General features: G+C 64.8%; 43 protein-coding genes and 1 pseudogene. 20 read left to right on the forward strand and 24 right to left on the reverse strand.

Features of this window, described 5'->3' with window-relative positions:
* Positions 1 to 336 (reverse strand): carbon starvation CstA family protein (locus NJF35_RS22195; protein ID WP_317235062.1); only part of this gene is annotated, 336 nt, incomplete at its 3' end.
* 167 nt (positions 337 to 503) lie between these two features.
* Here NJF35_RS22195 and NJF35_RS22200 point away from each other — a divergent pair.
* Together NJF35_RS22200 and NJF35_RS22205 are read left to right on the forward strand one after the other, a co-directional pair.
* Positions 504 to 869: a PilZ domain-containing protein gene (locus tag NJF35_RS22200; RefSeq protein WP_225790513.1), complete on the forward strand. Its 366-nt coding sequence runs from the start codon at positions 504 to 506 to the stop codon at positions 867 to 869.
* Positions 870 to 1,129: 260 nt separating this feature from the next.
* Positions 1,130 to 2,647, forward strand: coding sequence for a nucleobase:cation symporter-2 family protein (locus tag NJF35_RS22205; RefSeq protein ID WP_225790514.1), 1,518 nt, complete (start codon positions 1,130 to 1,132; stop codon positions 2,645 to 2,647).
* A 116-nt stretch (positions 2,648 to 2,763) separates the two neighbouring features.
* Here NJF35_RS22205 and radA read toward each other — a convergent pair whose 3' ends face one another.
* Positions 2,764 to 4,131 carry a DNA repair protein RadA gene (gene radA / locus NJF35_RS22210; protein WP_225790515.1) on the reverse strand — a complete coding sequence of 456 codons (1,368 nt, stop codon included), beginning with the start codon at positions 4,129 to 4,131 and terminating at the stop codon, positions 2,764 to 2,766.
* 176 nt (positions 4,132 to 4,307) lie between these two features.
* On the opposite strand from radA, the gene mscL reads away from it, so the two are divergent.
* A complete protein-coding gene (mscL, locus tag NJF35_RS22215) occupies positions 4,308 to 4,715 on the forward strand; it encodes a large-conductance mechanosensitive channel protein MscL (protein WP_225790516.1) in 408 nt (135 codons plus the stop codon).
* An 81-nt stretch (positions 4,716 to 4,796) separates the two neighbouring features.
* Here mscL and NJF35_RS22220 read toward each other — a convergent pair whose 3' ends face one another.
* Complete coding sequence (locus tag NJF35_RS22220) at positions 4,797 to 5,573, reverse strand: ferredoxin--NADP reductase (RefSeq protein WP_225790517.1); 777 nt, start codon at positions 5,571 to 5,573, stop codon at positions 4,797 to 4,799.
* 199 nt (positions 5,574 to 5,772) lie between these two features.
* Here NJF35_RS22220 and NJF35_RS22225 point away from each other — a divergent pair, with 199 nt between their 5' ends.
* Both NJF35_RS22225 and NJF35_RS22230 read left to right on the forward strand, forming a co-directional pair.
* Positions 5,773 to 6,477 carry an autoinducer binding domain-containing protein gene (locus NJF35_RS22225; RefSeq protein WP_225790518.1) on the forward strand — a complete coding sequence of 235 codons (705 nt, stop codon included), beginning with the start codon at positions 5,773 to 5,775 and terminating at the stop codon, positions 6,475 to 6,477.
* A gap of 83 nt (positions 6,478 to 6,560) precedes the next feature.
* Positions 6,561 to 7,688 carry a methyltransferase gene (locus tag NJF35_RS22230; RefSeq protein ID WP_253091489.1) on the forward strand — a complete coding sequence of 376 codons (1,128 nt, stop codon included), beginning with the start codon at positions 6,561 to 6,563 and terminating at the stop codon, positions 7,686 to 7,688.
* Between the two features lie 81 nt (positions 7,689 to 7,769).
* Here NJF35_RS22230 and NJF35_RS22235 read toward each other — a convergent pair whose 3' ends face one another.
* The 3 genes from NJF35_RS22235 to NJF35_RS22245 are packed head-to-tail and all read right to left on the reverse strand — an operon-like array spanning position 7,770 to position 10,373.
* Positions 7,770 to 7,910, reverse strand: a complete 141-nt coding sequence (locus NJF35_RS22235; RefSeq protein ID WP_225790520.1) for a DUF2474 domain-containing protein — start codon at positions 7,908 to 7,910, stop codon at positions 7,770 to 7,772.
* A gap of 12 nt (positions 7,911 to 7,922) precedes the next feature.
* Positions 7,923 to 8,930, reverse strand: coding sequence for a cytochrome d ubiquinol oxidase subunit II (gene cydB / locus NJF35_RS22240; RefSeq protein WP_225790521.1), 1,008 nt, complete (start codon positions 8,928 to 8,930; stop codon positions 7,923 to 7,925).
* Positions 8,931 to 8,933: 3 nt separating this feature from the next.
* Positions 8,934 to 10,373 (reverse strand): cytochrome ubiquinol oxidase subunit I, encoded by a 1,440-nt coding sequence (locus NJF35_RS22245; RefSeq protein ID WP_225790522.1) that lies wholly within the window; start codon positions 10,371 to 10,373, stop codon positions 8,934 to 8,936.
* Between the two features lie 366 nt (positions 10,374 to 10,739).
* On the opposite strand from NJF35_RS22245, the gene NJF35_RS22250 reads away from it, so the two are divergent.
* The 3 genes from NJF35_RS22250 (at position 10,740) to trmA (ending at position 14,530) form a co-directional block, all read left to right on the forward strand.
* Positions 10,740 to 11,960, forward strand: coding sequence for an MFS transporter (locus NJF35_RS22250; protein ID WP_253091490.1), 1,221 nt, complete (start codon positions 10,740 to 10,742; stop codon positions 11,958 to 11,960).
* 192 nt (positions 11,961 to 12,152) lie between these two features.
* On the forward strand, positions 12,153 to 13,448 hold the full coding sequence (locus NJF35_RS22255; protein ID WP_225790524.1) for an NCS2 family permease: 1,296 nt from the start codon (positions 12,153 to 12,155) through the stop codon (positions 13,446 to 13,448).
* Positions 13,445 to 14,530: a tRNA (uridine(54)-C5)-methyltransferase TrmA gene (gene trmA / locus NJF35_RS22260; protein ID WP_253091491.1), complete on the forward strand. Its 1,086-nt coding sequence runs from the start codon at positions 13,445 to 13,447 to the stop codon at positions 14,528 to 14,530. Before NJF35_RS22255 ends, trmA begins: the two co-directional genes overlap by 4 nt.
* A gap of 109 nt (positions 14,531 to 14,639) precedes the next feature.
* Here trmA and pcaG read toward each other — a convergent pair whose 3' ends face one another.
* Entirely contained in the window at positions 14,640 to 15,245 is a 606-nt protein-coding gene (pcaG, locus tag NJF35_RS22265; protein ID WP_225790526.1) for a protocatechuate 3,4-dioxygenase subunit alpha, read from the reverse strand.
* A gap of 10 nt (positions 15,246 to 15,255) precedes the next feature.
* On the reverse strand, positions 15,256 to 15,975 hold the full coding sequence (gene pcaH / locus NJF35_RS22270) for a protocatechuate 3,4-dioxygenase subunit beta (RefSeq protein WP_225790527.1): 720 nt from the start codon (positions 15,973 to 15,975) through the stop codon (positions 15,256 to 15,258).
* A gap of 200 nt (positions 15,976 to 16,175) precedes the next feature.
* On the opposite strand from pcaH, the gene NJF35_RS22275 reads away from it, so the two are divergent.
* The 3 genes and pseudogenes from NJF35_RS22275 (at position 16,176) to NJF35_RS24940 (ending at position 19,218) form a co-directional block, all read left to right on the forward strand.
* A complete protein-coding gene (locus NJF35_RS22275) occupies positions 16,176 to 17,063 on the forward strand; it encodes a neutral zinc metallopeptidase (protein ID WP_225790528.1) in 888 nt (295 codons plus the stop codon).
* A gap of 370 nt (positions 17,064 to 17,433) precedes the next feature.
* A pseudogene (locus NJF35_RS24935) lies at positions 17,434 to 18,312 on the forward strand (methyl-accepting chemotaxis protein); the annotation flags it as partial.
* A gap of 201 nt (positions 18,313 to 18,513) precedes the next feature.
* Positions 18,514 to 19,218 (forward strand): methyl-accepting chemotaxis protein, encoded by a 705-nt coding sequence (locus NJF35_RS24940; RefSeq protein WP_410046032.1) that lies wholly within the window; start codon positions 18,514 to 18,516, stop codon positions 19,216 to 19,218.
* Between the two features lie 276 nt (positions 19,219 to 19,494).
* Here NJF35_RS24940 and NJF35_RS22285 read toward each other — a convergent pair whose 3' ends face one another.
* The 4 genes from NJF35_RS22285 to NJF35_RS22300 all read right to left on the reverse strand — a co-directional run bounded on the left by NJF35_RS22285 (position 19,495) and on the right by NJF35_RS22300 (position 23,632).
* Positions 19,495 to 20,040, reverse strand: a complete 546-nt coding sequence (locus tag NJF35_RS22285) for a hypothetical protein (RefSeq protein WP_225790530.1) — start codon at positions 20,038 to 20,040, stop codon at positions 19,495 to 19,497.
* Positions 20,041 to 20,284: 244 nt separating this feature from the next.
* On the reverse strand, positions 20,285 to 21,952 hold the full coding sequence (gene ggt, locus NJF35_RS22290) for a gamma-glutamyltransferase (RefSeq protein WP_225790531.1): 1,668 nt from the start codon (positions 21,950 to 21,952) through the stop codon (positions 20,285 to 20,287).
* Positions 21,953 to 22,048: 96 nt separating this feature from the next.
* On the reverse strand, positions 22,049 to 22,954 hold the full coding sequence (locus tag NJF35_RS22295; protein WP_225790532.1) for a LysR family transcriptional regulator: 906 nt from the start codon (positions 22,952 to 22,954) through the stop codon (positions 22,049 to 22,051).
* Positions 22,955 to 23,041: 87 nt separating this feature from the next.
* On the reverse strand, positions 23,042 to 23,632 hold the full coding sequence (locus tag NJF35_RS22300; RefSeq protein ID WP_225790533.1) for an NAD(P)H-dependent oxidoreductase: 591 nt from the start codon (positions 23,630 to 23,632) through the stop codon (positions 23,042 to 23,044).
* A gap of 194 nt (positions 23,633 to 23,826) precedes the next feature.
* Here NJF35_RS22300 and NJF35_RS22305 point away from each other — a divergent pair, with 194 nt between their 5' ends.
* A complete protein-coding gene (locus tag NJF35_RS22305; RefSeq protein ID WP_253091493.1) occupies positions 23,827 to 24,141 on the forward strand; it encodes a putative quinol monooxygenase in 315 nt (104 codons plus the stop codon).
* On the opposite strand, the gene NJF35_RS22310 is transcribed toward NJF35_RS22305, so the two are convergent.
* Positions 24,131 to 24,895, reverse strand: coding sequence for a sulfite exporter TauE/SafE family protein (locus tag NJF35_RS22310; RefSeq protein ID WP_225790535.1), 765 nt, complete (start codon positions 24,893 to 24,895; stop codon positions 24,131 to 24,133). The two genes, NJF35_RS22305 and NJF35_RS22310, sit on opposite strands and share 11 nt — an antisense overlap.
* A gap of 77 nt (positions 24,896 to 24,972) precedes the next feature.
* On the opposite strand from NJF35_RS22310, the gene NJF35_RS22315 reads away from it, so the two are divergent.
* Entirely contained in the window at positions 24,973 to 25,857 is an 885-nt protein-coding gene (locus tag NJF35_RS22315; RefSeq protein ID WP_225790536.1) for a LysR family transcriptional regulator, read from the forward strand.
* A 50-nt stretch (positions 25,858 to 25,907) separates the two neighbouring features.
* Here NJF35_RS22315 and NJF35_RS22320 read toward each other — a convergent pair whose 3' ends face one another.
* Both NJF35_RS22320 and NJF35_RS22325 read right to left on the reverse strand, forming a co-directional pair.
* Positions 25,908 to 26,684: a hypothetical protein gene (locus tag NJF35_RS22320; RefSeq protein ID WP_225790537.1), complete on the reverse strand. Its 777-nt coding sequence runs from the start codon at positions 26,682 to 26,684 to the stop codon at positions 25,908 to 25,910.
* On the reverse strand, positions 26,666 to 27,682 hold the full coding sequence (locus NJF35_RS22325; protein WP_253091494.1) for a hypothetical protein: 1,017 nt from the start codon (positions 27,680 to 27,682) through the stop codon (positions 26,666 to 26,668). Before NJF35_RS22325 ends, NJF35_RS22320 begins: the two co-directional genes overlap by 19 nt.
* Before the next feature lie 195 nt (positions 27,683 to 27,877).
* Between NJF35_RS22325 and NJF35_RS22330 the strand changes: the two genes are divergently transcribed.
* The 4 genes from NJF35_RS22330 (at position 27,878) to NJF35_RS22345 (ending at position 31,896) form a co-directional block, all read left to right on the forward strand.
* Positions 27,878 to 28,483: a CDP-alcohol phosphatidyltransferase family protein gene (locus NJF35_RS22330; RefSeq protein ID WP_225790539.1), complete on the forward strand. Its 606-nt coding sequence runs from the start codon at positions 27,878 to 27,880 to the stop codon at positions 28,481 to 28,483.
* Positions 28,484 to 28,507: 24 nt separating this feature from the next.
* The gene (locus tag NJF35_RS22335; protein ID WP_225790540.1) at positions 28,508 to 30,262 is read left to right on the forward strand and encodes a bifunctional alpha/beta hydrolase/class I SAM-dependent methyltransferase; all 1,755 of its coding nucleotides are present in this window, start codon (positions 28,508 to 28,510) and stop codon (positions 30,260 to 30,262) included.
* 76 nt (positions 30,263 to 30,338) lie between these two features.
* Positions 30,339 to 30,962, forward strand: a complete 624-nt coding sequence (locus NJF35_RS22340; protein WP_225790541.1) for a lysophospholipid acyltransferase family protein — start codon at positions 30,339 to 30,341, stop codon at positions 30,960 to 30,962.
* Position 30,963: 1 nt separating this feature from the next.
* Positions 30,964 to 31,896: a phosphatidate cytidylyltransferase gene (locus NJF35_RS22345; RefSeq protein WP_225790542.1), complete on the forward strand. Its 933-nt coding sequence runs from the start codon at positions 30,964 to 30,966 to the stop codon at positions 31,894 to 31,896.
* Between the two features lie 94 nt (positions 31,897 to 31,990).
* Here the strand turns inward: NJF35_RS22345 and NJF35_RS22350 are convergent, their stop codons facing one another.
* The gene (locus tag NJF35_RS22350; protein ID WP_225790543.1) at positions 31,991 to 32,266 is read right to left on the reverse strand and encodes a metal/formaldehyde-sensitive transcriptional repressor; all 276 of its coding nucleotides are present in this window, start codon (positions 32,264 to 32,266) and stop codon (positions 31,991 to 31,993) included.
* 70 nt (positions 32,267 to 32,336) lie between these two features.
* Between NJF35_RS22350 and dmeF the strand changes: the two genes are divergently transcribed.
* Both dmeF and NJF35_RS22360 read left to right on the forward strand, forming a co-directional pair.
* Complete coding sequence (dmeF, locus tag NJF35_RS22355) at positions 32,337 to 33,275, forward strand: CDF family Co(II)/Ni(II) efflux transporter DmeF (protein ID WP_225790544.1); 939 nt, start codon at positions 32,337 to 32,339, stop codon at positions 33,273 to 33,275.
* A 96-nt stretch (positions 33,276 to 33,371) separates the two neighbouring features.
* Entirely contained in the window at positions 33,372 to 33,716 is a 345-nt protein-coding gene (locus NJF35_RS22360) for a cupin domain-containing protein (protein ID WP_023631693.1), read from the forward strand.
* 191 nt (positions 33,717 to 33,907) lie between these two features.
* On the opposite strand, the gene mmsB is transcribed toward NJF35_RS22360, so the two are convergent.
* Together mmsB and NJF35_RS22370 are read right to left on the reverse strand one after the other, a co-directional pair.
* Complete coding sequence (gene mmsB / locus NJF35_RS22365; protein WP_225790545.1) at positions 33,908 to 34,795, reverse strand: 3-hydroxyisobutyrate dehydrogenase; 888 nt, start codon at positions 34,793 to 34,795, stop codon at positions 33,908 to 33,910.
* Positions 34,796 to 34,805: 10 nt separating this feature from the next.
* Positions 34,806 to 36,332 carry a CoA-acylating methylmalonate-semialdehyde dehydrogenase gene (locus NJF35_RS22370; protein WP_225790546.1) on the reverse strand — a complete coding sequence of 509 codons (1,527 nt, stop codon included), beginning with the start codon at positions 36,330 to 36,332 and terminating at the stop codon, positions 34,806 to 34,808.
* A gap of 132 nt (positions 36,333 to 36,464) precedes the next feature.
* Between NJF35_RS22370 and NJF35_RS22375 the strand changes: the two genes are divergently transcribed.
* A complete protein-coding gene (locus tag NJF35_RS22375; protein WP_225790547.1) occupies positions 36,465 to 37,415 on the forward strand; it encodes a LysR family transcriptional regulator in 951 nt (316 codons plus the stop codon).
* Positions 37,416 to 37,476: 61 nt separating this feature from the next.
* Here the strand turns inward: NJF35_RS22375 and NJF35_RS22380 are convergent, their stop codons facing one another.
* The 6 genes from NJF35_RS22380 to recC all read right to left on the reverse strand — a co-directional run bounded on the left by NJF35_RS22380 (position 37,477) and on the right by recC (position 49,181).
* Positions 37,477 to 37,935, reverse strand: a complete 459-nt coding sequence (locus tag NJF35_RS22380; RefSeq protein ID WP_225790553.1) for an OmpA family protein — start codon at positions 37,933 to 37,935, stop codon at positions 37,477 to 37,479.
* 72 nt (positions 37,936 to 38,007) lie between these two features.
* Entirely contained in the window at positions 38,008 to 39,249 is a 1,242-nt protein-coding gene (locus NJF35_RS22385) for a diguanylate cyclase domain-containing protein (protein WP_225790548.1), read from the reverse strand.
* The gene (locus NJF35_RS22390) at positions 39,246 to 39,821 is read right to left on the reverse strand and encodes a YfiR family protein (RefSeq protein WP_225790549.1); all 576 of its coding nucleotides are present in this window, start codon (positions 39,819 to 39,821) and stop codon (positions 39,246 to 39,248) included. Before NJF35_RS22390 ends, NJF35_RS22385 begins: the two co-directional genes overlap by 4 nt.
* Positions 39,822 to 39,952: 131 nt before the next feature.
* Positions 39,953 to 42,028 carry an exodeoxyribonuclease V subunit alpha gene (recD, locus tag NJF35_RS22395; RefSeq protein ID WP_225790550.1) on the reverse strand — a complete coding sequence of 692 codons (2,076 nt, stop codon included), beginning with the start codon at positions 42,026 to 42,028 and terminating at the stop codon, positions 39,953 to 39,955.
* Positions 42,025 to 45,702 carry an exodeoxyribonuclease V subunit beta gene (gene recB / locus NJF35_RS22400; RefSeq protein ID WP_225790551.1) on the reverse strand — a complete coding sequence of 1,226 codons (3,678 nt, stop codon included), beginning with the start codon at positions 45,700 to 45,702 and terminating at the stop codon, positions 42,025 to 42,027. The genes recD and recB overlap by 4 nt, the downstream gene beginning before the upstream one ends.
* Positions 45,699 to 49,181, reverse strand: coding sequence for an exodeoxyribonuclease V subunit gamma (gene recC, locus NJF35_RS22405; protein ID WP_225790552.1), 3,483 nt, complete (start codon positions 49,179 to 49,181; stop codon positions 45,699 to 45,701). The genes recB and recC overlap by 4 nt, the downstream gene beginning before the upstream one ends.
* Positions 49,182 to 49,547 lie beyond the last annotated feature (366 nt).

The following is a 49,547-nucleotide window of genomic DNA, read 5'->3' on the forward strand; positions in this document are numbered from 1 at the left end:
CGCGGCGAGCACCGGACCGACCAGGGGGCCGGCGCCGGCGATGGCGGCGAAGTGGTGGCCGAAGAGGATGTGCTTGTTGGTCGGGACGTAGTCCAGGCCATCGTTGTTGAGGACCGCCGGGGTGGCCCGACGCGGGTCGAGCTGCATCACCTTGGTGGCGATGAACAGGCTGTAGTAGCGGTAGGCGACCAGGTAGATGGCCACGGCGGCGACTACGATCCACAAGGCATTGATCGCCTCGCCGCGACGCAGGGCGACCACACCCAGCGCGCAAGCGCCTATGACCGCCAGCGCCAACCACGGAATGTGGCGTAGCAGGCTATTATTGTTGTTCATGGTTCACTTCCAGCTGGTGGATTGGAAAAAGACCGCCCACCGAGTCTAGGGCGTGTCATCGCGCATTGCCATACTTGCTTTGATCTAGAGCCTCCGCGGCCCGTCAGCGGTACCTGATGCACAGACCAATCAACTATAGTCAGGAAGCACCCCCGGAGGGTCTAGCCATGAGCGAACACGACGAACGCCGCCGCTTCCAGCGCATCGACTTCGACGCCCCCACCGAGCTGCGCCAGGGCACACGGCGCTGGCCGGTGAAACTGCTCGACCTGTCGCTCAAGGGCCTGCTGATCGAGCGTCCCGAGCCGTGGGATGCCGACCTGACCCAGGATTTCGACGCCATCATCCATCTCGACCCGCAGACCCGTGTACAGATGCAGGTGGAATTGCGTCATGAAGAACCCACCCGGCTCGGCTTCATCTGCCTTTATATCGACATCGATTCGATGACCCATTTGCACCGTCTTGTGGAACTGAACGTCGCCGACAGCACCGAAATGATGCGCGAGCTGCGCGAACTCATCGAATATTGATATCTCTTAGCCAGCTAACATTCTTCCCGCCATGTGTTTCCTGTCTACCCAGACAGCTTTCTGTTGGGTAGCAGCTGTGTTGTACACACCCCTCTAGCATCGCCTCTGCCAGCTTGGAACGCATTCTGCATTCCATTTGCCCGCACCTTGCGAACGCCCTTGTCCGCGCTCCGATCAAAATCTTGTATACAATTCTTGTGGTATTTGTTTGCAGGAATTGTCTACAGTAGCGACACAACAATAAACAGAGAGCCTGCTCCATGACTACGTCCCCTAGCACGTCTCCCGCCAAGCGCCCCGAGGATGAATACCTCGGGCTTGGCGCCAACCTGGCCTATGGTCTGCAGCATGTGCTGACCATGTACGGGGGGATCGTGGCCGTGCCCCTGATCCTCGGCCAGGCCGCGGGTCTGGCGCCCGCGGAGATCGGCCTGCTGATCGCCGCCTCGCTGTTCGCCGGTGGCCTGGCCACGCTGTTGCAGACCCTTGGCCTGCCGTTCTTCGGCTGCCAGTTGCCATTGGTGCAAGGGGTGTCCTTCGCCGGTGTCGCCACCATGGGGGCGATCCTCAGCAGTGAAGGCGGCGGTGGCCTGCAGGGCGTGCTCGGCGCGGTCATGGCGGCCTCGCTGATCGGCTTCCTGATCACCCCGGTGTTCTCGCGCATCACCAAGTTCTTCCCGCCGCTGGTCACCGGTATCGTCATCACCACCATCGGCCTGACCCTGATGCCGGTCGCCGCGCGCTGGGTGATGGGCGGCAACAGCGCCTCGCCGGAGTTCGGTAGCATGGCCAACATCGGCCTGGCGGCACTGACCTTCGCCATCGTCCTGCTGCTGAGCAAGCTGGGCAACGCGACCATCTCGCGCCTGTCGATCCTCCTGGCCATGGTGGCAGGTACCCTGATCGCCTGGGCCCTGGGCATGACCGACTTCAGCAAGGTCAGCGAAGGCCCGATGTTCGCCTTCCCCAGCCCGTTCCACTTCGGCATGCCGACCTTCCACATCGCCGCGATCCTGTCGATGTGCATCGTGATCATGGTGACCCTGGTGGAGACCTCGGCCGACATCCTCGCCGTGGGCGAGATCATCGATACCAAGGTCGACTCCAAGCGCCTGGGCAACGGCCTGCGCGCCGACATGGCCTCGAGCATCCTGGCACCGATCTTCGGCTCCTTCACCCAGAGTGCGTTCGCCCAGAACGTCGGCCTGGTGGCGGTGACCGGGGTCAAGAGCCGCTACGTGGTGGCCACCGGCGGGGTGATCCTGGTGGTGCTCGGCCTGCTGCCGATCATGGGCCGGGTGATCGCCGCGGTACCGACGCCGGTACTGGGCGGTGCAGGCATCGTGTTGTTCGGCACCGTGGCCGCCAGCGGTATCCGCACCCTGTCGAAGGTCAACTACAAGAACAACGTCAACCTGATCATCGTCGCCGCCTCGCTGGGCTTCGGCATGATCCCGATTGCCGCGCCGAACTTCTACCACCACTTCCCGAACTGGTTCGAGACCATTTTCCACTCCGGCATCAGCTCGGCGGCGATCATGGCCATCCTGCTGAACCTGATCTTCAACCACTTCACCGTGGGCAACTCGGACCAGCAATCGGTGTTCGCCGCGGGCTACGAGCGAACCATCCAGTATTCCGACCTCTCGGCCCTGCGTGATGGCGACTACTTCAAGGACGGCAAACTGTTCGATGCCGACGGCAACGAGGTGCCGGTGCTCGAACCTGACGAACAGGGCGACGAGGCGCCCAGGCGCAAGGCGCTGGCAGAGCACTGATCGCCACCTGCGGCGGTCACGCAAGGGGAGCCGATGCGCATCGTCGGCTCCCCTTTTTTCATGTCGCGAAACTATCGGCCCCAATGCCACTTCACTGACCAGCCTTGGGGCTTGGATCACTCGAAGAGTGCATCCAAGGCCTGTTCCAGCCGGGTCACGGCAATCACTTGCAAACCGGCCGGGGCTTCCTTCGGCGCATTGCCCTTGGGCACGATGGCGCGCTTGAAACCGTGCTTGGCGGCCTCCTTGAGGCGCTCCTGGCCACTGGGCACCGGGCGTACCTCACCGGACAGGCCGATCTCGCCGAACACCAGCAGGCCATCGGCCAGCGGGCGGTTGCGCAGGCTGGACATGACTGCCGCCATCAATGCCAGGTCCGACGCCGTCTCCAGCACCTTGACGCCCCCCACCACATTGAGGAACACGTCCTGATCATGGGTGGGAATACCACCGTGCCGGTGCAACACCGCCAGCAGCATGGCCAGGCGGTTCTGGTCCAGGCCCAGGGTGACCCGGCGCGGGTTGGCCAGGTGGCTGTCGTCCACCAGCGCCTGGACCTCCACCAGCATCGGCCGGGTACCTTCCCAAGTCGCCATGACCACGCTGCCGGGCACTTCCTCCTGGGCGCGGTTGAGGAAGATCGCCGACGGGTTGGAAACCTCCTTGAGGCCCCGGTCGGTCATGCCGAACACGCCCAGCTCGTTGACCGCGCCGAAGCGATTCTTCACCGCCCGCAGCAGACGCAGTCGGCCATCGGACTCACCCTCGAAGTACAGCACGGTGTCGACCATGTGCTCCAGCACCCGTGGACCGGCCAGGGAGCCCTCCTTGGTCACGTGGCCGACCAGGAACACCGCCGTGCCGCTCTGCTTGGCATAGCGCACCAGCAATGCGGTGCTCTCGCGGACCTGGGCCACGCCGCCGGGCGCGGACTGCAGCTGTTCGGTGAAGATGGTCTGGATCGAGTCGATGACCATGACCCGGGGCTTTTCCTGGCGCGCCGTGGCGATGATCGCCTCGATGCAGGTCTCGGTCATCACCTTGAGCTGGTCCTGGGGCAGGCCCAGGCGCCGCGAGCGCATGGCCACCTGCTGCTGGGACTCCTCGCCGGTGACGTACAGCGCCGGCATGCGCGCGGCGACGTTGCACAGGGTCTGCAGCAGAATGGTCGACTTGCCGATCCCCGGGTCGCCGCCGATCAGCACCACCGAACCGTCGACCAGGCCACCACCGAGCACCCGGTCCAGCTCGGTACTGCCAGTGCCGAAACGTGGGATCTCCTCGACGCTGACCTCGGCCAGGGTCTTGATCTGTGCCTGTTGCCCGGCCCAGCCGGCACGCCCGCTGGGCGCCGCGGCACCGCCGCTCTCGATCAGGGTCTCGACCAGGGTGTTCCAGGCCCCGCATTCACCGCACTGGCCGGCCCATTTGGGGAAGGTCGCGCCACACTCGGTGCAGCCATACAAGCGCTTGGCCTTGGCCATGGGCTCAGTCTCCTGGAAAAAATCGCCATGATAGCCGAGCCGGACGTGCCTCGAACGTGCCGGGAAGCGACAAAACTATTCGATCTAACCGCAGTCTCTAGCATCGGCGTAACGCATGAAGCGCATAGCTGGCTTACACTGCGAATACCTTATCCATTTGTTACAAGGAATAAACCATGGGCATGCTCAGTGAATTCAAGGCCTTTGCGGTAAAGGGAAATGTCGTCGACATGGCCGTCGGTATCATTATCGGCGCGGCCTTCGGCAAGATCGTATCGTCCTTCGTGGGCGACGTGGTCATGCCGCCGCTGGGCCTGTTGATCGGTGGGGTGGACTTCAGTGACCTGGCCATCACCCTCAAGGCCGCCGAGGGCGACATCCCCGCGGTGGTGCTGGCTTATGGCAAGTTCATCCAGACGGTGATCGACTTCCTGATCATCGCCTTCGCGATCTTCATGGGCGTGAAGGTGATCAATCGCCTCAAGCGCGAAGAAGCCGAGGCCCCGAGCGCCCCGCCCGTGCCGACGCCCGAGGAGACCCTGCTGACCGAGATCCGCGACCTGCTCAAGAACCGTCAGCCCTGAGCGACTAGCCACGAGCTGCAAGCTGCAAGAAAAAGCCGATCGGTGTGATAGCTGCTTTTTCTTGCAGCTCGTGGCTTGCAGCTACCAGTAGTTCTCCACCGCCACCTGCCCCGGCCGCCGGCTCAGGCTCAACTGCAGGTCGCGCGCCTTCAGCACCTTGCGGGTGTCGTCGATCATGTCCGGGTTACCGCACAGCATGATCCGCGAATGCTCCGGTGACAGCTCCAGCCCCGCTGCCTTCTCCAGTTCGCCATGCTCGATCAGCGTGGTGATCCGCGCATTCAACGCCCCAGGGTACCGCTCGCGGGTGACCACCGGGATGAACTGCAGCTTGCCGGCGAACTCGGCCAGGTAGTCACGCTGCTCCAGGCCGGCGATCAGGTCCAGGTAGGCCAGTTCCTTGGCCTCGCGCACCGAATACACCAGCTTGATATTGTCGAATCGCTCCCAGGCTTCGAAGTCTTGCAGGATCGACATGAACGGCGCGATACCGGTGCCGGTGGCCAGCAACCACAGGTCACGGCCACCCACGAAACGGTCGAGGGTCAGGTAGCCGAAGGCCTGGCGATCGATGAGCAAGTGATCGCCCTCGCCCAGGCGGCTCAGCTCGCTGGTGAACTCGCCGCCCGGCACGACGATGGAGAAGAAGTCGAGGAACTCGTCATGGGGGGCGCTGACCATCGAGTAAGCCCGCCATACCACGCTGCCATCGGCCTTGGTCACGCCCAGACGGGCGAACTGCCCGGAACGGAAACGAAACCCAGGGTCGCGGGTGACCCGCAGGGTGAACAGATTGGGGGTCAACGGCTGGACGTCGAGCAGGGTCTGGCGGGTGAACTTGTCGGCGCTGGCAGTCATGACGGGCTCCATCGATCAGGAACGCCCAGTGTCGCCCAAAGCGCCGGGGATGAACACCGATGGTTTGTAGGGCCTCGTGCGGCGCTCGTCGGCGAGCACGGTCTATAACAAAATATTCCGAACAAATTGCTAGGTCTTTTCCTACAATCATCCGGTAGCGGAATTTTGGATCCATCTAGAGTCCAGAGGGAGCCGACTCATGCCACAGTGGAAAACCCAACAACTGCAATTGCTGCTCGAGGAGCGGGAGCCACAACGACTGTTCGATCGCGCCCTTGGCCTGGTCCAAGATCTGGACATGACCTACCTGGGCCTGGCGCTGTACCTGCCCATCGCCGCCCATCCTCCGCAGGTGGTGCGCTACAACAACTATCCAGGCGAATGGAACGCCCACTGCCAGGGCGGCGAAGCGCTGCGCGAAGACCCGGTCGTCAACAGATGCCATCGCACCACGATGCCCGTCCTCTGGCACGATGAGTTGTACCACGAGGTTCCCCACCTGCGCGAAACGGCCTGCAGCCATGGTTTGTGTCACGGCTGGACACAATCGGTGCACGACCTGCAGCACAACGAAACCCAACTGAGCGTGGCCAGGCCACAAGGAGCGATCGACACCGCCGAATTCTACGAGAAGGCCGCCCAGGTGCTCTGGCTGTGCAATAGCCTGCATGCCCTGCTCTGCGAGTATCACCTGGCGCGGCTCGCCCCCGAGCCCAGCCTGAGCGACCGGGAGCTGGAGGTCCTCAAGTGGTCCGCCGCCGGCAAGACCGCCTCGGACATCGCCTGCATCCTTTCGCTGTCGACCAGCACCGTGAACTTCCACATCCGCAGCGTGATCACCAAGACCAACGCCGCCAACAAGGCCGGGGCGATCGCCATCGCCGCCACCCGCGGCCTGCTCTGACGCCAGGCGCAAAGCCCTGTAGAATCGCGCACCTGAAGCTCGTCGTGGCCTGCGATGGGCAGTTTCGCACCCGAGCCAACGCCATGCCCCTGCTGACCAGCCCCTTCGCCGAACTCGACCTGATCCGCCAGCCGGAACAGGCCAACGATCCCCTGCAAGCCTTCGATGCCGCGGACCACTACCTGCTGGAGCACCTGGCCGGCCAGGCACCGGGGGCCGGTTGCCGGGTACTGGTGCTCAATGACAGCTTCGGGGCCCTGGCCGCCAGCCTGGCCGGGCACCTGGACGTGGTCAGCAGTGGCGATTCGCACCTGGCCCACCTGGCCCTGGAAAAGAACCTGGTGCGCAATGGCAAGCCCTACGACAGCGTGCCCTTCGTGCCCGCCAGCGAACGCTGGCAGGGCCCGTTCGATCGGGTACTGGTGCGTGTGCCCAAGGCCCTCGCCCTGCTCGAAGAGCAGTTGATCCGCCTGCAGGGCCACCTGGCGCCAGGCGCCCAGGTGATCGCCGGCGCCATGATCAAGCATCTGCCGCGTGCCGCAGGCGACCTGATGGAAAAGTACATCGGCCCGGTGCAGGCTTCGCTGGCCCAGAAAAAGGCACGCCTGCTCACGGCCAGCGTCGTCGACGAGCGTCCCGCCGCGCGTTCGCCCTACCCCACCCGCTACCGCCTGGAATCCCCCGCCCTGGAGCTGGTCAACCATGCCAATGTGTTCTGCCGCGAAGGGCTGGACATCGGTACCCGTGCCTTCCTGCCGCACCTGCCCCGCGACCTTGGCCAGGCCCGTGTCGCCGACCTGGGCTGCGGCAATGGCGTGCTGGCGATCGCCAGTGCCCTGGCCAACCCCGACGCGCACTACACGCTGGTGGATGAGTCGTACATGGCCGTGCAGTCGGCCCGGGAGAACTGGCTAGCGGCGCTGGGCGAACGCGAGGTAACGATCCGCCCCGCCGATGGCCTGGCCGGGCAGGACAAGCAGTCGCTGGACGTGGTGCTGTGCAACCCGCCGTTCCACCAGCAGCAGGTGGTCGGCGATTTCCTTGCCTGGCGCATGTTCCAGCAGGCCCGTGAAGCGCTGGTGATCGGGGGCGCGCTGTACATCGTCGGCAACCGCCATCTGGGTTATCACAGCAAACTGGCGCGGTTGTTCCGTGGGGTAGAGCAGGTGGCGGCGACGCCGAAGTTCGTGGTGCTCAAGGCGCGCAAGTAGGGCCTATCAATGCAGATCCGTTAGCGTTTCTGCTGCCATTTGGGGCTGCTTCGCAGCCCCTGTTCTGGCCCCCCGAGGGACTCAATGCGTACTGAGCCCCGCCGCACTCATGAACATCCTCATCAGCCAGGCCACCACCCCAAGGGCGGCGACGCTGGCCGCCCAGATCAGCACCAGCCAACCCAGGCGCTGCCACAGTGGCTTTTTCTCTCCAACGTTCATCGCCGCGCCCCCTCAGTGATAGCCCTGATCATGGGTCACCTTGCCACGGAACACGTAGTAGCTCCAGAAGGTGTACCCCAGGATGAACGGCAGGATGAACAACGTGCCCACCAGCATGAAGCCCTGGCTCTGCGGCGGAGCCGCGGCATCCCAGATGGAGATCGACGGCGGGATGATGTTCGGCCACAGGCTGATGCCCAGGCCGCTGTAGCCGAGGAAGATCAGCACCAGGGTCAGCACGAACGGGGTGTAGTGGGCATTGCGTGCCACCGCCCGCAGCAGCCCGTAGAAGGTCACCAGCACCAGGATCGGCACCGGCATGAACCAGATCAGGTTGGGCAGGCTGAACCAGCGCTCGGCGATCTGCGGATAGGCCAGCGGCGTCCACAGGCTGACGATACCGATCACCACCAGTAGCACCAGCGCCAGGGGCCGAGCCAGGTCATGCATCTGCTGCTGCAGCGGGCCTTCGGTCTTCATGATCAGCCAGGTGCAACCGAGCAAGGTGTAGGCGACGATCAGGCCGAGCCCGCTGAACAGGCTGAACGGGGTGAGCCAGTCCAGCGAACCACCGGCATAGTGGCGATCGACCACCTTGAAGCCTTCGATGAAAGCACCCAGGGCCACACCCTGGAAGAAGGTGGCGACCAGCGACCCCCAGATGAAGGCCTTGTCCCAGATATGGCGCTTGGCGGCCGTGGCCTTGAAGCGGAACTCGAACGCCACGCCGCGGAAGATCAGCCCCACCAGCATGAGGATCAGCGGCAGGTACAGCGCCTCCAACACCACCGAATAGGCCATGGGGAACGCACCGAACAGTCCCGCGCCGCCCAGCACCAGCCAGGTTTCGTTGCCGTCCCATACCGGGGCGACGGTGTTCATCATCACGTCACGGTCACGCTCGCCCTTGACGAAGGGGAAGAGCATGCCGATCCCTAAGTCGAAGCCGTCCATCACCACGTACATCATGACGCCGAAGATGATGATCACGGCCCAGATCAACGGAAGATCGATACCCATGGCTCAGTTCCCCTTGTTCAGGCTGGCGGCGTCGGCATCGATGCCGTCGTCATCGGCGGCGGACAACGGCCGTGCCGGCGTGCGTTTCTGCCCCGGTCCACCGGGTTTGTGCTCGTCGCCCTCGCCGGTCTGCGGCCCCTTGCGCACCAGGCGCATCATGTAGCCCAGGCCCGTGCCGAACAGGGCGAAGTAGACCACCACGAAAATCACCAGGGTCAGGCCGAGCTGGGTGTAGCTGTGGTTGGACACGCCATCGGCGGTCCGCATCAGGCCGTAGACCACCCAGGGCTGGCGGCCGACCTCGGTGGTGAACCAGCCGGCAAGGATGGCGATCAGGCCCGACGGCCCCATCCACAGGGTCAGGTAAAGGAACGGCCGCGAGCTGTACAGCGTGCCGCGCTTGCGCAGCCACAGGCTCCACAGGCCGACGAAGATCATCAGCAGGCCCAGGCCGACCATGATGCGGAACGACCAGAACACGATGGTCGAGTTGGGCCGGTCCTCGGGCGGGAACTCCTTCATCGCCGGGACCTGCTTGTCCAGGCTGTGGGTCAGGATCAGGCTGCCCAGGGCCGGGATCTCGATCTTGAAGCGGGTGGTCTCGGCCTGCATGTCGGGAATGCCGAACAGGATCAGCGGCGTCGGCTCACCGGGCACGTTCTCCCAATGGCCTTCGATGGCCGCGATCTTCACCGGCTGGTGCTTGAGCGTATTGAGGCCATGGAAGTCACCGATCACCGCCTGGATCGGGGCAACGATCAGGGCCATCCACATGGCCATCGAAAGCATCTTGCGCACGGCCGGGTTGTCACGCCCGCGCAGCAGGTGCCAGGCGGCCGAGGCGCCGACGAAGAAGGCCGTGGCGACGAACGCAGCGGTGGCCATGTGCATCAGGCGGAAGGGGAAGGACGGGTTGAAGATCACCGCCAGCCAGTCCACCGGCACCACCCGACCATCGATGATCTCGTGGCCCTGGGGGGTCTGCATCCAGCTGTTGGAGGCGAGGATCCAGAAGGTCGACACCAGGGTGCCGAGGGCGACCATCAGCGTGGAGAAGAAGTGCAATCCCCGGCCGACACGGTTCCAGCCGAACAGCATGACGCCGAGGAAGCCCGCCTCGAGGAAGAATGCGGTCAGCACCTCGTAGGTCAGCAAGGGGCCGGTGATGGCGCCGGCGAAATCGGAGAAACGGCTCCAGTTGGTGCCGAACTGGTAGGCCATGACCAGGCCGGAGACCACCCCCATGCCGAAGTTGACGGCGAAGATCTTCGACCAGAAGTGGTAGAGGTCACGGTAGACGTTGTTGCCGGTCTTCAGCCAGAGGCCTTCGAGAACCGCCAGGTAGCTCGCCAGGCCAATGGTGATGGCTGGGAACAGGATGTGGAAGGATACGGTAAACGCAAACTGGATTCGGGCGAGCTCCAAGGCCTCTAAACCGAACATAGTGCTTCCTCTTCAGGTAATCCGGCGTCCAGGCCGATGGCCTTCACGCCCACAGCCCCCACGGTTATCGAGTGCGGCGCGCTGGAATTGTTCTGTTCGATCGCAGGGAGTCCGGCCATCAGGCCGAATCGTTGCATCTGGAACTATTGACCCAGGTCAACGACTGCTGGAAAGCATAGACGCGAATGGCCGGATGGAGCGTGTGGTTGATTGCCGCGTGACCGGTTGCCTCACCCGCTTGCAAATGAGTGGCATGGGTGATCCCACAGGGTTCTTCGTCAGTCGCACGCCTTCTGAAAAAGTAACTATTTGTTACAGTCAGATGATACCCTGCATCCCCTCTACCACCGAGGTTGCAGATCTGCGATGCCCGACTCCGCCCCGCTGCTGTTGCGCCACCACCGCCCCTTCCTCGCCTTCTGGCTGGCCCGTGTGTTCACCGCCAGCGGCTTCCAGATGCTCACCGTGGCCATCGGTTGGCACCTCTACCAGTTGACCGGCAACGTCCTGGACCTGGGCTGGGTCGGCCTGGTGGAGTTCGCGCCGCGGGTGCTGTTCATGCTGCACACCGGCCACGTGGCCGATCGTTACGACCGCCGCCGTGTCGCCGCCCTGTGCCAGAGCCTGCAGGCCTCGATCGCACTGGCCCTGGCAGTGGGCAGCGCCACCGACAATGTCAGCCGCGAGCTGATCTTCATCCTCGCCTTCCTGCTCGGCGCCACTCGCTCCTTCGAAATGCCGGCGACCCAGGCCCTGCTGCCCAATGTCGTACCGCCAGGGCTGTTTCCGCGAGCCGTGGCAGCCTCGGCCTCGGCGACCCAGTCAGCGACCATCGTCGCCCCGGCCGTGGGTGGCTTCCTCTATGCCTTCGGCAGCCTCTGGGTGTATGCGCCGACGGTCGCCCTGTACGCCATCGCCTGCCTGCTGACCCTGAGCCTCGACGCTCGCCAGCAGCTCCCCCAGCGCGGTCGCGCCAACCTCGAATCGCTGCTGGCCGGCATCCGTTTCATCCGCAGCCGCCGGGACATCTTCGGGGCCATTTCCCTGGACCTGTTCGCCGTGCTGCTCGGTGGCGCCACGGCGCTGCTGCCGGTATTCGCCAAGGACATCCTGCTCACCGGCGCCTGGGGCCTGGGCCTGCTGCGCTCGGCGCCGGCGGTGGGGGCGCTGATGATGTCGCTGTGGCTGGCGCGCTTCCCGGTGGAGCGCAAGGTGGGCCTGATCATGTTCACCGCCGTCGGCGTGTTCGGCGTGGCGACCATCGCCTTCGGCCTGTCCACCTCGTTCTGGTTCTCCCTGGCCGTGCTGGTGGTGCTCGGTGCGGCCGACATGATCAGCATGGTCATCCGCGGTGCCTTCGTGCAGTTGGAGACGCCGGATGAGATGCGCGGGCGGGTCAGTGCGGTGAACGGCTTGTTCATCGGCGCCTCCAACCAACTCGGGGAGTTCGAGTCAGGGGTGACGGCGCACTGGTTCGGCACGGTGCCGGCGGTGGTGCTGGGCGGCGTGGGCACGCTGGTGGTGACCGGGATGTGGATGAAACTGTTCCCGACCCTGGCCAAGCGCGACCGGTTGCACGAAGGCTAGGCATGTGCCGAGCCTGTGCCGCGGTATGCCACCCACCCCGCCCGTCCCGGCGCCCATAGGCCCCCGCCATCCATGCTGGTATGATGCGCGGCTTTTTTCAGCCCCACGCAAATCCACGGCATCCGCTACGGTCTGTGCTTTGCTGATGGGGTCGATACATTCACGGCGCCGGGGGCGCCTTGGGGAGCGGGCATGCTGGAAAGGCTGTTTCAACTAAGAGCACACAACACCAACGTGCGCACCGAGATACTCGCGGGCGTCACCACCTTCCTGGCCATGGCCTACATCCTGTTCGTCAACCCGAGCATCCTCGGCGAGACCGGCATGGACAAGGGTGCGATCTTCGTCGCCACCTGCCTGGCCGCGGCCATCGGCTCAGCGACCATGGGCCTGATCGCCAACTACCCGATCGCCCTGGCGCCCGGCATGGGCCTGAACGCCTTCTTCACCTATACCGTGGTCCTGCACATGGGTCACACCTGGCAGGTCGCGCTGGGTGCGGTGTTCCTCTCGGCGGTGCTGTTCTTCCTGCTGTCGATCTTCCGTATCCGCGAGTGGATCGTGAACAGCATCCCGCTGCCGCTGCGCTCGGCCATCGCGGCGGGCATCGGCCTGTTCCTGGCGCTGATCGCCCTGCACAACGCCGGCATCGTGGTCGACAACCCGGCGACCCTGGTGGGCCTGGGTGACCTCAAGCAACCCGCGCCGATCCTGGCGACCCTTGGCTTCTTCCTGATCGTCGCGCTCGAATCGCTGAAGGTGCGCGGCGCGGTGCTGATCGGCATCCTCGCGATCACCCTGGCCTCGATCCTGCTGGGCGTGACGCCGTTCGGCGGCATCGTCTCCATGCCACCGTCGCTGGCGCCGACCTTCCTGCAGCTGGACATCGCCGGCGCCCTCGACGTGGGCCTGGTCAGCGTGATCTTCGCCTTCCTGTTCGTCGACCTGTTCGACAACTCCGGCACCCTGATCGGCGTGGCCAAGCGCGCGGGGCTGATGGGCAAGGACGGCTACATGCCGAAGATGGGCCGAGCCCTGATCGCCGACAGTACCGCAGCCATGGCCGGCTCCCTGCTGGGCACCTCGACCACCACCAGCTACATCGAATCCGCCGCGGGCGTGAGTGCGGGCGGGCGTACGGGCCTGACCGCCATCGTGGTCGCCATGCTGTTCCTCCTGGCGCTGTTCTTCGCCCCACTGGCCGGCAGCGTACCGGCCTTCGCCACCGCCCCGGCGCTGCTGTTCGTCGCGGTGCTGATGGCCTCGGGCCTGGCGGAAATAAACTGGGACGACGTCACCGAGGCCGCGCCCGTGGTGGTCACCGCCCTGGCCATGCCGCTGACCTACTCGATCGCCAACGGCATCGCCTTCGGTTTCATCGCCTGGACCGCCGTCAAGCTGATCTCCGGTCGCTACCGCGACCTGAACTCGGCCCTGGTGATCCTGTCCATCCTGTTCGTCATCAAGCTGGGCTGGCTCAACGCATGAGTGCTGTCTTCGATCCTTCCACCTATGCCACGCAACTGGACGCCAAGGTCACCCGCCTGCGCGAGCTGCTGGCACCGTTCGACGCGCCGGAACCGGCCGTGTTCGACTCGCCGCGCGAGCACTATCGCCTGCGCGCCGAATTCCGCCTGTGGCGCGAGGACGGCCAGCGCCACTACGCGATGTTCGCCCCGGGCGAGAAGCACACGCCGATCCTGATCGACGACTTCCCCATCGCCAGCCAGCGGATCACTGCCTTGATGCCGCGCCTGAAAGCCGCCTGGCAGGCCAGCGAGGCGCTGAGCAACCGGCTGTTCCAGGTGGAGTTCCTCACCACCCTGGCCGGCGATGCCATGGTCACCCTGTGCTACCACCGCCCGCTGGACGAAGCCTGGGAAATCGCCGCGCGACAGTTGGCCGACGAGCTGGGCGTCAGCATCATCGGCCGTTCCAAGGGCAAGCGCCTGGTCATCGGCCGCGACTATGCCGTGGAAAGACTCAAGGTGGCCGGCCGCGTGTTCAGCTACCGCCAGCCGGAAGGCGCCTTCACCCAGCCCAACGGCGCGGTGAACCAGAAGATGCTGGGCTGGGCCTTCGAGGCCATGGGCGAGCGTGATGACGACCTGCTGGAGCTGTACTGCGGCAACGGCAACTTCACCCTGCCGCTGGCCACCCGCGCGCGCCAGGTGCTGGCCACCGAGATCAGCAAGACCTCGGTCAATGCCGCGCTGAGCAACCTGGATGAGAACGGTGTGGATAACGTTCGGCTGGTGCGCCTGTCGGCCGAAGAGCTGACCCAGGCCCTGAACGAGGTTCGCCCGTTCCGCCGGCTCGAAGGCATCGACCTGAAGGGCTATGCGTTCGGCACGGTGTTCGTCGACCCGCCGCGTGCCGGCATGGACCCGGACACCTGCGAACTGGCCCGGCGCTTCGAGCGCATCCTGTACATCTCGTGCAACCCCGAGACCCTGGCGGCGAACATCGCCCAGTTGCACGACACCCACCGCATCGAGCGCTGCGCGCTGTTCGACCAGTTCCCGTATACCCACCACATGGAAAGCGGCGTGCTGCTGGTACGGCGCTGACCGCACGGGCGCTATCGCCGGCAAGCAGGCTTCCACAGGCAATGCGCTGAGCTTGAGGGCTACGCGGTGCCTGTGGAAACCAGCTTGCCGGCGATGCTTTTCCGGTGCATCAGAAGTCGAAGAACACCGTCTCTCCTTCTCCCTGAATGCGGATATCGAAGCGATACGCCGCCTGGCCTTCCACCTCGCAGCGCCTGGCGATCAGCGTCTCGCGCCGCTGCGGCTGCTCGATCAGGTTGAGCACCGGGCACGTGGCGTTGGCCTCGGCCTCATCGTCGAAATACAACCGCGTATGCAGGTGGATGTTGATGCCACGGGCGAACAGGCTGATGTTGATATGCGGCGCCATGGGTACGCCCGCGGCATTCTTCACCACCCCTGGCTTGACCGTGTGCAGGGCCCACTCGCCGGCGTCGAAGGTGGTGGCGGTGCGGCCGAAGCTGTTGAAGGCGTTTTCCAGGTTGTAGTGGTCCTGGTACTCGCCGCTGGCGTCGGCTTGCCAGAACTCCAGGAACGAATCGCGCACCAGGTGGCCGTTGCCGTCATACACGTGGCCGATCAACAGGATGTGCTCGCCCGGCGCGTGCGGCTTGGCCAGGCGGTTCCAGATCTCCTGGTCGCGGGTCGGGTTGCCGGCCGCCGCCAGGGCGAGGCCGATATGCACGTAGGGGCCGGCGGTCTGCGAAGGGGTTTCCGGCAGCAGTTCGATAGGCATGGCAGGCTCCTCAGCAGTTCTCGAAGTGGCTCTTGCGCTGGCCGCGCAGCACGATGTCGAAGCGATAGGCCAGGCAGTCCATGGGGTTGGCGTTGCTCATGTCGAGCTTGGCGATCAGCCGCTGTACCGCGTCGGGGTTGGCGATCGACTTGACGATCGGGCACAGCGGGATCAGCGGGTCACCTTCGAAATACAGCTGGGTGATCAGCCGGGTGGCGATCGACGGGCCGCTGATCGACACATGGATATGCGCCGGACGCCAATCGTTGGGGCCGTTGCGCCAGGGGTAGGGGCCAGGCTTGATGGTGCGGAAGCTGTAGTAGCCGTCGCGGTCGGTCAAGCAGCGGCCAACACCGCCGAAATTCGGGTCCAGCGGCGCCAGGTAGCGATCGTTCTTGTGCCGGTAGCGACCACCGGCGTTGGCCTGCCACATCTCCACCAGGGTGTTGGGCACCGGCGTGCCGTACTGGTCGAGCACACGCCCGGCCACGATGATGCGCTCGCCGATCGGCAGGCCGCCATGGTTGAAATTCAGCAGCAGATCGTTGTCGTGGGGGCCGAAACCGAGGTGGGAAAAGTCCGGGCCGGTGCTTTCGCTGATCGACTGCGGGATGCTCACCAAGGCTTGGCGCGGGGAGCGTGCCACGGACGTCTTGTAGTCGGGGGTGAAGGCCTTGGGGTGCCAGTTGCGATCACGGATCACGAAGCGGCGGGTGTCCTGGGCGGGCATGCCGTTTTCCTCTCTTGGAATTATGGAGTCGCCTGTGCGTGGCAGGCTGGCCTGCAGTTTCGAACAGGCCGGGCAGCGTGAATATTGAAAACATGCCGACCATCCATAACCTTTTGGTTATGGATGCACACGCCGGCTGACAGGCGCAGCGACACTGAACTAATCTTTGTCTTCATGTTTCACGCTCCGGAGAGCATTTCATGGAATGGCGAAAAGGCCGACGCAGCGACAACGTAGTCGATGCCCGCGGCGCAGGTGGTGGCGGCGGCATGCGTTTTGGCGGCGGCAAGGGGTTGGGGCTTGGCGCGATCCTGCTGATCGTGGGGATCGGCTGGATCACCGGGCAGGATCCGTTGCAGATCCTCGGCCAGATCGCCGGCCAGATGGAGCAGCAACAGCAGCAGGTCCCTGCCGGGGCGGGTGGCAAGGCACCGCCGGCCAACGACGAGCAGGCCGAGTTCGTCGCCTCGATCCTCGGCGACACCGAAGATACCTGGAAAGCCCTGTTCGCCCAGGCCGGCAAACAGTACCGCGACCCCAAGCTGGTGCTGTTCAGCGGCCAGGTCAGCTCGGCCTGCGGTTTCGCCTCCTCGGCGGTCGGACCGTTCTACTGCCCGGCCGACCAACGGGTGTACCTGGACATGACGTTCTTCCGCGAAATGGAAACCCGCTTCGCCGCCGCCGGCGACTTCGCCCAGGCCTATGTGATCGCCCATGAGATCGGCCACCATGTGCAGACCCTGCTGGGGGTCTCTGCCCAGGTCGACGCTGCCCGCCGCAGTGGCCAGCGCATGGAGGGCGACAACGGCCTGCTGGTGCGCCAGGAGCTGCAGGCCGACTGCCTGGCCGGGGTCTGGGCCTACCAGGCGCAGAAACGCCTGAACTGGCTGGAGCCGGGCGATGTCGAGGAAGCCCTCAGCGCCGCCAATGCCATCGGCGACGACCGCCTGCAGCAGCGCGGCCAGGGCCGCGTGGTGCCGGACTCGTTCACTCATGGCACCTCGGCCCAGCGTGTGCGCTGGTTCAAGGCTGGTTTTTCCAGCGGCGACGTCAATCGCTGCGATACCTTCAACGCACGCAACCTCTGAAACCCACCTAACCCCCCATTCGCGGCGCTCCGGCGTCCCGGCAAGCCCGCGAATGGGGCGCAGAGCGCCCTCCGCGATCTCCCGCACGCAAACGTTTCAAATGTTCTCGAAAAAGCGTTTCAGCTTCGGCCCTGCTTGCCGATAACCCCTCCACGAATCAGCGGGCCCACCTGATAACAACAAACGCCCGGCGGTTGGAGATCAAGAGAGCGAAAATCACTTCGGGAGAGCGTGCATGAACAGCTGGTTTGCCAACATCAGCGTCAACCTTAAACTCGGGCTGGGCTTCGGCCTGGTCCTGCTGCTGACCGGCCTGCTGGCCCTGACCGGCTGGACCAGCCTGGGCAGCCTGATCGACCGCAGCAACTGGATGAGCGACATCACCCAGCTCAACAGCGACCTGACCAACCTGCGCGTCGCGCGCCTGCAATACATGCTGACCAACGGCGACGACACCTCGGCCGCCAACGTGCTGGACAAGCTCGACACCTTCGGCGCCCAGCAGCAACACCTGGTCAACACCTTCAAGAGCCCGGAAAACCTCAAGCTGCTGCGCGAGCAGGGCCAGACCATCAGTGAGTACCGGGTCTCGCTGGACAAGATGCGCAAAGGCTACAAGGCCACCCTCGCCGCCCGTGAGGCCATGGACCAGACCGCCAGCCAGGCCCACGATGCGATCGAGACGATCGGCCGCGACGTGCTGGCAAGCCCGCAGGACGATGCCGCCCGCCTGGCGCAGTACCTGGTGGTCAGCAAGGTCGAGCAACAGTTGGCCCAGGTGCGCCTGGACGTGCGCAACTACATCACCGACCTTTCCCCCGATGCCGAACAGGCCGCCCTGCGCCAGCTCGATGCCGCACTGGCGCAAATCGACGGCCTCAAGCGCCAATTGCCGAGCAAGACCGCGCCTATCCAGCAGTTCGAGCGTGCCATGCTGGCCTATCGCGATGCCGTGCGTCAGTTCCGCGACGCCACCGCCGAGATTGGCGTGGCCCGCGCGGAAATGACCGTACAGGGTGCCGATATCGTCAAGCGCAGCGATGCGCTGTACAAGATCCAGCTCGAGCGCCGCGACAACGAAAGCGCCCAGGCGCGCAGCCTGCAGACCATCGCTACCCTGCTGGCACTGCTGGTGGGCGTGCTGGCGGCCTTCCTCATCACCCGACAGATCACCCGCCCGCTGCGCGAGACCCTGGATGTGGTGGAAAAGATCGCCAGCGGCGACCTCACCCAGGACCTGCGCGTCACCCGTCGCGACGAACTGGGCGTGCTGCAGCAGGGCATCGCCCGCATGGGCGTGACCCTGCGCGAGCTGATCACCGGTATTCGCGACGGCGTCACGCAGATCGCCAGTGCCGCCGAGGAACTGTCGGCGGTGACCGAGCAGACCAGCGCCGGCGCCAACAGCCAGAAGGTCGAGACCGACCAGGTCGCCACGGCGATGCACGAGATGGCCGCGACCGTCCAGGAAGTGGCGCGCAATGCCGAGCAGGCCTCCCATGCCGCCACCGGCGCCGATGAGGAAGCCCGTGCCGGCGATCGCGTGGTGGGCGAGGCGGTCAGCCAGATCGAGCGCCTGGCCGCCGAGGTGCATCGCTCCACCGAGGCCATGAGCCTGCTGCAGCAGGAAAGCCAGAAGATCGGCAGCGTCATGGACGTGATCAAGTCGGTGGCCGAGCAGACCAACCTGCTGGCGCTCAACGCCGCCATCGAGGCGGCACGCGCCGGTGAGGCCGGTCGTGGCTTCGCGGTGGTGGCCGACGAGGTACGCGGGCTGGCCCAGCGTACCCAGCAGTCCACCGAGGAGATCGAGGAGCTGGTGGCCAGCCTGCAGAACGGTACCCAGCAGGTGGCCGACGTCATGCTCGGCAGCCGCTCCCTGACCGACAGCAGCGTGGAGCTTGCGCGCAAGGCCGGGCTGTCGCTGGAGAACATCACCCGCACGGTGTCGAACATCCAGTCGATGAACCAGCAGATCGCTGCCGCTGCCGAACAGCAGAGCGCCGTGGCCGAGGAAATCAGCCGCAGCATCCTGAATGTACGGGATGTGTCGGAACAGACCGCCACGGCGAGCGACGAGACGGCGGCCTCCAGCGTCGAACTGGCGCGGCTGGGTGGGCACCTGCAAACGCTGGTCAGCCAGTTCCGCGTTTGACCGACAGGACCAGGGGCTGCTTCGCAGCCCATCGCCGGCAAGCCCTGCCCGCATAGAGCCTGGTGTAATTTATTGATTTAGTAGGGTTCCTGTGGGAGCTTGCTCGCGAATTAAGGGCGCAGCCCTTGTCATACACCTGGGGTGTCAGGGCCGGCCTATTCGCGGCGGTTCGGCGCCCCGACAAGCCCGCTACAGGGCCCTGCGTCAACCGCATGTCTCTGCGCGACAGCGCACCCGATGGCCCCAAGAGCATGCGACTGGCATGACACCCGCCCATCAGAATAGTTGGAACAAACTACTGAAAAATTCCCGGCAAAAATTCGTCGATCCAGAAAGCGTATGGCAGTCTTGCCATATGACTCCGCCCCAAATCGCAAAGGAGATAGAAACCAGAGAGCCGAACATACCTAAGTAGGCGCGTAACAATCCGCTACCATCTGTATCTCCGCTTTTATCATCGGTGAAAATTCTGTAGTGAACTTGCCCCTTGATCGCAACCCATGCAATAGCAGCCTGCACAACCCCTGAGGTTCCCAGCAGCCCGATTGCCAATGTGAAAAAAAATCTCTCGACAATTCCGGTTAGCACACCCGTAAAAATAAAATCGGACAGCCCCTCTTTGTTATTTTCCCCGTGCACGTCTGATCCAGCACTTTCCCTGACAGCCCTTCCCTTCTTCTGGGCAACAATTAACTCCTTCACATACCACATCATCAGAAAAGCTATTTGCGTACCAATCGCTCCCAAGACCCCCGAAACGACTACTAAACCCAGAAACCATGAAGAATCACATATCAAAACGCTTTCTATATTGTTATCCATGATGTCCACTTCTCTCAGGCAGCCAAACGCCAACGTTTTGCGCGTCCTAGCCCCAACAGAAGGACTCCCATAAAACCCATCACACGGTGGCTATCAATAAAAGAAATAGCCTAGAAACAATCAATGTGCCATCAGTCATCCATGCCGGCGATCTGACATTCACAACGCTTGCCAACCTACGCTGAGCGGAACGGCTAGCTAAGAGGCGGACCACTCAACCCACCATCCCAAGTCCAGCCAACGCTTATTCGACAACCTTCCCCACACCCCGCCCACGTGGATCGGACGCCGTCTCCAGCTTGTCCCCCGTCACCCGGATCGCCTGGATATCGCCCATTTCCCAGCCCTGGTCCTCCAGCACATAGCCCATCGCCTTCAGCTCCTCGGCCACCGGCCCGGTCAGCGGCGCGTAGCTGTCGAAGTAGATCGTGTCCTTGGGCAGCAGTTGGTGATGCACGCGCTGCGCCGCCACGGCCTTCTCCAACGGCATGCCGTAGTCATACAGGTTGTTCATCACCTGGAAGATCGAGGTGAAGATCCGCGAACCACCCGGCGTGCCGATCACCAGCGTCACCTTGCCGTCACGGGTGACCAGGCTCGGGCTCATGGACGACAGCATGCGTTTGCCCGGCGCGATGGCATTGGCGTCACCGCCGACTACACCGAAGGCATTGGCCACGCCAGGCTTGGCGCTGAAATCGTCCATCTCGTCGTTGAGCAAAAAGCCCGCGCCCTTGACCACCACACCGCTGCCGTAGTCGAGGTTGAGGGTATAGGTGTTGCTCACCGCGTTGCCCTGCTTGTCGACGATGGAGAAGTGGGTGGTCTGGTGCGACTCCAGGCCCGGGCGCACCTTGTCGGTCTCGGAGATCGCATCGGGGTTGACCTGTTCAGCGCGCTTGGCCAGGTAGTCCTTGTCGATCAACCGGGCGACCGGCACCTGGGTGAAGGCCGGGTCGCCCAGGTAGTCGGCGCGGTCGGCGAACACGCGCTTCTCGATCTCCGCCAATAGGTGGATGTAGCGCGCCGAGTTGTGCGCCACGCCCTTGAAGTCCGCCGCCCGCACTTCCTTGATGCCCAGCAGCTGGGCCAGTGCAACACCGCCGGAGCTGGGCGGCGGTGCGGTATAGACCACGTTGCCGCGCCAATCGAGGGCCATCGGCTGGCGCCACACGGCCTTGTAGTCCTTGAGGTCGTCCTTGGTGATCAGGCCCTTGTCGGCCTGCATCTGCGCCACCAGCAGGTCGGCGGTCCGGCCCTGGTAGAACTCGCTGACGCCCTTGTCGGCGATGCGCTCGAGGGTCTGCGCCAGCTCCGGCTGCTTGAACAGCTCGCCGACCTTCATGCTGGCGAAGTAGTCGTTGAAGTTGGTGGCCTCCTTGAACAGGCCCTGGGCGTCGTCGCGGTACTGGTACTGTTTTTCGGCGACCTTGAAGCCGTTTTTGGCATAGCCGATGGCCGGGGTCAGCAGCTCGCTCCAAGGCAGCTTGCCGAACTTCTGATGGGCCTCCCACAGCCCCATCACCGTACCCGGCACGCCGGCGGCACGGGCGCCGACCAGGCTCAGGTTCTCGATGACCTCGCCCTTGTCGTCCAGGTACATGTCGCGGCTGGCGGCCTTGGGAGCCACCTCGCGGTAGTCGAGGAAATACGGCTTGCCGTCGACGAACAGGGTCATGAAGCCACCGCCACCGATGTTGCCGGCCTCGGGGTAGGTCACCGCCAGGGTGAAGGCCGTGGCCACTGCGGCATCCACCGCGTTGCCGCCCTTCTTCAGAATATCGGCGGCGACCTGTGCGCCATATTCATCGGGGGCGGCCACGGCACCGCCTTCGAGGGTCACGGCAAATGCCGAGGAACAGCTGAGGATCGCGGCCCCGAAGGCCAGGGACCGGAACATGACGATACGCATGCGCACTTTCCTTGGTGTTGTTCTTGTCGAACAGTCATTAAGGCCCAAGCCTCTGGACTACGCAAACACCCAGGGAATTTCCACCGTCGATGAACGTCAGGGCAGCGAGCAGGCGTACATCGCCAGCTTTTGCTGGATGAAGTCGAGGAAGCACTGGATGCGCAGGGCCAACTGGGTATTGCGGTAGTACACCGCGTGAATCGGTTGGCGATAGCCATTGTTGAACTCGCCTAGCACGACCTGCAGGCGACCGCTGCGGATGTCCTCGTGGGTCATGAAGTGCGACAGGCTGACGATGCCCTCGCCAGCCAGGGCCAACTGACGCAAGGTCTCGCCGCTGGAGGCGACCAGGCTGGGGCGGATGCTCCAGCGATCGCCCTCGGCATGACGCAATGGCCACTGGTTGAGGGTTTCCAACTGGCTGAAGCCGAGCAGGCAATGCTCGTCGAGGTCCTCCACCCGCTGTGGGGTGCCATGGCGGGCCAGGTACTCGGGGCTGGCCAGTACCTGCACCGGGCTGCAGCCCAGGGAGCGGGCGTGCAGGCTGGAGTCGGCCAGCTCGCCGATGCGGATGGCCACGTCGGTGCTCTGCTCCAGCAAGTCGATGATCAGGTCGTCGGTGTTCAGTTCCAGTTCGATCCCTGGGTACTGGCGGCGGAACTCGCCGATCCAGGGCAGGATGGCATGCAGCATGAACGGCGCGGCGGCATTGATGCGCAGGCGCCCGGAGGGGGTCTGGCGGTGCATCGACAGACGTTCTTCCATCTCGTCCATCTGCTCGAGGATCAGCCGCGCGCGTTCGAGGAAGAAGCGACCTTCCTCGGTCAGGTCCATGCGCCGGGTGGTGCGATTGACCAGCGTGGTGCCGAGCTTGGTTTCCAGCCGCGACAGGGTGCGGCTGACCGCCGAGGGGGTCTGGCCGATCTGCTCGGCGGCGGCGGAGATCGAGCCGCAGTCGATCACGGCGACGAATACCTGGAGCTCTTCGGATCGGGTTTTCACGTATCAGACCTGTGCTGAAGCATGCCGTGATTGATAGCCGGTGATGGGGGTTCCTGCAAGGGGGCCGCTTCGCAGCCCCAGGCCCCATCACTGGGCCTTGCCGAACACCTTGTCCAGGTGCGCCTCATAGGCCGCCACGGTCGCCGGCACATCCGGCCGCTTCATCACATCCACCGCCAGGAAGGTCGGCAGCCCACTCATGCCCAGGAACTGGTTGGCCTTGTGGAACGGGAAGTACACCGCATCCACCCCCTTGCCCTCGAAGAAGTCGGCTGGGTCATCGAAGGCCTGTTGCGGTGCGTTCCAGGTGGCCGAGATCATGTACTGCTTGCCCTGGACCAGCCCACCGCTGCCGTACTTCTGCGAAGCATCGGAGCGGGTGCGGCCGTCGTTGGCGTACAGGCTGCCGTGGCCGGCGGTGAAGACTTCGTCGATGTACTGCTTGACGGTCCAGGGCGCGCCCATCCACCAGCCGGGCATCTGGTAGATCACCACATCGGCCCAAAGGTACTTTTCCACCTCTTCCCGGATGTCGTAGCCGCCGTCGATATAGGTCTGCTTCACGTCGAAACCGGCGCGGTCCAGGTGGGCCAGGGCGACATCGTGCAGGGTCTCGTTCAGGCGACCGTCGGAGTGAGCGAAGCGTTTGCCGCCGTTGAGCAGGAGGATCTTTTTCATGGGGGCCTCGTAAGGTGGTGTCGATCCGAGGCCAGTGAGCCGCCGATCGAGTCAAGTTGGATGGCGGTAGAGTAGGTATCCAGCGGAGGAGGAAAAAGAGACCCCAACGCAAAATACATTTGCGCTCAAATCATGAATGACAACCATATTGTTGCCTTAGACTCTGACACCTCCCCATTCCCAAGGCCCTCTCCATGACCGAGCAATACGCCTTCATCCTCCAAGCCAAGACCCGCCCGGAAAAGGCCGAAGCCTTCGAACGACTGTTCCGTGCCTACGTCGAGCCCAGCCGCCAGGAGCCGGGTTGCATCGAGTACCACATGCTGCGCGACAAGGAAGACCCGAGCCTGTTCGTGTTCTACGAGGTGTGGGCCAGCAAGGCCGACCTGGACGTGCATTCGGCCCTGCCGCATATGCGCGAGTTCTTCGAACGGCGCATGGACTACCTGGAGCGCGACTTCGATATCCAGCTGATCGAAATGCTCAGCCCGTCCTCCGCTACCCGTTGACCAGCAGGTGCCCCCCCAGCAGCGCCAGGCCGATGAAGAAGCAGCGCCTGAACAGCGGGGCACTGATGCGCTGGCGCAGCCACTGGCCGCCGAGCATCCCCAGCAGGGCGGGTACCAGCACCAGCAGTGATGCGCCCAGTGCCTGGCCACCCAGCGCATCCTGCCCTGCCAGGCCCAAGGCCAGGGCGAAGGTGGAAACCGTGAACGCCAGGCCCAGGGCCTGGACCATCTCGTCGCGCGACAACCCCAGGCTCTGCAGGTAGGGCACCGCCGGCATCACGAACACGCCCGTCGCCGCCGTCACGACACCCGTCGCCAGGCCACACAACGGGCCCAACCACCACTCCCGCCGCGGCACCACCGACACTGTCGGCCCCACCAGCCCGTACAAGGCATACACCAGCAGCGCCCCACCCAGTGCATGCGCCGCCCAGGGGCCGCTGTCGATGCCCAGCCAGGCGCTGCCGAGCAAGGTACCGACGAAGATCATCGACAACATGCCGGCCAATCGGCGCAGCAGCACGCGCAGGTGCCCGCCGGCAGCCAGTTGCCAGAGGTTGGTCACGGTGGAGGGCACGATCAGCAAGGCAGCAGCCTGCGCCGGCGCCATAGCCAGGCCCAGCATGCCCATGGCGATGGTCGGCAGCCCGAGGCCGATCACGCCCTTGACCGCGCCGGCCAGGAAGAAGGTCAGGAGCACCAGCAGCGACAGTGCCAGGCCCATGTTCTGGTAGAACTCGAGGACAGTATTCATGGACCCATGGTGCCCGGCCCGGGGGCTTGGGAAAATCTGCCATATACTCAGCCAGACTCTTGCCAGGACAGAGGCTGATGCATTTCGACCTGACCGACCTCACGCTGTTCCAGCACACCCTGGAATGCGGCAACATCACCGCCGGCGCCCGCCGCAGCCACCTGTCGCTGCCCGCCGCCAGCGCCCGTATCCGCGCCATGGAGGCGTCCCTCGGCATTCCCCTGCTCGAGCGCAATCGCCGTGGCGTGCAGCCTACCCCAGCCGGCCAGGCCCTGTTGCAGCATGCCCGGCTGATCGGCCAACAGGTCGAGCGCCTGCAATACGACCTGGCCCAGTACGCCCAAGGCCAACAGGGCCAGGTGCGCTTGTTGTGCAATACCGCCGCGCTGACCGAATACCTGCCGGAACTGCTGGCCGCGTACCTCGTCGAGCACCCTGGGGTCAGCGTGGATGTGCAGGAGTTGCCGAGCCTGCGCATCGTACAGTCGATCAGCCAAGGCATGGCCGACCTGGGGATCATCTCCACCGCTGCGCCCAACGAGCATTTGCAGACCCGGCCGTTTCGCGCCGATCCGCTCGTGCTGGTGATGCCCCTCGGCCATCCCTTGGCCAAACACGACGCACCCACCTTCGTCGACAGCCTCGCCCATGGCCACGTCGGCCTGGGTGCCAACAGTGCCCTGGCCCTGTACCTGGAGGAACAAGCCCTGCGCGAAGGGCGGCGCATGCAGGTACGGGTGCGGGCCGAGGGGTTCGATGGTGTGCTGCGCATGGTCGCCGGAGGGGCTGGGATCGGCGTGGTGCCATTGGCTGCCGTGCACCGCTGGGAAGGGATACTACCCTTGTGCTGGACGGCCTTGACCGAAGACTGGGCCAATCGCCAGTTGTTGCTGTGTGCCCGGGACTTCGAGGCATTGCCAGGCTATGCGGCGGCGTTGGCAAGGCGACTGGAGACAGAGTGAGACTCGTCTCAGCCGGTCCCGCTGCAACCGCGAGCACGTTGCTAACCACATCAAGGCTGCGTTGCCGTTCTGGTCGTCACGCCGAATATTGCCTTCAATCGCTCGACATAGGTTTCCAGCTCACCTGAAAGCCCCAGGTCCTTGAGCCTGACCTGCTCTTTTCCAATGCGCTCAAGAAACACCGCCATATCCTGCTGAAGTACCTCTGGCAGCGGTATCGGCTCTTCGGAAAGCAACGAACTCAATTGAAGGACATCGTTCCTGTGCTTGCGGATATTCCTGCTATCCACCTGCTCACCGGCGTCCTTTCGCCTCGACAGGTCCAGCCATGCCTTGGCCTTGAACGGGATGAGGCATGACGCACCGATATGCGTGATATCACTGCCAACTTGGCGAGCTTCCAGCAGAAACGCGTAGTACGCGTCGTCGAGAAGAATTGCCGACAAGCTGGAGACTGCCTCGCCGGAGGGAATGGGCGTCAGTGTTTCACCCTCTTCGTGACCAAGCCCCTCTGGCTTGCGAGAGAACAACTCGATCTGTGCAGGATAGGCTTCCTTCGCAGGATTCTGGAACCGATAGAGGATCGGCCGGTCTCCGCTGCGCTGCCTGACGCGATAACCGCCATCGCGAATGAAGTGCCAGAATTGATTGACGAAAGCGGCATCCAGTGCCTCGATGATCAGCACGATGTCGAGATCCTTGGTGGCTCGGAACTCACCGCCCGCCTCGTCCATCACCAGCCAAGCCGCCACGCCACCGATCATGACGTACTGATCGCCGTATCCTTTGAAATGCTCAGCGAATAGCTCTAGTCCCCTGATAGCCAATGAATACTCTCCCTGATTTCATCCAATGCCATTTGAATACGTTCATCGGGGTTTTCTTCGAGACTCAACAGCAATGAGGCCTTGTCGGCCAGATTGGCCTCGTTCGGCAGTCCAGCGTATGACCAGACTTCAACCTCTGCCCTGATCTGGTCGACATCCTCAGTGACCCTGAAAACCTCTCCCTCCAGACGCGAGAAAACCTTCCGGGTCATGCCATAAACAGGCCGGCCAGGTGCGGCGAGCAATGTGTACTCGGCCAATGCCGCTTCCCCGGCAAGGAACACACCGTTACCCAATTGCAACGTCGAATCGATGAAAACCCTTCGCTTTACAGGCGAACGGAAATACTGCCTGGCCTGGCTGAAAATTTCCGGCGCAGAAGCCTTGAATTCGTAACGATTGATGTTCACCCGATCGGCCACCGGTACAAGCAACCCAAGGGCCTGGAGTTGCTCAAGCACCTTGCCCAAGGTGACCCGGCTGTAGGTGTATTCCCCAAGGATGTCGACCGAAGAGAAGACGTCATGGCTAGCCCAACCCCCATAGAGGGATTGCAAGAGAACCGCCTGGGTCGCAGGCAACAGGCCAGCTCCGGACAGCACGGGTTTGCGCTGGCGAAAGCGCTCGCGCAGGTCAATGGCTATCTCGGGGATGAACATCTGATAGCGTGGCTGGATGAAATTGATCCGATGACCGATAAGGCTGCGTCGCTCATGGGCGGAAAGAGAGGCGAAAGCCAGCACGATAGTCGCGTCCGTCGCCTTGCGGATCTGGTCGAGATGCTTGTTCAGGGCTATCACGCCTGGATAGCGGCTCTCTCGCGGTACCAGCAAGAGCAGTTCCAGATCCGCTAACGAGCCGAGCCCCAATCTCACCTCGACTGGCTGGTACGCATCCTTGATATGAAACGGGAGTTTCAGCAGGGAAATCCTGGTCTGGACGCTGGCACCCAGCATCGACTCCAGATAAGCCCCGACTTCCTTTCGCAGATTGTCCATACCAGCCCCTGTAAACTCTATTTTTAAACTGTAAACCAGCATTGTTTACAATTCAAAAATCACGTTTACACAAAGCCGCTGACTCCGTTCCCGCTTGATCGATCCTTTCACACCGTTGGAATATCGCGCTTGCCGTTACACAAAATAATCCTCTAGGTTTGCGCCTTGAAGCCGCACCATGACAGGGAGCTCACCGTGCCATCCATCTACCAGCTAAAACCCCGCTTCCAAGCCTTGCTGCGCCCTGCGGTAAAGCGCTTGTACGAGCGTGGCGTCACCGCCAACCAGGTCACCGTCGCCGCCGCGCTCGTATCGGTACTGCTCGGCCTGCTGCTGGCCTGGCAAAGCCACATGGCCTGGCTGTTCATCCTGGTTCCGATCTGGATGCTGCTGCGCATGGCGCTCAATGCGGTCGATGGCATGCTCGCCCGGGAGTTCGGCCTGCAGTCGAAGCTGGGCGCCTACCTCAACGAACTGTGCGACCTGATCGCCGATGCCGCGCTGTACCTGCCATTCGCCCTGCTGCCGGGTGTGTCGTCTACCCTGGTGGTGCTGGTCGTGCTGGCATCGCTGATCAGCGAATACGCCGGGGTGATGGGGCCGCTGGCCGGAGCCTCGCGGCGCTACGACGGGCCGATGGGCAAGAGCGACCGGGCGTTTGCCTTCGGCGTGCTGGGGGCCGGAGTCGCCTTCGGGGTATTGAATGCGGCATGGATCGACGGCCTGTTGCTGGTCATCCTGGCGCTCTCGCTCTATACCCTCTACAACCGGGTTCGCCAAGGGCTGGCCGAAACCCGCTGACCTCGCCGGACAAGGACCTTCGCCATGCGCCAAGCGCAATCGCTGCACTTCCCGACCCATGACGGTGTCGAGCTGCATTACCGCCACTGGCCCGCTACCCGCAACGAACACCAGCCGCGCCGGGCGGTAGTGATGTTCCACCGCGGCCACGAGCATGGCGGGCGCATGGCCCACCTGGCCGACGAACTGGACATGCCCGGCTACGACTTCTTCGCCTGGGACGCCCGCGGCCACGGCCAGTCGCCGGGCGCACGTGGTGACAGCCCGAGCTTCGCCACCAGCGTGCGCGACGTGCAGACCTTCATCGAGCATATCCAGGCCCAGCACGGCATCGCGGAGCAGGACATGGTGGTGCTGGCGCAGAGCGTCGGCGCCGTGCTGGTGGCCACCTGGGCCCATGACTATGCGCCCAGGGTACGCTGCCTGGTGCTCGCCTCGCCGGCCTTCAAGGTCAAGCTCTACGTGCCCTTCGCCCGCCCAGGGCTGAAACTGCTGAAGGCCTTGCGTGGCAACTTCTTCGTCAACAGCTACGTCAAGCCGCGCCTGCTCACCCATGACCCGGAGCGGGTCATGTCGTACGTGGCCGACCCGCTGATCAGCCGACCGATCTCGGTGACCATGCTGCTGGGCCTGTACGAGGCGGCCGAGCGGGTGCTCGCCGATGCCCAGGCGATCCAGGTACCGACTCAGTTGCTGGTCTCCGGCACCGACCTGGTGGTCGAACGCAAGCCGCAGGAGCGCTTCTTCGAGCGCCTGGGCAGCACGCGCAAGGAACTGCACATCCTCCCGGGCTTCTTCCACGACACCCTCGGCGAACGTGATCGCGGCCACGCCCTGGCGCGTATCCAGCGCTTCGTCGAACACTGCTTCGACGCCCCCGCCCCGCGGCCTTCGCTGCTCGATGCCGACAAGGTCGGCGCCAGCTGCGCCGAGGCCGAGTGCCTGGCCGCACCGCTGCCGCGTCACTCGCCCCGCGACCTCTACTGGCGTGCCACCCGTGCCGGCCTGCGCCTGGGCAAGGGCTTCTCGGACGGCGTGAAGCTGGGCTTCGAAACCGGCTTCGACTCCGGCAGCACCCTCGACTACGTCTACCGCAACCAGCCCTGCGGCAAGGGCAAGCTGGGCGAATGGATCGACCGCAACTACCTCGATGCCATCGGCTGGCGCGGCATCCGCCAGCGCAAGCAGCATGCGGAGGAACTGCTGCGCCTGGCCATCCAGCACCTGCGCGCGCAGCAATGCAGGGTGCATATCGTCGATATCGCCGCCGGCCATGGCCGCTACATCCTCGAGGCCCTGCAAGGCCTGGAACAGTTGCCCGACTCGATCCTGCTGCGCGACTACAGCGAACTGAACGTGCAGCAAGGCAGCGCACTGATCGCCGAGAAAGGCCTGGACGAGATCGCCCGCTTCGTCCAAGGCGACGCCTTCGACCGCCAAGGCCTGGCCGCCCTCGACCCACGTCCGACCCTGGCGGTGGTCTCGGGCCTCTACGAGCTGTTCGCCAGCAATCAGTTGGTGGGCAACTCCCTGGCAGGCCTGGCCGATGCCGTCGAGCCTGGCGGCTACCTGGTCTACACCGGCCAGCCCTGGCACCCGCAACTGGAGATGATCGCCCGCGCCCTGACCAGCCACCGCGACGGCCAGGCCTGGGTGATGCGCCGCCGCAGCCAGGCAGAGATGGACCAGTTGGTGGAGGCGGCAGGCTTTCGCAAGATCGCCCAGCGCATCGACGAATGGGGCATCTTCAGTGTCAGCCTGGCGCAGCGGGCAGGCTGATGGTGTACGAAGCGGCCACGGCCTACTGGCCCTCGCTACCCTGCTGACACTCCCTTTCACTGGATGAGAACGTGCCATGCTCGCCGCCCTGACCGCCTTCGCCATCACCTGCGCCGCGCGCCTGATCACTGGCGCACGCGCCCTGTGGCTGGGCTGCACACCCCAACCGGTGCAGCGCCTGTACTTCGCCAACCACAGTAGCCACGGCGACTTCGTGCTGCTCTGGGCCTCGCTGCCAGAGCCCTTGCGCCGCCGCACGCGTCCAGTGGCCGGTGCCGACTACTGGAGCAAGCCCGGTATCCGCGACTTCCTCATCCGCAAGGTCTTCAACGGCGTGCTCATCGACCGCCAGGGCGGCAACCCCCACGACAACCCGCTGCAACCGGTGCTGGATGCCCTGGCCCAGGGAGACTCGTTGATCTTTTTCCCCGAGGGCACCCGCAACCTGGGCGAGGAGCCCCTGCTGCCGTTCAAGAGTGGCCTGTTCCACCTGGCAGCGGCCAACCCCGACATCGAACTGGTCCCGGTGTGGCTTGCCAACCTCAACCGGGTGATGCCCAAGGGCCGTGCCCTGCCGTTGCCGCTGCTGTGTACCTTGAGTTTCGGCGAACCGATCCGCCTGCAGGCCGACGAAAGCAAGCAGGCCTTTCTCGAGCGGGCCAGCCAGGCCCTGCTGAACCTGGCCCCGAAGGATGCCTGAAATGGACGACAACACCCTTTCCCTGTTCGCCGGCATCGGCGCCCTGCTGCTGCTCGCCAGCGTGATCGGCCGCCTGCTCAAGTGGCGTGCCGGCCCTGCGCCGCATGCGGTGATCGACAACCTCAACGCACGTATCAACGCCTGGTGGGTGATGGTGCTGGTGATCGGCCTCGCCTTCGTGTTCGGCAAGTACGGCGTGATCCTGCTGTTCTACTTCGTCTCGTTCTACGCCCTGCGCGAGTTCATGACCCTCACCCCGACCCGGCGCAGCGACTACCCGGCGCTGCTGGGAGCGTTCTACCTGGCGCTACCGGTGCAGTACCTGCTGATCGCCATGGATTGGTACGGCCTGTTCAGCATCTTCATCCCGGTGTACCTGTTCCTCTTCCTGCCGATCCTGGCGAGCTTCGGCGGCGACACCACGCGCTTTCTCGAGCGTGCCTCGAAGGTGCAGTGGGGGCTGATGATCGCGGTGTACTGCCTGTCCTCGGTGCCGGCGCTGATGACCCTGGACATCCCCGGCTATGAAGGCCGCAACCTGCTGCTGATCGCCTGGCTGATCCTCGTGGTGCAGATCAGCGACGTGTTGCAGTACGTCTGCGGCAAGCTGTTCGGCAAGCACAAGGTCGCACCCAACCTGTCGCCATCGAAGACCGTCGAAGGCCTGGCCGGCGGCGTCGCCCTGGCCACCCTGGTCGGTGCGCTGCTGTGCTGGATCACCCCGTTCAGCTTCTGGCAGGCCGCGCTGATGGCCCTGACGGTGAACACGATGGGCTTCTTCGGCGGGCTGGTGATGTCGGCGATCAAGCGCGACCGTGGGGTGAAGGATTGGGGGCACATGATCGAGGGCCATGGCGGCATGCTCGATCGCATGGACTCGGTGTGCTTCGCGGCGCCGGTGTTCTTCCATTTCGTGCGCTATTGGTGGGCGTGAGGTAGTTGATACCCCTTGGGGGTATTGATGCGTGAACACCACTGCCCATTGTGTAGCGTGCCGGCGATGGGCTGCACAGCAGCCCTCGACCTCATTACTTGAGGTAAGACCGCAACAACGACGCCACTTTGTCCACCTCTTCCTGCCGCGCCTCAGCACTCAGCCCGTCCGCCACCAAGTGCTCGCGGATATGCCCTTCCATTACCTCAGCCATCAACCCGTTCACCGCCCCCCGTACAGCAGCGATCTGCTGCAGGATGGCTAGACAGTCCTTGTCCTGCTCCAGCGCAGTTTCCAGAGCCGCCGCTTGGCCTTTGATCTTGCGCACGCGGGTCAGCAATTGCTTCTTGCCATTGACAGTATGTGCCATTCAGTCTCGCACCATGGTAGGTATACTGGGGTATAGTATATTTTCGATCATTTGCGGAGCATGATAAACCATGGTGGAGCAAACCTCGGACAAGTGGCTGCACAGTCACCAGTTCCACACCAGCAACCTGGGCGCAGAACGCAAGACACGCCTGGCGGTATGGCTCACCGCCGTAATGATGGTGGTGGAAATCGCCGGGGGCTGGTTCTTCAACTCCATGGCCCTGCTCGCCGACGGCTGGCACATGAGCTCCCACGCCCTGGCCCTGGGGCTTTCACTGCTGGCCTATGCCGCCGCACGGCGTTATGCAGGCGATCGGCGCTTCGCCTTCGGTACCTGGAAGATCGAGATCCTCGGCGGCTACTCCAGCGCGCTGCTACTCCTGGGCGTTGCGGGGTTGATGGCTTTCCAGTCGGTCGAGCGACTCCTGGCACCGGGCCCGATCCACTATGACCAGGCAATCGCCATCGCAACCTCGGGCCTTGCGGTGAACCTCATCTGCGTCTGGCTGCTGCGCGACGATCACTCACACCATCACCACCGCCACGACCATCATCACGACCATGGTCATCACCACGACCTGAACCTGCGTTCAGCGTACTTGCATGTGATCGCCGATGCTGCCACCTCGGTACTGGCGATCATCGCCCTGCTGGCGGGCAAGTTCTGGAGCGCGGGTTGGCTCGACCCGGTGATGGGCCTGGTGGGTGCAGTATTGGTGGCATGGTGGGCCCGAGGCTTGCTACGCGACACTGGGCGGGTGTTGCTGGACGCCGAGATGGATGCGCCGGTGGTCGAGGAGATCCGCGAATCGGTGGCACAACTGCCGATGCCCGCCACCATTACCGACCTGCACGTGTGGCGCGTCGGCAAGGACCAGTACGCCTGCATCCTCAGCCTAGCGACCCGCGCGCCACTGGATGCGGACGACGTTCGCCGGGTACTTGATGTCCATGAGGAGCTGGCCCATGTCACCGTGGAAGTGAATGCGCTGGCGAGCCCCCGATAGCGCGTCCAGGCACTTGGGCGTCGAGCCCAGGCAACTCCCCCTCAGCCACAGCCCCTATGGTGATGCGTCATTCAGCCATTCACCTGGAGCCCTGCCATGTCCGACTTCATCACCGTCCTACGCGAAACCTGCCCGACCCCCGTGGTCGATGCCACCAAGTGGAAGCGCATCGGCGGCGATCCGCACACGGTCAACCTCAACGCCTACCTGTCGGCCGATGGCAGCAAGATCATGGGCACCTGGATCTGCACCCCTGGCAAGTTCGAGGTCAACTACGAGAAGTGGGAGTACTGCCACTTCCTCGACGGCTACTGCATCGTCACCCCGGAAGGTGAGGAGCCCAAGCACCTGAAGGCCGGTGACGTGTTCGTCATCGAACCAGGGATGAAGGGGACCTGGGAAGTGGTCGAGACCGTACGCAAGTACTTCGTCTTCGCCTGATTGCTCTTGGGCCCTGCAGGGCCTCTGGATGGGCTTGCCCGCGATGGGCTGCAAAGCAGCCCACTTGCAGCGGTCCATCAATCGAATGCATTTCCCGGACGGCAAAAAAATCGCGGAGCAGATGCCCTTCCCCAAGGTGCGCAGTTACATGGGGAAGGCCACCTGGCCCGCGATGAAGTCCACCTCGCGCATCAATCCTTCTTGCGATAGCTCTCGATGATCGCCGAGAAATCCTTGCCACCCTCGCCACGCAGGCTCATGGCCTGGTACAGCTGCTGGGCCACGGCGCCAAGGATCACTGGCTGGTGGGCCAGACGCGCCGCTTCGGTGGCCAAGCCCAGGTCCTTGAGCATCAGTTCGGCACCAAAGCCGCCGGTGTAGCCCCGCGACGCCGGGGCGGTCTCGATGATGCCCGGCCATGGGTTGTAGGTGTCCGAACTCCAGCAACGGCCCGTGGAACTGTTGATGATGCCGGCCAGCACCTGGGTGTCGATGCCCAGGGCATTGCCCAGGGCCATGGCCTCGGACACGCCGATCATCGAGATGCCCAGCAGCAGGTTGTTGCAGATCTTGGCGATCTGGCCCGTGCCGACCTCACCACAGTGCACGATGTTACGGCCCATCTGCTCCAGCACCGGCTTGAGGGTGGCGAACAGCTCGTTGCTGGCCCCGACCATGAAGGTCAGGGTGCCGGCCGCGGCGCCCCCGGTACCGCCGGACACCGGCGCATCGCCCATGTCCACGCCCTCGGCCGCCGCGGCCTTCGACACCTCCCGAGCGGTCTGCGGGTCGATGGTGCTGCAATCCACGGTCGGCGTGCCGGGACGCACGCCGGCCAGCACGCCGTCGTCACCGAGATAGACGCTGCGCACATGGGCCGCAGCCGGCAGCATGGTGATCACCAGGTCACTGTTGGCGGCAGCGTCCTTGGGCGAGGCGCTGACCTGCCCGCCCAGCTCGGCGAGTTCGGCGAGCACGGCCTTGTTCAGGTCGAACAGGTTCAATGCGTGCCCGGCCTTGATCAGGTTGCGGGCCATGGGCGCGCCCATGTTGCCCAAACCGATGAATGCGATGCGCATGGCGATCTCCTTAGCGCAGGCTGATGGTGGTGTTCACGCCGTCGCCCAGGCTGTCGTCGTCGAACCAGCGGGCGGTGACGGTCTTGGTCTGAGTGTAGAACTGCACCACCTGCTTGCCGTACGGGCCCAGGTCGCCCAGCTTGGAGCCACGGGACCCGGTGAAGCTGAAGTACGGCACCGGCACCGGGATCGGGATGTTGATGCCGACCTGGCCGATGTCGATCTCGCTCTGGAACTTGCGCGCCGCCGCGCCGCTCTGGGTGAACAGGCCGGTACCGTTGCCGAACGGGTTGCGGTTGACCAGGGCGATGGCCTCGTCGAGGGTATCGACCTCCAGGGTCACCAGCACCGGGCCGAAGATCTCCTGGGTGTAGATCTGCATGTCGGTGGTCACGCCGGAGAACAGGGTCGGGCCGACGAAGTTGCCCTGCTCGTAGCCCGGTACCTTGACGTCGCGGCCATCGAGTTCGAGCGTGGCGCCTTCCTCGATGCCGCTTTCGATCAAGCCCAGCACACGTTCCTTGGCGCGCTTGGAAACCAGCGGGCCGACATCGGTGCCCGGCTCGCAACCGGCGTTGACCTTGAGCTGACTGGCCGCGGCCTTGATGTCCGGCAGCCATTCGCGGGCCTTGCCCACCAGCACCGCCACCGAGGTGGCCATGCAGCGCTGGCCGGCCGCGCCGAAGGCAGCTCCGACCAGGGCATTGATGGTCTGGGTGCGGTTGGCGTCGGGCAGCACCACGGCGTGGTTCTTCGCGCCCATCATCGACTGCACGCGCTTGCCATGCTGGCTGGCCAGGTTGTAGACGTGGGTGCCGACCTCGGTGGAGCCAACGAAGGAGATCGCCTTGATGTCCGGGTGGGTGCAAATGGCGTCCACCACCTGCTTGCCACCATGCACCACGTTGAGCACACCGGCCGGCACGCCGGCTTCCAGCGCCAGCTCCACCAGTAGCATGGTCGACAGCGGGTCCTGCTCGGACGGTTTGAGGACGAAGGTGTTGCCGCAGACGATGGCCATGGGGAACATCCACAGCGGAATCATCGCCGGGAAGTTGAACGGGGTGATGCCAGCGCACACGCCGATCGGCTGACGCAGGGTGTAGGTGTCCACGCCGCCGGCGACATTCTCGGCGAACTCGCCCATCTGCAGGGTGCCGATGGACGCAGCGTGCTCGACCACTTCCAGGCCGCGGAAGATGTCGCCTTCGGCGTCGGCCAGGGTCTTGCCCTGCTCGGCACTCAAGGTCTGGGCGATGCGCTTGGTGTGCTCGCGGATCAGCGCCTGCAGCTTGAGCATGATGCGCATGCGGGCGCCGATCGGGGTTTCGCGCCAGGTGGCGAAGGCGCGCTGGGCAGCCGCCACGGCGGCATCGACTTCCTCCACGGTGGCGAACGGCACCCGTGCCAGCACCTGCTGGGTGGCCGGGTTGACGATATCGCGCCACTCGGTGGTCTTGGACTCGACCCACTGGCCGTCGATCAGCAGCTTGACCTGCTCGACCTTGGCCTGGTCGGGGGTGTGGGGTGCGTTCATCTGCGCTCTCCTTGGAATTATTGTCGGGACGAGATCGCCAGCGCCGGGCAAACGCGAGGTGGCGCTCTTGGGTCTGTTTCGAGTATAGATGTGCAAACATCCAACAAGAACGCACAAAAAAACCGGATCATCATGCAAAAAGACCTCACCTCCCTGAGTTCGCTGAACTGGGACGACCTGAAGTTCTTCCTGGAAGTGGCGCGCACCCGCAAGGCCAGTAGCGCAGCCAAGCGCCTGGGTGTGGACTACACCACGGTGTCGCGGCGCATCGGCTCGCTGGAGGGGGCGCTGGGCACGCTGCTGTTCGAGAAATCGCGGACCAACGGCTTCGTCCTCACCGCCGAGGGCCAGCGCCTGCTGGGCTATGCCGAGTCGATCGAAAGCACCCTGCACATGGCTTGCGAACAGGTGTCCGGCTCAGGTGTGGCCTTGTCGGGGCATGTTCGCATGGGCTGTACCGAGGGCTTTGGCAGTTTCTTCGTCACCCCGCAGTTGAGCCACTTCGTCGACGCCTACCCAGCCATCTCGGTGGACATCCTGCCGCTGCCGCACTTCATCAGCCTGTCCAAGCGCGAGGCGGACATCGTCATCGCCCTGGAGCGTCCCGAGCATGGGCCCTACGTGTGCTGCAAGCTGTGCGACTACCGCCTGCGGCTGTATGCCACCCAGGCGTACCTGGACAGCCACGAGCCGATCCGCCAGGTCGCCGACCTGGTGCGCCATCCGTTCATCAGCTATGTCGACGACCTGGCCTTCAGCTCCGAGCTGCTGTACCTGGCCAACCTGATCCCCAACGCCAATGCCCACCTGCGCAGCACCAGCGTGATCGCCCAGTACACGGCTGCGCTGCAGGGGCGTGGGCTGGCCATCCTGCCGTGCTTCCTGGCGGCCCAGGACCCTCGGCTGATCAACGTGCTGCCGGTGGAGGTGGATATCACCCGGCAGTTCTGGATGTACTGCCGGGAGGACTTGCGCAAGCTCAAGCGCATCACCTTGCTGTGGGACTACATTCGCGAGGTGACCGAGGCCAATGCGCCGTTGTTGATGGGGGAAACCCGAGAGATGCGGTTTGCCCACACGTGAGCCTGGGGCTGCCGTCTCAGGCTTTACAACCCTGTTGGGGCCGCTTCGCGCCCCAGGCCACTCAGTCCGACGCCACCACGATCGACACCCGGCGATTCTCGGTTCGCCCCAAGCGGGTGCGGTTGTCAGCCACCGGCTGGCTGCTGCCAAGGCCTCGGGTCTCGATATTCTGCGGCTGCATGCCGATACCGACCAGCACCCGCGCCACGCTCTGCGCCCGGCGCTCGGACAACTGCTGGTTGTAGGCGGCGCGGCCCGACGCATCGGCATGGCCGTCGATGCGTACGTGCGGGATACCCACCGCCACCAGTGTCTTGCCGATGCGTTCGACGATGGCCTGGCTCTGGCTGTTGAGCCTGTCCAGGTCACTGCCGAACAGCACCTTGCCCGACAGGTCGAACGCCCAGCCTTCATCGGTCGGCGAGAAGCCCTCGCGCTTGAGCGCGGCAATCTGCTCGGCAGTCAGGCCCTTGGGTGGCACGCTCTGGCAGCCAGCCAGCGCCAGCAGCACCAGCAACATGGCCAAGCAAGGAAAACGCAATGACGGAAAACGGTGAATCACGATTAAGCTCCTGTGTTTAACATCAGCGGCTCAGCGCTCCGGCTGGGCCACTTGCCAATGGCCACGGCGCATGCGCTTGGCCTGGTACATCGCCGCGTCGGCGGCATTGAGCAGACTGGCGGGGTCGTCGCCATCGTCCGGGTAATAGGCGATGCCGACACTCAGCGAGGTGGTGATGCTGCCGTTCTCCAGCTGGATCGGCAGCGTCATGCTGTCGACGATCTTCTCCGCGATACCCTGCGCGTCCTCCCGCGAATGCAGCGGAGTCAGCAGCACGGCGAACTCGTCACCGCCCAGGCGGGCCACCAGGTCGTGCTCGCGCAACTGCGCCCGCACCCGGCTGGCGACACTGACCAGCACCTCGTCGCCCACGGCATGGCCAAGGCTGTCGTTGATCTGCTTGAAGTGGTCGCTGTCGAGGAACAGCACCGCCAGGTGTTCCTGCTGCCGGGCCGCGTTGCGCAGGCTACGGCTCAGGCGCCCTTCGAAGAAGGCACGGTTGGGCAGGCCGGTCAGGCTGTCGTGGCTGGCCTGATGGGCCAAGGTCTCGTTCTCGCTCTGCAGGTGGCTCTGCCAAACCTCCAGTTCATCGAGCAGGGCGTTGAAGTCGTTGCCCAACTCGTTGAGCTCGGCGATCTGCGCCTCGGGCACGCGCCGGTCGAAACTGCGCTCGCGGCGGGCGGCATGAGCCACGCTGGCCAGGCTGCGCAGCGGGCCGATGATATTGCCGAACAAGCGACGCGACAGATGGATGGCAAGGACGGCGCTGAGGACCGTGCAAAAGAGGATCCCGGCCAGGCCACTGAGCAGGAAGCGCAGCAGGTTGCGCCCCTGGCCGACCAACTCCATATGCCCGACCTGTTGCTGGCCATGCATGATCGGCAGGTTGATCGGCTCGTCCAGCAGCGCGCTGGCCACCTTGGCTTCCAGGTGACTGAGCATCCCATCCTCGGCACGCTGCCAGTGCGCCAGGAGCTCGCCCTCCCTGTCGAAGACCTTGGCGTCGGCCACCTCCTCGGTGGCGGCGATCACGGCCAGGGCCTCGTTGGCCGCGGGGCTGTCATCGAACACCACGGCGGCTTCCACCGTGTAGTTGATCGAGCGCGCGATCAGGTGCAGGTTGTGATTGGCATAGACACGCAGGGCGAGCACGCCCAGCAGGGTCAGGGAGACCCCGACCAGGCCCACCGCCAGCAGGGCCACTCCCAGGTGGCCGCGGCCGAGTACGGAACGCAGGGTCGGGCGAGTGGCCCGCTTGGTCGTCGACTTCATGGCTGCACCGCCCGCCGTCGAGACAGCTGCAACACGCTGGGGTGGATACGTACGCCACTGCGCGCCACCGAGTCGAGGTTCACCTCGAAGGCCACCTGCGCGTCAGCGACCCGCAGGCAGAACAGGCTACCCACGGTACAGGGATCGTCGGCCTCGCTGATGCTCAAGACCGGATGGCCGCTGATCGCCTGGAACAGGCGATCACGCTCGCCCCTGTCGAGCTTGCCGATATAGACGGCATCGCAGGCGCCGGCAATGCGCCCATCGTCGGCCAGCAGGCGCCGGACCTGCAATGGCTGGCCGGAGTTCTGCACGTTGCCCTTGATCAGGTCGTCGGCGTATTCGGTGGGGCCGACCAGGCACAGGCGCAGGGGCACAGGTTCCACCGGCCAACGCGCATAGCTGAGAATGCCCAGTACTACCTGGGTCACGGCCTTGGCTCGTTGCTGCGCCTGGATGGCGGTCGCGGGGGTGTCTGCCTGGGCGGGGCCAGCGAATAGCAGCAGGACGCCCATCAGCAACGAAAGTACACGGCCCGTCACTCGTCCCCAGGGCGGGACAGCCACGATCATGTGAGAAATCTCTCAAAATCCTTTCAGATATTGCCGCAACGATAGCATAAGGCTGTCATGAGATTAATGCTGAGGGGCATACCATCTGGGGCCACGTCGCGTCCCAGCGATCTCCAGATGGGTCGGGCCCCTCAGACCTGCTCGAGCATCAACCCGGAAATCCTCCGCACCCGGCGCCCCACTGCTTCCTCGAACACGCCCATCCGCGGCTCGACCAGGCTGAAGCAATGCTTGGCCCGAGTGATCCCGGTGTAGACCAGCTCCTTGGTCAGCACCGGGTTGAGCGCATCCGGCAATACCAGGGCGGTATGGCTGAACTCCGAACCCTGGGACTTGTGCACCGTCATGGCGAACACCGTCTCCACCTCGTTGAGCCGGCTGGGCAGGACGAAACGCACCCCGCCACTGCCATCGTTGCGTGGGAAGGCCACGCGCAGTACCGGCTCGCCCTGCTCGTCCGGCAGACGCAAGGCGATACCGATATCACCGTTCATCAGGCCCAGGCCATAGTCGTTGCGGGTCACCAGCACTGGGCGGCCTTCGTACCAGGGCTGCTGGCTGTCGATCAGGCCGGCGTTGCCCAGTACCCGTGCCACCCGCTCATTGAGCCCTTCGACACCCCAGGGGCCCTTGCGCACCGCACACAACAGCTGGAAATCCTCGAAACTGCGCAGGACCTGGCCGGCCCACCGCTCCCAACGGGGATCATCGGCTGGCGTGCCGTGGGGCGGACGGTGACGGCCGATGGCCCGCAGGTAGTTGCGATAACCCTGCGGCCCCGTTTCGTCACGGCCCAGGCCATCGAGCAGCAGGCGGTCGAAAGCACGATCATGCTCACCACGCAGGGCCAGGCCGAACACATCGGCCGGTGGCATCGTCAACAAGTCGCGAGCTGCCTGCACCTGCTGGCGATTGACCAGGCGCGCCAGCTGGCCGATACCGCTGCCCTCGCCGAAACGCCGAGAATGGCGCAGCATCACCACCTGCTGGGCCAGCGGGTTGCGCTGCGCATCGCCGGCCTGCAGGCCGCTGCCCTCAAGCGACTGGCCACCGACCTGCTCCAGCCAGGCGCGGGTGGCGGGGGAATAGCAGCCGTCCTCGGCATCGCGGCACAAGTCGCCCAATACCGCGCCAGCTTCCACCGAGGCCAACTGGTCCTTGTCCCCCAGCAGCACCAGCCGCGCACGCGGCGGCAGGGCGTCGAGCAGGTTGGCCATCATCTCCAGGTCGATCATCGAGGCTTCATCGACCACCAGCACGTCCAGCGGCAGCGGGTTGCCAGCATGGTGGCGGAAATGCCGTGAGCCGGGGCGGCTGCCGAGCAGGCGGTGGACGGTGCTGACATCGGTGGGGATCTGCTCGCGAACCGCGATATCCACCGGCAGGCGTTCCACTTGCTGGCCGATGGACTCGGTCAGGCGCGCGGCAGCCTTGCCGGTCGGTGCCGCCAGGCGTATCCGCAGCGGCCGACCCTGCTCCACCGCCGGCGCCTGCAACAATGCCAGCAGGCGCACCACGGTGGTGGTCTTGCCGGTGCCTGGGCCGCCGGTGATGATGCTGAACGCGGCGCGGGTGGCCAGGGCGCAGGCGAGCTTCTGCCAGTCCACTTGCCCGGCCGGAGCCGAGCCTTCGAACAATGGTGCTAGGCGTGCGGGCAGGTCCGCCGGTACGGCTTCATCCTGGCTCAGGCGCTGGCGCAAGGCCTCGTCGATACGACGCTCGTAGCTCCAGTAGCGGCGCAAGTACAGGCGCCGGCCGCTGAGCACCAGTGGGCGCGAGCCCTGCCCTGGCGTGGCGCCGGCAGCCACCAGGGGGCTGTGGGCGATGCGCTGCTGCCAGGTGTCCAGCCCAAGGCTGGCGAGCAACTGCGACGGCAACAGCAGGGGGCCTGCCAGGGCATCGCCTTCCGGTGGCAGCGACAAGGCGAAGTCCGGTTCGGCCAGGGTCTGCTCCAGGTCCAGGCAAACATGCCCATGGCCCAACTGATGGCTGGCCAGGGCTGCCGCCAGCAGCAGCAAGGGATCGCTGCCGGGGGCAAGCTCTTCGAGAAAGCTCACGAAGGCCCGGTCCAGGGCCCGCAGCCAACCGCGCTCGACCCAACGGTCGAGCAGTACCAGCAGGTCGCGACTGTCGCGCAATGGCGCCAGGGCGGCCAGTTGCTCGGCCTGCAATGGGGTGGGCAACAGGTCGTCGAGACGTCGGCTCATGGTGTGGCTCCGGCAAACAGGTCTGGCTGCTCGGGCTCATGGACGCCACGGAACAGCGCGTCCAACGCCTCGATCAAGGTGCGCGGTGGCTTGGTGAAATACAGGCCATGGCCGCTGCTGTCGGCACCGCGCAGGAAGATGAACAGGGCGCCACCGACATGGCGGTCGTAGTCGTAATCGGGCAGGCGGGCGCGCAACTGGCGGTGCAAGGCCAGCAGGTAGAGCACGTACTGCAGGTCGTAGCGATGCTCGAGGATCGTCTGCTCCATGGCCAGAGCGTTGTAGGACGCGGTGTCCGGGCCGAGCCAGTTGGACTTGTAGTCGGTCACGTAGTAGCGCCCGTCCAGTTCGAAGACCAGGTCGATGAAGCCCTTGAACATGCCGTTGAGCTGGGTCGGCTGGGCGGCTGGCCGCGCCGCGCCGCCGTGGGTCTGGCGGGCCACCAGGCGGTCCAGGCGCACGGCGTCGACCTGGTGGCTGGCGAACCAGAACTCCATCTCGACCTGATACTGGCGTAGCCCGGCCAACGTCAGGCTCGGCCCCTCGGGTTGCAACGGTAGCGGCTGGGCCAGCAGTTGCCGCAGCCATTGATCCAAGGCCGGGATCCAGCCGGTCCAGTCGCGGCGGTTGCAGCGCTGGCCGACGGTACGCGTGATCAGTTCGGGCTTGCCGCTGACCTCGGCGAAACCTTCGCGCCCCGCCCATTCGAGCAAGCCATGGAGGAAGGTGCCCGGGTTCGGCCCCCGGGGAAAGCGATGGATATCACCGCCCTCGGCAGGCACTTCGCGCAGCAGTTGGGCGTCGACCTGTTCGTCATCCAGCAATTGCTGGGCCTGGGAGCTGTCGGCGCCAAGGGTCTGGTCGCCGACACGCAGGGCACTGTAGGAGGCGATCCACCAATGCTCCGCAGCGGGGCGGCGCGGCTTGCGCGCAGGCAGCAGCTCACGCTCGTCGTGGGGAGCCCGGTAGTGCTGTTCGTCGGCCTCGGGCAAGGCAATACAGGCCATCTCCGGGCAGCCCTGCTGCACGGCCTGCAACCAGCCGGCCAGCTGGCTCGACGCTGGCAACGGCAAGCCGCCGCCGAGCAGGTAGCCCAGGGCCGAGCGATGCAGCTGCGAGATCTTCTGGTTGCCACGCTTGAGGTCGGCGACGCCGAGCCAGCAGGCGTGCTGGGCACGGGTCAAGGCAACGTAGAGCAGGCGCAGGTCCTCGGCCAGGCGCTCATCGTCGGCGCGGGCGACCTGCTCGTCATCGGGGGTCAGGGTCAGGTGGGCCTGGCCGTCGCTGTCGTGCCAGACCAAAGGCAGGCGCTGGCCGTCCACCGGCTTGCTGGTGCAGATGAACGGCAGGTAGACCAGTGGGTACTCAAGGCCCTTGGACTTGTGGATGGTCACCACCTTGACCAGTTGCTCGTCGCTCTCCAGGCGCAGGATCTGCTCCTCGCCGGCGTGCCCGGCACTGGCCAGGTGCTCGGCCAGGTGACGGATCAACGCCTGCTCGCCGTCCAGCTCGCCGGCCGCCTGCTGCAACAGCTCGGCCAGGTGCAACAGGTTGGTCAGCACTCGCTCGCCGTCGCTGCGCCCCATCAGCGTGCGCGGTAGCTGGAAGTCGTGCAGCAGGCGGCGCAACATGGGCAACACGCCCTGGCGCTGCCAGGTATCGCGGTACAGGCGAAAACGCATGACCCAGGCTTCCCAGACCCGTTCGTCCTGGTTCAGTCGCTCCAGTTCGGCCAGGGGCAGGTCGAGGGTGAGGCTCGCCAACGCGGCCTTGAGCTGGCGTTCGGAGTCCGGCTCGGCGCACGCCTTGAGCCAGGCCAGCAGGTCGTGGGCTTCCTGGGCGGCGAACACCGAATCCTTGTCGGACAGGTACACGCTGCGTACATCACGCGCCGCCAGTTCGGCGCGGATCAACTGCGCCTCGCGGCCGTCGCGCACGAGGATGGCAATGTCCGAGGGCAGGCAAGGACGTAGCGCACCTGTGCCATCGGCAAAACCGGCGTGCCCCTGCTGACCACCATTGAGCAGCCCGACGATATGGCTGGCGCAACTGGCCGCCAGGCGCTGGCGGTACAGCGTGCTGGCGACCGGCTCATCGCTCTCCAGCAGCCAGCATTGCAGCGCGGCGCACGGCTGGCCCTGGACCAGAAACTGCTCGCTGCGGCCCTTGGCACGGACCTCGACGAAGGGCAAGGGGTTGCCCTGCGCCTCACGGAACAGGAAGGCACCGCGGCCTTCGCCACGCGCCTCCGCCTGGAGGAACATACGGTTGACCGCGGCGACCATGGCCTGGCTGGAGCGGTAGTTGGTGTCCAGGCTGTGCAAGCGGTCGGCGGTGGCACGACGGGCAGCCAGGTAGGTGAAGATGTCGGCGCCACGGAAGGCGTAGATCGCCTGCTTGGGGTCGCCGATCATGAACAGGCCGGTTTCCGGGCGGTTCTCGCTGATCCGGTAGATGCGCTCGAAAATGCCGTACTGGATCGGGTCGGTGTCCTGGAATTCGTCGATCAGCGCCACTGGGAACTGCTCGCGGATCAGCCCGGCCAGGCGTTCGCCGGCTTCGCTGGCAAGGGCATGCTCCAGACGCAGGAGCATGTCGTCGAAACCCATCTCGGCACGCCGGCGTTTCTCCACCTCGAAGCGCGCCGATACCCAGGCGGCGGCGTGCTCGAGCAGGCGCGCATCGGGGCTGGCCAGGCCCTGGAGCTGCTGGCTCAGGTTTTCCATGGCATGCAGCGCGGGATGCTCTGGTGGTTCGCCGCTCTTCCAGACTTCGGCCAGGCCGGCGGGGGTCAGGCGAGTGAAACCGGTGCCCAGCTCGAGTTGCGCTTCCTGGCCGTCAGCGGCCCAGGCGCGCAGCTTGTCGAACCACGGATCGAAGTAGCGTGCCTGCATCTTGCGGCCGTCCACCTGCTTGGCCGCCACGGCCTCGCGGCAGATCCGCTGCAACTCATCGGCCCACTGGCCCCAGGGCGCCTTGAGCTGACAGAGTTGCTCGGCGCGCTGCCGCAGCGCCGCCTCGATGAGCCCTTGCAGCGACTCGTCGCCCTGTTCCTCGCGCACCCGGCCGAACAGCGGGCGGATCCTGGGCAGCAGCGCATCGGGGCTGCCCCAGTGCCGACGGACCCAGGCCAGGGCTTCGCCATGCATGCCATAGCAGAAGCGCCGCCAATAGTCGCGCATGACCTGGCCGAGCAGTTCGCTGTGATCGGTCTCCAGGCTCTGGGTGAACAGGCTGCCACTGTCGAAGGCATGTTCGCGCAGCATGCGCTGGCACCAACCGTGGATGGTCGATACCGCGGCCTCGTCCATCCACTGCACGGCGATCTCCAGGCGGCTGGCACAGCGCGGCCAGTGCTCGCTGGGGTAGTCGTCGCGCAACTGCTCGAGCAGTGGGTCGGCCTCGGCCAGTTCGCCACGGAAAAAACGCGCGGCTTCGGCCAGGCGGGCGCGGATGCGCTCGCGCAGTTCCTTGGTGGCAGCATCGGTGAAGGTCACCACGAGGATCTGCGGTGGCAGCAGCTCACGGGCGAAACCTTGCTCACCGCCATGGCCGAGGATCAGGCGCAGGTACAGCGCCGAGATGGTGAACGTCTTGCCGGTGCCGGCGCTGGCTTCGATCAACTGGCTGCCATGCAGGGGAAAACTCAATGCCAGGGGGCGTGCCTGGGTCATGCGGCGCTCTCCGGGTTGCCCAAGGTTTGCCAGGGGGCGGTGAACAGGGGGCGGTACAGGGTTTCGCACCAGCCTTCGAAGGTCTCCTCGGCGCACAGCGCGGCGAAGTCGCGAAACTGCCGCGCCAGGGCCAGGCTTTCGCTACGTTCGCCGAAGTTGTTCTGGCCATCGCCTTCGTAGGCACGGGCGGCAGCGGCCAGGGCCTTGTCCGGATCGCCCTGGGCGAGCCAGGCGAATGCCGTCTTGGCCGCCACCGGCAGCGGCGCATTCATCGCCGCCTGGCGGGCTACCAGCAAGTGGCCCAGCAGTTCGGCCGCCTGGCCTTGCGGCAGCGGCTCGAGCAACAGCGTCAGGTCGCTGGCCACCAGGGCACTGTGCAATGGATAACCGGCGGCGCAGGCGGTCAAGTGCATCACCCAGGCGGGTATCAGCCGGTGCCATTTGAGGCTGTTGCGCCCGGCGCCAAGGGTATTGGGCACGGTCGTGATGCTCAGCAGGCTCTGGTCCTGAGCCTGGTAGACCCGGCCCAGCCAGCCTTCCAGGCGCTGTGCGCCCTGTTCGAAGTGCACAGGCAAGGCACCCTCCACCACCGTCGGCCAGCGCTGCAGCAATTGACGGTGACGTTGCAGCAGGTCGGGCAAGGGCTGGATCAGTTCTTCCTGGAGGATTTCGCCGAAGCCGGCCAGGGGCAGCAGACCGCAGGCCTGCAGACGCCGGGCCTGGGCCTGCAGGGTACGCTCGGCATTGTCCGGATCGGCCAGCGCGGCCCCCAGCAGGTTTTCGCTGAGGCTGTAGCGCTGCAAGGCATCGAGGACGAAGGGTTCTTCATCCGGAGTTGGCACCTCCAGGGCTTCGAAAAATACGTTCAGACGCTGGCTGAAGAAATGCCGTACAGGATGACGAAGGAAATCCTGCAACAGGCTCAGGCTCAGGGGCTCATCGCTGGTATAGGGCGACAAGGGCTCATCGAACGCCGTGGATACCTCCCTGGCGTGGTGCAGCACCTGCCATTCATGGGCATAGCTGAACAGCGCGCTGCCTTTCTGGAAGTAACGCTGGCTGAACGGCTGCAGCGGATGTTCCACGGTCAGGGCGTGCAGCAACTGCTCACCCGGGTCCTGGCGCAGCCCCTCCTTGGCCCCGGCCAGACGCCAGCCTGCGGCCAGGTGGTCGCGTAGCTGGCCGATCAATACCGAGGCAGGGCGCTCGCTGTTGTCGCGAATGCTGCGTCCGACCCAGCTGACATAGAGCTGGTCACGTGCCGAGAGCAAGGCCTCGAGCAACAGGTAGCGGTCGTCCTCGCGGCGGGAGCGATCGCCGGGGCGATAGTCGCTGGCCATCAGGTCGAAGTCCAGCGGCGGTTGGGCGCGGGGGTAGTCGCCGTCGTTCATGCCCAGCAGGCAGACCACCCGGAACGGGATGGCACGCATGGGCATCAGGGTGCAGAAGTTCACCGAGCCGGCGAGAAACCGCTGGGACAGCTTGCCCTGGTCCAGCCCCGACAGCCAGGCCTCGCGCACCACGGTGAGCGGCAACGGGTCCTGCAGGCCCACGGCCTCGCAGGTCGCCAGCCAGCTATCGCGCAGCTCCTGCAACTGCATCAGGAGAAACTCGTCGTGCTCGCTTCCGGCCAGGAAGAACACCTGCAGCAAGGCATGCAAGCGCTCCCCCCACTGGGCTGCCGTGGCGGGCTGCGCCAGGGCCTTGCAGGCCACGTCGAGGGCATCGAGCAACGCCACCAGCGGACCGATCAGCGCAGCATCGAGGCCGCCGATTTCGTCATAGGGCTCGATGCCATCGCATCCTTCGCCCATACCGACCGCATAGCCGAGCAGCATGCGTCGCAAACCGAACCGCCAGCTGTTCTGCTCCAGGCCCTCGGGCAGGCCCAGGGTGGCCCGCTGCTCGGCATCCAGGCCCCAGCGGATGCCCGCGCCTTCGATCCAGCGGTGCAAGGTCGGCAGGTCGCTTTCCTGGATGGCGAAGCGGGCACGCACGGCCGGCACGTCCAGCAGGTCCAGGACTTCGCTCACGGCGAAGCGGCTGTCCGGCAGCTTGAGCAGGTGCTCCAGGGCGATCAGCAGCGGATCACGGCCGCGCTGGCCCTGGTCGGTCAGGGTGAAGGGAATGTAGCGTGGGTCGTTGCGATCGAGCTGGCCGAACACGGCGCGGATATGCGGTGCATAACTGTCGATCGCTGGCAGCATGACGATGACGTCACGCGGGCGTAGCGTGGGGTCGGCGCTGAAGCGGGCGAGCAGTTGGTCATGGAGGATCTCCACCTCGCGCTGTGGGCTGTGGGCCACATGAAAGCGCACGGAGCGGTCCTGGCCGGGATCGACCGCCGGCCAAAGGGCGCGGGTCTCTGCCAGGGGACGCAGCTCGAGGATGTCGTCCTGCAACTGCTCGAGCAAGGTGGTCGGCTGGCCTTCGCTGAACAGGTCGATGCGACCGTCGCTGAAGACCCCACGATAGCTGGCCGGGTCGTCGTAGCTGTCGAGCAGGTTGATGTAGTCACGGCCCTGCTTGCCCCAGGCGGCCAGCAGCGGGTGGGCATGCTGGTGCAGGGATTCGTCGTCCAGTTGCAGGGGCATGCCCTGCTTGCGTTGCTGGCGCTTGTATTGATGCCGCAGCAGGTCCTTGTCGGCAACGATGTCGGCCCAGTGATGGCGGCAAGGGTTGTGCACGCACAGCACTACCTGGCTGAAGCGCGCCAGGCCGGCCAGAGCCTCGAGCGCCTGGGCCGGCAAGGATGAGATGCCGAAGACGATCACCCGTGGCGGTAGCCCCGCGGGCGCCTGCTCCAAGCTGTCGATACGCGCCATGAAACGCTGGTGCACGCCGGCACGGCTCTGGGCCATGCCCGCCTCGCCGACGTCTTCGAGCAGTGCCCGCCATAGCTCGGCCTGCCAGCGGTTCCCCGCCGCCATGGGCTTGCGCTCGCCACGGGCGGTATTGAGCACATGCTCGCCAGCAGCCCAGTCCTTGAGCCAGTCGGCGCGGTAGACCTGGTACTGGTCGAACAGGTCAGCCAGGCGCTCGGCCAGTTGGTAGCGCTTGCGCAGGTCGCTGTCGTCGGTGAGAAAGCGGCGCAAAGGCTCGAAGTGCGGGCGTTCGATCAATTCGGGGAGCAGGCGCATCAGACGCCAGGTAAGGGGGGCCTTGTCCAGCAGCGAGACTTCCGGAATCTCGTCGCGCCCCAGGACCCGACGGTACAGCTGCCACATGAAGCTGCCCGGCAGTTGTACCTCGATGGCTGCGGCGATGCCACAACCGCCCAGTTCATCGTCCTGCGGATCCTCGGCCAGGGCCAGCTTGAGCCACTGGGCGATACCGTTGCTCTGGACCAGGGCGATCTCGTTCTCCAGGGGGGCCAGGGGGTAATGGCGCATCACGTTCACTACCAGATTGCGCAGGTCGTCCAGGCGGTTGCCCTGGATGATCATGAAGCCGGGATGCAGTGAGGTGGTGTCGGTCATCGAGGATCTCTGGGGAGGAGCGATTCTGGTAGGGAACCATATCACTCTCTACCGGGTACAGGCAGTGAGACAGCAACGGCGTACTCTGTGGGAGAAAGGATGGAAGCGTGAGGCTTTGGGCTGGCCTTCGGGGCCTCTTCGCGCCCAATCGCCGGCAAGCCGGCTCCCACAGGGATGGCGCTGGCTTGCAGGTCTGCGCTGTACCTGTGGGAGCTGGCTTGCCAGCGATGGGGCCACCGCCAATCCCCAGCCAGACGCCAGAAAGACAAAACCCCTACCTGCTCGCGCAGATAGGGGTTTTGCGAAATGAATCTTGACGATGACCTACTCTCACATGGGGAAACCCCACACTACCATCGGCGATGC

The organism is Pseudomonas guariconensis (assembly GCF_024127895.1).
Taxonomy (GTDB): Bacteria; Pseudomonadota; Gammaproteobacteria; order Pseudomonadales; family Pseudomonadaceae; genus Aquipseudomonas; species Aquipseudomonas guariconensis_B.

Coding starts and splice junctions, on each gene's coding strand:
- NJF35_RS22200 (WP_225790513.1), top strand. CDS start 504: ATGAGCGAACACGACGAACGCCGCCGCTTCCAGCGCATCGACTTCGAC.
- NJF35_RS22205 (WP_225790514.1), top strand. CDS start 1,130: ATGACTACGTCCCCTAGCACGTCTCCCGCCAAGCGCCCCGAGGATGAA.
- radA (WP_225790515.1), bottom strand. CDS start 4,131: ATGGCCAAGGCCAAGCGCTTGTATGGCTGCACCGAGTGTGGCGCGACC.
- mscL (WP_225790516.1), top strand. CDS start 4,308: ATGGGCATGCTCAGTGAATTCAAGGCCTTTGCGGTAAAGGGAAATGTC.
- NJF35_RS22220 (WP_225790517.1), bottom strand. CDS start 5,573: ATGACTGCCAGCGCCGACAAGTTCACCCGCCAGACCCTGCTCGACGTC.
- NJF35_RS22225 (WP_225790518.1), top strand. CDS start 5,773: ATGCCACAGTGGAAAACCCAACAACTGCAATTGCTGCTCGAGGAGCGG.
- NJF35_RS22230 (WP_253091489.1), top strand. CDS start 6,561: ATGCCCCTGCTGACCAGCCCCTTCGCCGAACTCGACCTGATCCGCCAG.
- NJF35_RS22235 (WP_225790520.1), bottom strand. CDS start 7,910: ATGAACGTTGGAGAGAAAAAGCCACTGTGGCAGCGCCTGGGTTGGCTG.
- cydB (WP_225790521.1), bottom strand. CDS start 8,930: ATGGGTATCGATCTTCCGTTGATCTGGGCCGTGATCATCATCTTCGGC.
- NJF35_RS22245 (WP_225790522.1), bottom strand. CDS start 10,373: ATGTTCGGTTTAGAGGCCTTGGAGCTCGCCCGAATCCAGTTTGCGTTT.
- NJF35_RS22250 (WP_253091490.1), top strand. CDS start 10,740: ATGCCCGACTCCGCCCCGCTGCTGTTGCGCCACCACCGCCCCTTCCTC.
- NJF35_RS22255 (WP_225790524.1), top strand. CDS start 12,153: ATGCTGGAAAGGCTGTTTCAACTAAGAGCACACAACACCAACGTGCGC.
- trmA (WP_253091491.1), top strand. CDS start 13,445: ATGAGTGCTGTCTTCGATCCTTCCACCTATGCCACGCAACTGGACGCC.
- pcaG (WP_225790526.1), bottom strand. CDS start 15,245: ATGCCTATCGAACTGCTGCCGGAAACCCCTTCGCAGACCGCCGGCCCC.
- pcaH (WP_225790527.1), bottom strand. CDS start 15,975: ATGCCCGCCCAGGACACCCGCCGCTTCGTGATCCGTGATCGCAACTGG.
- NJF35_RS22275 (WP_225790528.1), top strand. CDS start 16,176: ATGGAATGGCGAAAAGGCCGACGCAGCGACAACGTAGTCGATGCCCGC.
- NJF35_RS24940 (WP_410046032.1), top strand. CDS start 18,514: ATGGCCGCGACCGTCCAGGAAGTGGCGCGCAATGCCGAGCAGGCCTCC.
- NJF35_RS22285 (WP_225790530.1), bottom strand. CDS start 20,040: ATGGATAACAATATAGAAAGCGTTTTGATATGTGATTCTTCATGGTTT.
- ggt (WP_225790531.1), bottom strand. CDS start 21,952: ATGCGTATCGTCATGTTCCGGTCCCTGGCCTTCGGGGCCGCGATCCTC.
- NJF35_RS22300 (WP_225790533.1), bottom strand. CDS start 23,632: ATGAAAAAGATCCTCCTGCTCAACGGCGGCAAACGCTTCGCTCACTCC.
- NJF35_RS22305 (WP_253091493.1), top strand. CDS start 23,827: ATGACCGAGCAATACGCCTTCATCCTCCAAGCCAAGACCCGCCCGGAA.
- NJF35_RS22310 (WP_225790535.1), bottom strand. CDS start 24,895: ATGAATACTGTCCTCGAGTTCTACCAGAACATGGGCCTGGCACTGTCG.
- NJF35_RS22315 (WP_225790536.1), top strand. CDS start 24,973: ATGCATTTCGACCTGACCGACCTCACGCTGTTCCAGCACACCCTGGAA.
- NJF35_RS22325 (WP_253091494.1), bottom strand. CDS start 27,682: ATGGACAATCTGCGAAAGGAAGTCGGGGCTTATCTGGAGTCGATGCTG.
- NJF35_RS22335 (WP_225790540.1), top strand. CDS start 28,508: ATGCGCCAAGCGCAATCGCTGCACTTCCCGACCCATGACGGTGTCGAG.
- NJF35_RS22340 (WP_225790541.1), top strand. CDS start 30,339: ATGCTCGCCGCCCTGACCGCCTTCGCCATCACCTGCGCCGCGCGCCTG.
- NJF35_RS22345 (WP_225790542.1), top strand. CDS start 30,964: ATGGACGACAACACCCTTTCCCTGTTCGCCGGCATCGGCGCCCTGCTG.
- NJF35_RS22350 (WP_225790543.1), bottom strand. CDS start 32,266: ATGGCACATACTGTCAATGGCAAGAAGCAATTGCTGACCCGCGTGCGC.
- dmeF (WP_225790544.1), top strand. CDS start 32,337: ATGGTGGAGCAAACCTCGGACAAGTGGCTGCACAGTCACCAGTTCCAC.
- NJF35_RS22360 (WP_023631693.1), top strand. CDS start 33,372: ATGTCCGACTTCATCACCGTCCTACGCGAAACCTGCCCGACCCCCGTG.
- mmsB (WP_225790545.1), bottom strand. CDS start 34,795: ATGCGCATCGCATTCATCGGTTTGGGCAACATGGGCGCGCCCATGGCC.
- NJF35_RS22370 (WP_225790546.1), bottom strand. CDS start 36,332: ATGAACGCACCCCACACCCCCGACCAGGCCAAGGTCGAGCAGGTCAAG.
- NJF35_RS22375 (WP_225790547.1), top strand. CDS start 36,465: ATGCAAAAAGACCTCACCTCCCTGAGTTCGCTGAACTGGGACGACCTG.
- NJF35_RS22380 (WP_225790553.1), bottom strand. CDS start 37,935: ATGTTGCTGGTGCTGCTGGCGCTGGCTGGCTGCCAGAGCGTGCCACCC.
- NJF35_RS22385 (WP_225790548.1), bottom strand. CDS start 39,249: ATGAAGTCGACGACCAAGCGGGCCACTCGCCCGACCCTGCGTTCCGTA.
- NJF35_RS22390 (WP_225790549.1), bottom strand. CDS start 39,821: ATGATCGTGGCTGTCCCGCCCTGGGGACGAGTGACGGGCCGTGTACTT.
- recD (WP_225790550.1), bottom strand. CDS start 42,028: ATGAGCCGACGTCTCGACGACCTGTTGCCCACCCCATTGCAGGCCGAG.
- recB (WP_225790551.1), bottom strand. CDS start 45,702: ATGACCCAGGCACGCCCCCTGGCATTGAGTTTTCCCCTGCATGGCAGC.
- recC (WP_225790552.1), bottom strand. CDS start 49,181: ATGACCGACACCACCTCACTGCATCCCGGCTTCATGATCATCCAGGGC.